At 59.9% G+C, this 57,671-nt stretch carries 53 protein-coding genes and 1 pseudogene (2 of these 54 running past the window's edge); 22 read left to right on the top strand and 32 right to left on the bottom strand.

Annotated elements, in window-relative coordinates; genetic code table 11:
- Positions 1-257, bottom strand: partial view of a GH1 family beta-glucosidase gene (locus tag H4W29_RS12090; RefSeq protein WP_192729116.1) — the 5' portion only. The gene continues 1,117 nt to the left of window position 1, outside the view; only the first 257 of its 1,374 coding nucleotides appear in the window; its start codon is at positions 255-257; the stop codon falls past the left edge of the window.
- Between the two features lie 241 nt (positions 258-498).
- Between H4W29_RS12090 and H4W29_RS12085 the strand changes: the two genes are divergently transcribed.
- A complete protein-coding gene (locus H4W29_RS12085) occupies positions 499-906 on the top strand; it encodes a DoxX family protein (RefSeq protein ID WP_192729115.1) in 408 nt (135 codons plus the stop codon).
- An 80-nt stretch (positions 907-986) separates the two neighbouring features.
- Here H4W29_RS12085 and H4W29_RS12080 read toward each other — a convergent pair whose 3' ends face one another.
- The 5 genes from H4W29_RS12080 to H4W29_RS12060 all read right to left on the bottom strand — a co-directional run bounded on the left by H4W29_RS12080 (position 987) and on the right by H4W29_RS12060 (position 7,155).
- Complete coding sequence (locus H4W29_RS12080; protein ID WP_192729114.1) at positions 987-2,174, bottom strand: Gfo/Idh/MocA family protein; 1,188 nt, start codon at positions 2,172-2,174, stop codon at positions 987-989.
- Positions 2,175-2,201: 27 nt separating this feature from the next.
- Complete coding sequence (locus H4W29_RS12075) at positions 2,202-3,257, bottom strand: sugar phosphate isomerase/epimerase family protein (RefSeq protein ID WP_183748540.1); 1,056 nt, start codon at positions 3,255-3,257, stop codon at positions 2,202-2,204.
- A gap of 248 nt (positions 3,258-3,505) precedes the next feature.
- Positions 3,506-4,453: a substrate-binding domain-containing protein gene (locus H4W29_RS12070; protein WP_192729113.1), complete on the bottom strand. Its 948-nt coding sequence runs from the start codon at positions 4,451-4,453 to the stop codon at positions 3,506-3,508.
- Between the two features lie 86 nt (positions 4,454-4,539).
- Complete coding sequence (locus H4W29_RS12065) at positions 4,540-5,544, bottom strand: ABC transporter permease (protein WP_192729112.1); 1,005 nt, start codon at positions 5,542-5,544, stop codon at positions 4,540-4,542.
- An 84-nt stretch (positions 5,545-5,628) separates the two neighbouring features.
- Entirely contained in the window at positions 5,629-7,155 is a 1,527-nt protein-coding gene (locus tag H4W29_RS12060) for a sugar ABC transporter ATP-binding protein (RefSeq protein WP_184399073.1), read from the bottom strand.
- A gap of 165 nt (positions 7,156-7,320) precedes the next feature.
- Here H4W29_RS12060 and H4W29_RS12055 point away from each other — a divergent pair, with 165 nt between their 5' ends.
- Positions 7,321-8,352 carry a LacI family DNA-binding transcriptional regulator gene (locus H4W29_RS12055; protein WP_112544300.1) on the top strand — a complete coding sequence of 344 codons (1,032 nt, stop codon included), beginning with the start codon at positions 7,321-7,323 and terminating at the stop codon, positions 8,350-8,352.
- Between the two features lie 92 nt (positions 8,353-8,444).
- Entirely contained in the window at positions 8,445-8,831 is a 387-nt protein-coding gene (locus H4W29_RS12050) for an ester cyclase (protein WP_192729111.1), read from the top strand.
- Positions 8,832-8,850: 19 nt separating this feature from the next.
- Here H4W29_RS12050 and H4W29_RS12045 read toward each other — a convergent pair whose 3' ends face one another.
- The 6 genes from H4W29_RS12045 to H4W29_RS12020 all read right to left on the bottom strand — a co-directional run bounded on the left by H4W29_RS12045 (position 8,851) and on the right by H4W29_RS12020 (position 16,600).
- Entirely contained in the window at positions 8,851-9,471 is a 621-nt protein-coding gene (locus H4W29_RS12045; protein ID WP_192730722.1) for a class I SAM-dependent methyltransferase, read from the bottom strand.
- A gap of 146 nt (positions 9,472-9,617) precedes the next feature.
- Positions 9,618-10,928, bottom strand: coding sequence for a xylose isomerase (xylA, locus tag H4W29_RS12040; protein ID WP_192729110.1), 1,311 nt, complete (start codon positions 10,926-10,928; stop codon positions 9,618-9,620).
- A gap of 179 nt (positions 10,929-11,107) precedes the next feature.
- The gene (gene xylB, locus H4W29_RS12035; RefSeq protein ID WP_192729109.1) at positions 11,108-12,562 is read right to left on the bottom strand and encodes a xylulokinase; all 1,455 of its coding nucleotides are present in this window, start codon (positions 12,560-12,562) and stop codon (positions 11,108-11,110) included.
- 21 nt (positions 12,563-12,583) lie between these two features.
- Entirely contained in the window at positions 12,584-13,609 is a 1,026-nt protein-coding gene (locus H4W29_RS12030; protein WP_192729108.1) for a LacI family DNA-binding transcriptional regulator, read from the bottom strand.
- A 158-nt stretch (positions 13,610-13,767) separates the two neighbouring features.
- On the bottom strand, positions 13,768-15,369 hold the full coding sequence (locus H4W29_RS12025) for a DHA2 family efflux MFS transporter permease subunit (protein ID WP_192729107.1): 1,602 nt from the start codon (positions 15,367-15,369) through the stop codon (positions 13,768-13,770).
- A 22-nt stretch (positions 15,370-15,391) separates the two neighbouring features.
- Positions 15,392-16,600: an HlyD family secretion protein gene (locus tag H4W29_RS12020; protein WP_192729106.1), complete on the bottom strand. Its 1,209-nt coding sequence runs from the start codon at positions 16,598-16,600 to the stop codon at positions 15,392-15,394.
- A gap of 152 nt (positions 16,601-16,752) precedes the next feature.
- Between H4W29_RS12020 and H4W29_RS12015 the strand changes: the two genes are divergently transcribed.
- From H4W29_RS12015 to lysS, 5 genes are all read left to right on the top strand, one after another.
- Positions 16,753-17,433: a TetR/AcrR family transcriptional regulator gene (locus tag H4W29_RS12015; RefSeq protein WP_192729105.1), complete on the top strand. Its 681-nt coding sequence runs from the start codon at positions 16,753-16,755 to the stop codon at positions 17,431-17,433.
- Between the two features lie 105 nt (positions 17,434-17,538).
- Entirely contained in the window at positions 17,539-18,378 is an 840-nt protein-coding gene (locus H4W29_RS12010; protein ID WP_192729104.1) for an AraC family transcriptional regulator, read from the top strand.
- A 100-nt stretch (positions 18,379-18,478) separates the two neighbouring features.
- A complete protein-coding gene (locus tag H4W29_RS12005; protein ID WP_192729103.1) occupies positions 18,479-19,228 on the top strand; it encodes a TerC family protein in 750 nt (249 codons plus the stop codon).
- Positions 19,229-19,539: 311 nt separating this feature from the next.
- Positions 19,540-20,994, top strand: a complete 1,455-nt coding sequence (gltX, locus tag H4W29_RS12000; RefSeq protein ID WP_192729102.1) for a glutamate--tRNA ligase — start codon at positions 19,540-19,542, stop codon at positions 20,992-20,994.
- Between the two features lie 22 nt (positions 20,995-21,016).
- Positions 21,017-22,513, top strand: coding sequence for a lysine--tRNA ligase (gene lysS / locus H4W29_RS11995; protein WP_192729101.1), 1,497 nt, complete (start codon positions 21,017-21,019; stop codon positions 22,511-22,513).
- A gap of 109 nt (positions 22,514-22,622) precedes the next feature.
- Here the strand turns inward: lysS and H4W29_RS11990 are convergent, their stop codons facing one another.
- Complete coding sequence (locus tag H4W29_RS11990) at positions 22,623-23,345, bottom strand: hypothetical protein (protein WP_192729100.1); 723 nt, start codon at positions 23,343-23,345, stop codon at positions 22,623-22,625.
- Between the two features lie 179 nt (positions 23,346-23,524).
- Here H4W29_RS11990 and H4W29_RS11985 point away from each other — a divergent pair, with 179 nt between their 5' ends.
- From H4W29_RS11985 to H4W29_RS11950, 8 genes are all read left to right on the top strand, one after another.
- On the top strand, positions 23,525-24,433 hold the full coding sequence (locus tag H4W29_RS11985; RefSeq protein WP_192729099.1) for a LysR family transcriptional regulator: 909 nt from the start codon (positions 23,525-23,527) through the stop codon (positions 24,431-24,433).
- Positions 24,434-24,553: 120 nt separating this feature from the next.
- Positions 24,554-25,714, top strand: coding sequence for an ABC transporter substrate-binding protein (locus tag H4W29_RS11980; protein ID WP_192729098.1), 1,161 nt, complete (start codon positions 24,554-24,556; stop codon positions 25,712-25,714).
- Between the two features lie 204 nt (positions 25,715-25,918).
- Complete coding sequence (locus H4W29_RS11975) at positions 25,919-26,905, top strand: ABC transporter ATP-binding protein (RefSeq protein WP_192729097.1); 987 nt, start codon at positions 25,919-25,921, stop codon at positions 26,903-26,905.
- The gene (locus tag H4W29_RS11970) at positions 26,902-27,864 is read left to right on the top strand and encodes an ABC transporter permease (protein WP_192729096.1); all 963 of its coding nucleotides are present in this window, start codon (positions 26,902-26,904) and stop codon (positions 27,862-27,864) included. The genes H4W29_RS11975 and H4W29_RS11970 overlap by 4 nt, the downstream gene beginning before the upstream one ends.
- The gene (locus tag H4W29_RS11965) at positions 27,854-28,669 is read left to right on the top strand and encodes an ABC transporter permease (protein WP_192729095.1); all 816 of its coding nucleotides are present in this window, start codon (positions 27,854-27,856) and stop codon (positions 28,667-28,669) included. Before H4W29_RS11970 ends, H4W29_RS11965 begins: the two co-directional genes overlap by 11 nt.
- Before the next feature lie 60 nt (positions 28,670-28,729).
- Positions 28,730-30,157, top strand: coding sequence for a gamma-aminobutyraldehyde dehydrogenase (locus H4W29_RS11960; protein WP_192729094.1), 1,428 nt, complete (start codon positions 28,730-28,732; stop codon positions 30,155-30,157).
- A 185-nt stretch (positions 30,158-30,342) separates the two neighbouring features.
- Positions 30,343-31,449: a helix-turn-helix transcriptional regulator gene (locus H4W29_RS11955; protein ID WP_192729093.1), complete on the top strand. Its 1,107-nt coding sequence runs from the start codon at positions 30,343-30,345 to the stop codon at positions 31,447-31,449.
- A 204-nt stretch (positions 31,450-31,653) separates the two neighbouring features.
- Positions 31,654-31,827: a DUF1328 domain-containing protein gene (locus tag H4W29_RS11950; RefSeq protein WP_192729092.1), complete on the top strand. Its 174-nt coding sequence runs from the start codon at positions 31,654-31,656 to the stop codon at positions 31,825-31,827.
- 36 nt (positions 31,828-31,863) lie between these two features.
- On the opposite strand, the gene H4W29_RS11945 is transcribed toward H4W29_RS11950, so the two are convergent.
- Together H4W29_RS11945 and H4W29_RS11940 are read right to left on the bottom strand one after the other, a co-directional pair.
- Positions 31,864-32,307 (bottom strand): DoxX family protein, encoded by a 444-nt coding sequence (locus H4W29_RS11945; RefSeq protein WP_192729091.1) that lies wholly within the window; start codon positions 32,305-32,307, stop codon positions 31,864-31,866.
- A gap of 63 nt (positions 32,308-32,370) precedes the next feature.
- Positions 32,371-32,811: a tetratricopeptide repeat protein gene (locus tag H4W29_RS11940; protein WP_192730721.1), complete on the bottom strand. Its 441-nt coding sequence runs from the start codon at positions 32,809-32,811 to the stop codon at positions 32,371-32,373.
- 67 nt (positions 32,812-32,878) lie between these two features.
- Between H4W29_RS11940 and H4W29_RS11935 the strand changes: the two are divergent.
- Positions 32,879-33,369, top strand: a pseudogene (locus H4W29_RS11935) (anti-sigma factor family protein); the annotation flags it as partial.
- Here H4W29_RS11935 and H4W29_RS11930 read toward each other — a convergent pair.
- Positions 33,366-34,034: a DUF1345 domain-containing protein gene (locus H4W29_RS11930; protein ID WP_192729090.1), complete on the bottom strand. Its 669-nt coding sequence runs from the start codon at positions 34,032-34,034 to the stop codon at positions 33,366-33,368. The pseudogene H4W29_RS11935 and the gene H4W29_RS11930 overlap by 4 nt on opposite strands.
- 98 nt (positions 34,035-34,132) lie before the next feature.
- Positions 34,133-35,098, bottom strand: a complete 966-nt coding sequence (gene tal / locus H4W29_RS11925) for a transaldolase (protein WP_192729089.1) — start codon at positions 35,096-35,098, stop codon at positions 34,133-34,135.
- A 446-nt stretch (positions 35,099-35,544) separates the two neighbouring features.
- Between tal and H4W29_RS11920 the strand changes: the two genes are divergently transcribed.
- Positions 35,545-36,528: a sugar-binding transcriptional regulator gene (locus H4W29_RS11920; RefSeq protein WP_192729088.1), complete on the top strand. Its 984-nt coding sequence runs from the start codon at positions 35,545-35,547 to the stop codon at positions 36,526-36,528.
- A gap of 23 nt (positions 36,529-36,551) precedes the next feature.
- Here the strand turns inward: H4W29_RS11920 and H4W29_RS11915 are convergent, their stop codons facing one another.
- Positions 36,552-37,424 carry a methylated-DNA--[protein]-cysteine S-methyltransferase gene (locus tag H4W29_RS11915; protein WP_192729087.1) on the bottom strand — a complete coding sequence of 291 codons (873 nt, stop codon included), beginning with the start codon at positions 37,422-37,424 and terminating at the stop codon, positions 36,552-36,554.
- An 83-nt stretch (positions 37,425-37,507) separates the two neighbouring features.
- On the bottom strand, positions 37,508-38,005 hold the full coding sequence (locus H4W29_RS11910; RefSeq protein WP_192730720.1) for a DUF2244 domain-containing protein: 498 nt from the start codon (positions 38,003-38,005) through the stop codon (positions 37,508-37,510).
- A gap of 22 nt (positions 38,006-38,027) precedes the next feature.
- On the opposite strand from H4W29_RS11910, the gene nth reads away from it, so the two are divergent.
- On the top strand, positions 38,028-38,810 hold the full coding sequence (nth, locus tag H4W29_RS11905) for an endonuclease III (RefSeq protein ID WP_376776563.1): 783 nt from the start codon (positions 38,028-38,030) through the stop codon (positions 38,808-38,810).
- Here the strand turns inward: nth and H4W29_RS11900 are convergent.
- Positions 38,775-39,353 (bottom strand): TetR/AcrR family transcriptional regulator, encoded by a 579-nt coding sequence (locus H4W29_RS11900; protein ID WP_192729085.1) that lies wholly within the window; start codon positions 39,351-39,353, stop codon positions 38,775-38,777. The genes nth and H4W29_RS11900 overlap by 36 nt on opposite strands.
- An 82-nt stretch (positions 39,354-39,435) precedes the next feature.
- On the opposite strand from H4W29_RS11900, the gene H4W29_RS11895 reads away from it, so the two are divergent.
- Positions 39,436-39,861, top strand: a complete 426-nt coding sequence (locus H4W29_RS11895; RefSeq protein ID WP_192729084.1) for a VOC family protein — start codon at positions 39,436-39,438, stop codon at positions 39,859-39,861.
- 52 nt (positions 39,862-39,913) lie between these two features.
- On the opposite strand, the gene H4W29_RS11890 is transcribed toward H4W29_RS11895, so the two are convergent.
- A complete protein-coding gene (locus H4W29_RS11890) occupies positions 39,914-40,627 on the bottom strand; it encodes a sulfate transporter family protein (protein WP_192729083.1) in 714 nt (237 codons plus the stop codon).
- Between the two features lie 235 nt (positions 40,628-40,862).
- Between H4W29_RS11890 and H4W29_RS11885 the strand changes: the two genes are divergently transcribed.
- Positions 40,863-41,717 carry a MurR/RpiR family transcriptional regulator gene (locus H4W29_RS11885; RefSeq protein ID WP_192729082.1) on the top strand — a complete coding sequence of 285 codons (855 nt, stop codon included), beginning with the start codon at positions 40,863-40,865 and terminating at the stop codon, positions 41,715-41,717.
- Position 41,718: 1 nt separating this feature from the next.
- Here H4W29_RS11885 and H4W29_RS11880 read toward each other — a convergent pair whose 3' ends face one another.
- The 9 genes from H4W29_RS11880 to H4W29_RS11840 all read right to left on the bottom strand — a co-directional run bounded on the left by H4W29_RS11880 (position 41,719) and on the right by H4W29_RS11840 (position 51,613).
- Positions 41,719-43,302 carry an FGGY-family carbohydrate kinase gene (locus H4W29_RS11880; RefSeq protein ID WP_192729081.1) on the bottom strand — a complete coding sequence of 528 codons (1,584 nt, stop codon included), beginning with the start codon at positions 43,300-43,302 and terminating at the stop codon, positions 41,719-41,721.
- Positions 43,302-43,991, bottom strand: a complete 690-nt coding sequence (locus tag H4W29_RS11875; RefSeq protein ID WP_192729080.1) for an HAD family hydrolase — start codon at positions 43,989-43,991, stop codon at positions 43,302-43,304. The genes H4W29_RS11880 and H4W29_RS11875 overlap by 1 nt, the downstream gene beginning before the upstream one ends.
- 91 nt (positions 43,992-44,082) lie before the next feature.
- Complete coding sequence (locus tag H4W29_RS11870; protein WP_192729079.1) at positions 44,083-45,564, bottom strand: mannitol dehydrogenase family protein; 1,482 nt, start codon at positions 45,562-45,564, stop codon at positions 44,083-44,085.
- A gap of 106 nt (positions 45,565-45,670) precedes the next feature.
- A complete protein-coding gene (locus H4W29_RS11865; RefSeq protein ID WP_192729078.1) occupies positions 45,671-46,669 on the bottom strand; it encodes an ABC transporter ATP-binding protein in 999 nt (332 codons plus the stop codon).
- Positions 46,670-46,687: 18 nt separating this feature from the next.
- Positions 46,688-47,518 (bottom strand): carbohydrate ABC transporter permease, encoded by an 831-nt coding sequence (locus tag H4W29_RS11860; protein WP_192729077.1) that lies wholly within the window; start codon positions 47,516-47,518, stop codon positions 46,688-46,690.
- Position 47,519: 1 nt separating this feature from the next.
- The gene (locus tag H4W29_RS11855; RefSeq protein WP_192729076.1) at positions 47,520-48,392 is read right to left on the bottom strand and encodes a carbohydrate ABC transporter permease; all 873 of its coding nucleotides are present in this window, start codon (positions 48,390-48,392) and stop codon (positions 47,520-47,522) included.
- A 133-nt stretch (positions 48,393-48,525) separates the two neighbouring features.
- Positions 48,526-49,836 (bottom strand): ABC transporter substrate-binding protein, encoded by a 1,311-nt coding sequence (locus tag H4W29_RS11850; RefSeq protein WP_192729075.1) that lies wholly within the window; start codon positions 49,834-49,836, stop codon positions 48,526-48,528.
- A gap of 145 nt (positions 49,837-49,981) precedes the next feature.
- Positions 49,982-50,935, bottom strand: a complete 954-nt coding sequence (locus H4W29_RS11845; RefSeq protein ID WP_192729074.1) for a sugar-binding transcriptional regulator — start codon at positions 50,933-50,935, stop codon at positions 49,982-49,984.
- A gap of 99 nt (positions 50,936-51,034) precedes the next feature.
- Positions 51,035-51,613: an exopolysaccharide biosynthesis protein gene (locus H4W29_RS11840; RefSeq protein WP_192730719.1), complete on the bottom strand. Its 579-nt coding sequence runs from the start codon at positions 51,611-51,613 to the stop codon at positions 51,035-51,037.
- 260 nt (positions 51,614-51,873) lie between these two features.
- On the opposite strand from H4W29_RS11840, the gene H4W29_RS11835 reads away from it, so the two are divergent.
- The gene (locus tag H4W29_RS11835) at positions 51,874-52,785 is read left to right on the top strand and encodes an ROK family protein (RefSeq protein ID WP_192729073.1); all 912 of its coding nucleotides are present in this window, start codon (positions 51,874-51,876) and stop codon (positions 52,783-52,785) included.
- 52 nt (positions 52,786-52,837) lie between these two features.
- Here the strand turns inward: H4W29_RS11835 and H4W29_RS11830 are convergent, their stop codons facing one another.
- The gene (locus H4W29_RS11830) at positions 52,838-54,751 is read right to left on the bottom strand and encodes a beta-N-acetylhexosaminidase (RefSeq protein ID WP_192729072.1); all 1,914 of its coding nucleotides are present in this window, start codon (positions 54,749-54,751) and stop codon (positions 52,838-52,840) included.
- A 153-nt stretch (positions 54,752-54,904) separates the two neighbouring features.
- Positions 54,905-57,671, bottom strand: the 3' portion of a protein-coding gene (locus H4W29_RS11825; RefSeq protein WP_192729071.1) for an efflux RND transporter permease subunit. The gene runs 383 nt beyond the window's last position; only the last 2,767 of its 3,150 coding nucleotides appear in the window; its start codon lies off the right edge, out of view; its stop codon occupies positions 54,905-54,907.

Here is a 57,671-nt window from a genome sequence, read left to right as displayed (position 1 = left end):
GCAATCGAGAAACGATAGGCATCGACGCCCATCTCCTTGATGAGATCGAGGTCCTCCTCCAGCCGGTTATAGTGGTCGCAGGCGACATCGCCGTTATCACGGTTATGGACGCGGCCGGGCATGTTGCAGAAGGCGTCCCAGATGGACGGCTTGCGGCCATCGGCCTTGCTGGCGCCTTCGATCTGGAAGGCGGCGGTGGCAACACCGAAGGTGAAATCACCAGGGAAGCGGTCGGCAAGCGTTTTCGGATCGATCATCTCTAAATCCCATCTCTCAGTTGTGGACTGACCGTTTGTCCGGGGTTTAGCCAAGCCCACGTCCAAAGTACAGGCCGGCAGCACGAAAAACTGCAACGTTACAGGAAGAAAAACGACGGAACAGCAAGGCTGTCGCAAGCCACTCTTCCGGATGTCGTAACGCCAATGTCAGCAGTCGTGATTTGCCGTCGCAACCCTGATCCTTACACGGAAAAGGGCATCACAATATGAAAGGAAACGAATGCTCTCTTCGATCCATCTGCTGCAGCCGCATCTCCTGAGCCTGCTGCGCATCGTCTCGTCCCTCGTGCTTTTCAGCTATGGAACGCAGAAGATCCTGCTTTTCCCGGCTGCGGCAAGCGTGCCGCCCGTCGGCTCGCTGTCCTGGGTCGCCGGCCTCATCGAACTCACGCTCGGCTTTCTGGTGCTGATCGGCTTCCAGACCCGCATCGCAGCCTTCGTGCTTTCCGGCTTGATGGCCTTTGCCTATTTCATCGGCCATGCATCGAAGAGCTTCTTCCCGGCACAGAACGGCGGCGTCGCGGCGATCCTGTTCTGCTTCGTCTTCCTTTATCTGGTCGCCGCCGGCGCCGGCCCCTTCAGCGTCGATAACCTGTTGAAGCGCGGCCGCGGTGAGGTTACTGCCTGATCACCGCAAAACGCAAGCGCCGGGGCGATATCGAACCGCCCCGGCGCTCTTTATGTCACGCACTTGGTTGGTGCAGAATATCAAACCTTGACCCAGGCGCCGTTGCGCTTCGAGGAGGCGACGCAAGCCTCGACGAAGGCCACGCCCTTAACGCCATCATCGACGGTCGGATAGACCACGGCCTTGTCGACGGCCTTGCCCTTCTTGTGGGCATTGATGGCATGTGCGGCTTCCGTATAGATCGTCGCGAAGGCTTCGAGATAACCTTCCGGATGACCGGACGGGATGCGTGAGACGCGCGCTGCGGCAGCACCGGAGCCGGCACCATTGCGGGTGATCAGCCGCTTGGATTCACCGAACGGCGTGTACCAGAGATAGTTCGGATCGGCCTGAACCCATTCGATACCACCCTTGGTTCCGTAAACGCGCACCTTGAGACCGTTCTCATGACCCGGCGCCACCTGGCTGCACCAGAGCATGCCCTTTGCGGGCTTTTCCGAACCCTTGGCTTTGAAGCGCAGCATCACATGGGCGTTGTCGTCGAGACGGCGGCCCGGCACGAAGCTGTCGAGATCGGCAGCAAGGCTGTCGAGTTCGAGACCCGTGATAAAGGACGCCAGGTTATAGGCATGCGTGCCGATATCGCCGGTCGAGCCGCCGACGCCGGACTGGGCCGGGTCGGTGCGCCATGCAGCCTGCTTCTGGCCGGACTGTTCGATCGCTTCGGTCAACCAGTCCTGCGGATATTCAGCCTGAACAATACGGATATCGCCGAGTTCGCCATTGGCAATCATCTCGCGCGCCTGACGCACCATCGGATAGCCGGTATAGTTATGCGTCAGGATGAAGAGTGCGCCGCTCTCGTCGGCAACCTTCTTCAGTTTCTTGGCATCGGCAAGGTTCGAAGTAAGCGGCTTGTCGCAGATGACATGAATGCCGCGGCGCAGGAATTCCTTGGCGGCGTCATAATGCACGTGGTTCGGCGTCACGATGGAAACGGCTTCGATGCCATTCTTCAGCTTCGCCTCGCGGATCGCCATTTCCCGGTAGCTGGAATAGGTGCGCGACGGATCGAGACCGAGATCGCGACCGGACTGAACAGCCTTTTCCGGTGTCGACGACAGCGCGCCGGCGATCAGATCATACTGGTCGTCGATACGTGCGGCGATGCGGTGAACAGCGCCGATGAAGGCCCCTGCCCCGCCGCCGACCATGCCGAGCCGGATGCGCGGCTCGCGGGTCTGTTCGGATGATGCTTCGATTGCCATGATATTCTCCTCGAAATCCTGATCCGCTTACGACAGACCCAGCATGCGCCGGTTGGCCGCCTGATCGGTGCCGCCGGCAGCGAAATCGTCGAAGGCCTTTTCGGTGACGCGGATGATGTGCGCCGCGACGAATTCGGCGCCTTCACGCGCACCGTCTTCCGGATGCTTCAGCGCGCATTCCCACTCGACCACGGCCCAGCCGTCGAAATTATTGGCAGTCATCTTCGAGAAGACGGCGCCGAAATCGACCTGGCCGTCGCCCAGCGAACGGAAGCGGCCGGCGCGCTCGACCCAGCCCTGATAGCCGCCGTAAACGCCCTGGCGTCCGGTGGGGTTGAACTCGGCATCCTTGACGTGGAACATCTTGATCCGGTCTTTGTAGATGTCGATGTTGTCGAGGTAATCGAGGCACTGCAGAATGTAGTGCGAAGGGTCGTAGAGCATGTTGGCGCGCGGATGGTTGCCGACCCGCTCCAGGAACATCTCGTAAGTGATGCCGTCGTGCAGGTCTTCGCCCGGATGGATTTCGTAGCAGACGTCGATGCCGTTTTCATCGGCATGATCGAGGATCGGCTTCCAGCGGCGGGCAAGTTCGTCGAAAGCGGTCTCTACGAGACCGGCCGGACGCTGCGGCCAGGGATAGATGAACGGCCAGGCAAGTGCGCCCGAGAAGGTCGCGTGCGCCTTGAGGCCGAGGTGCTTGGATGCGGTCAGCGCATACTTGACCTGCTGCACCGCCCATTCCTGACGGGCCTTCGGATTGCCGCGCACTTCGGGTGCTGCAAAACCGTCGAAGGCTTCGTCATAGGCGGGGTGAACGGCAACGAGCTGGCCCTGCAGGTGGGTAGAAAGTTCGGTAACCTCGACGCCGTTTTCACGCGCCTTGCCTGCGAACTCGTCACAATAATCCTTGGACGTCGCCGCCTTCTTGAGGTCGATGAGCTGGCTTGCCCAGGTCGGAACCTGCACGCCCTTGTAGCCGATATCGGCCGCCCATTTGGTGATCGCGTCCCAGGAATTGAAAGGCGCAGTATCGCCTGCGAACTGCCCGAGGAACAGGCCGGGTCCCTTGATCGTCTTCATGTCAGTTTCCTCCCTGAATATCGATCGTAAACGTTTCCGATAAATCTTAGCGCGCCGTTCGGTAAAGAAAAGGCGCCTCCCCGCCAATGCGAAGGATTTAGCGGGTAAGCCGAAAATCAACGCGGTCTGGACCTAATCACGCTCGCCGCGGAACAGCAAGAGGTACGTGCCGCATTTTGGCTTCAACTTGCGTGAAGGCATGAAAAATGCGCCCATCCTTTCGAATGGGCGCATGCATGAAAGCAAGATCAGAACGGAGAATCCGGGAAGTAGAAGTTCTTGGCATTCTCCTTGGTGACGAGCGTTGCGTCGAGGATGTAGTTGCCGTGAACCGGAACCTGATCGTAGAGCGCAGCAGCCGTCAGCTCCATTGCGGTGCCGACCATTGCCGGCGGATAGAGAACGTCGACCGGGATCAGCTTGTCGCCGTCCATGACCTTCTTGATCATGTCCTTGGAGCCGGCGCCGGCAACGACATACTGAATGTCGGTGCGCTTGGCCTGCTCGATGGCCTGAAGAACGCCGACAGCCATGTCGTCATCCTGGCACCATACAACGTCGATCTTCGGATACTTGGTCAGATAGTCCTGCATGACCTTGAAGGCATCGTCGCGGTTCCAGTTGCCGTACTGGCGGTCGAGAACCTTGACCTTGGAGCCTGCAATGCCCTTGTCAAAGCCGTCCTGGCGCTGCTGGTCGATCGGGATCGGCAGGCCGCGGATGATAACGACCTCGGCTTCCGGGGTCTTTTCGGCAATGTACTTGCCGGCGACTTCGCCGAGTGCCGGATTGTTGCCGGCGACATAGAGGTCACGCACGGAATTGTCGTTGTTCGACGGCGCGCGGTCAACGAGCGCGACGAACTTGCCCTTGCCCTTGACTTCCTTGATGGCGTTGACCAGCGGATCCGGATCCGACGGCAGGATGACGAGCGCATCGATGCCCTGCGTATCGAGGTCCTGCACGGCGTTTGCCTGCGTTGCGGCATCCGGCGAGGTCTTGACGATGACGTTCAGGCCCGGATGTTCGGCCATCAGCTTCTTGGCAATGCGCTCGGCGTGAAATACGACGCCCGACGTCCAGCCATGGTCGGCGGCCGGAATGGACACGCCGATCGTGTAATTCTTGTCCTGGGCGTAGGCTGCGCCGGCAAAAGCCACCCCCGCAACCGCCAGACCCAACATGAGCTTGCGCATGCTATTTCCTCCCAAAATATCAGGGACTTATTCAATCCGGGCCGGGTGCCCTGGATAACCCGGCCAATCCGAGAAGCAGGCTTGCCCTACGATTTGCGCACCAGCGACCGCTGCACCAGCATGGCGATGATGATGATCGCGCCTTGGATCGCGCCGATCAGGTATTCGCTGATGAAATTCGAAAGCAGCATGATGTTGCCGACGAGCTCGAGAATGAAGGCGCCGCAGATCGTGCCCCATACCCGGCCGGCACCACCCTTCAGCGCCGTACCACCCACCACGACAGCCGTGATGGCCTGCAGCTCCCACAGAATGCCCGTCGTTGCCGAAGTCGAGCCGAGACGCGGCACATAGAGCAACACGGCGATCGCCACGCAGAGCCCCTGGATAACGAAGGCGATTGTGCGCACCCGGTTGACCGCAATGCCGGAATAGCGGGCAACATCGCTGTTCGAACCGACAGCCACGACATGACGGCCATAGCGCGTGCGATAGAGAATGAAAGCCGCAATGGCGGTGACGACAAGGATAACGACGATCGGTACCGGGACACCGAGGATACTGCCGAAATAGGCTGGCCGATAAAGCGTCTGAATATCAGCCGAACGCAACGTGATTGCTCCACCCTGCGACAGCCACGTCGTCAGACCGCGATAGATGCCCATCGTACCGAGCGTGGCGATGAAGGGCTCGATCTTGCCGACCGTCGTGATGAGGCCGTTTGCGAGACCGCAAAGCGCACCGGCGACCACGGCGAAGACGACGGCAGTAGTCAGCATCAGCACCGGATCGGCAATGACGCCGGAATTGATGAGCAGGATCATCAGGCTCGCGACGAAGGCCACCATGGAGCCCACAGAAAGGTCGAGGTCACCTGCCGAGATCACGAAGGTCGCACCAACAGCGATGATGGCGATGAAGGCACAACGCGTTGCAACGTTCGTAAGATTGGTGATGCCGATGAAATTCGGATTGACCAGTGCGCCCACGATGAGGAGCAAGGCCAGTGCGGCGAAGGGGGCAACCGCGCGCAGATCGACGTCACGCCAGGATCTGCGCCGGATCTCCCTGGTCTCCTCGTTAACACTCATGTCCAAAACCAACCTCCCGTCCCATGATTGCTGGGCATCCTGTTTGTCTCGCGCGCGGTCCGCTCGCGTCGCGCCTCGCCGGCATCAGGCAGCCGCTTGACGCTTCAGCCCCGCGGCGTAACGCATGATTTCCTGCTCGGAAATTTCATCGCCTTCGAGGATGCCGACGATCCGGCCTTCGCGCATCACGGCAACCCGCGTGCAAAGCCCGATGACTTCAGGCATTTCCGAGGACACGACGATAATCGACCGCCCGTCGCGGGCGAGCGCCGAAATGAAATGATAGATCTGCTGCTTGGTGCCGACATCGATGCCGCGCGTCGGCTCGTCGATGATGATGATCTGCGGCTCGGTCTCCATGACCTTGGCGAGAAGCAGCTTCTGCTGGTTGCCACCCGACATGCGGCCGGCAATGATATTGCCGTCTCGTACGCGGATGTCGAAGCGCCGCTTGGCCTTGGCAAGCGCTGCCGCTTCGCTGTTCGGGCTCAGATAACCATGGCTGACATGGCGTTCGAGCGATTGCAGCGTCAGGTTGGCGATCATGCCCGAACCAAGCAGCAGCCCTTTGGACTTGCGGTCCTTGGTCATATAGGCAAGGCCGGCGCGATTGGCGGCACGCGCATCACCCGAAGACACGCTTTCGCCGTGGATGACGACCTCGCCGGAAAGGCGCGAACGCAGGCCGGCGATCGCCTCCATCAGCTCGGTACGACCCGAACCGATAAGTCCGGAAAATCCGATCACCTCGCCCTTACGCACTTCGAAGCTCGCATCCTGCACGTAGCCGGTCGAAACCGAACTGACGCGAAGCACGACTTCCTCGTCGACATTGGGCTCGACCTTGGCCGGATAGAGGCTTGAAAGCTCGCGGCCGACCATGAGCTGCGCAATGGATTCACCATCCAGCATGGAGGTCGGAGCCGTCTTCACCCACTGGCCATCGCGAAGGACTGTGACCCTGTCGGTCAGTTCCATGACCTCGTCAAGCTTGTGGGAAACGAAGACGAAACTGGTGCCCTGATCGCGCAGCTTACGCACCTGCTTGAAGAGCATGTTGATTTCCTCGCGCGACAAAACGGCGGTCGGCTCATCCATGAAGACAACGCGGGCATCGCGGCTGATTGCCTTGGCAATCTCGACCATCTGCTTGTCGGCGATCGACAGCGAACTGATCATCGCGTTCTCGTCGACATGCGAACCGAGTACATCCAACACGCGACGCGTCTCCGAGCGCATGTATTTGCGGTCGAGCACCCCGAAATGCGTGACCTCGCGACCGAGGAACAGGCTCTCGGTGACCGTCAGATGTTCGGCCAGATTGAATTCCTGATGAATAATGACAATGCCGAGCGCTTCGGCTGCGCCGTTCGGAGGCAGCACCACTGGCTCGCCGTCGAGCAGGATCTCGCCGGAGGTTGGCTGCTCGAAGCCGGAGAGAATCTTGACGAGAGTGGATTTTCCGGCGCCATTTTCGCCCATTAGCGCATGGATTTCACCGGCGCGGAGATCGAAGTTGACACTGAAGAGAACCTGCACGCCGCTGAAAGACTTGCAAATGCGCCTGGCGGACAACACCACCGGTGCAGTCTCTGCGGTATCCACGGTCATGATTTCCTCCTGCGGCTCCCATCCGCTTATGTTGGGCATATGTAAACCTTTACATCAGCCATGTAAAGGTTTACATCGTGGATTTACACAGATCTGTTGTGCGGCGACTTTGACCTCTCGATAAGTCTGTGTAGTGTGCGGCGAAGACAGCCCAAGGCAGACCACGTGTCGAATTCCACGCCCGCTACAATCGAAGACGTCGCCCGGATCGCCGAGGTTTCCATCGCGACGGTATCGCGGGCGATCCACATGCCCGAAAAGGTGGCCAATTCCACGCGCCTGAAGGTCAATCAGGCGATTGCCATCACCGGCTACACGACCAATGCCATGGCGCGCAGCCTGCGGCTCGGTCGCTCCAACATGATCCTTGTGGTGGCGCCCGATATCGGCGACCCCAACTTTTCCAACATCCTCATCGGCCTGGAAAACGAGGCGCGGGCCCATGGCTACGGTGTCCTGATCGGCCATACGCAGAATGATGCCCAGCGCGGCCTGGAATATCTGAAATTTTTCAATTCGAACCAGGCGGCCGGCCTGATCCTCTTTACCGGTATATTGCCGTTCGGCCATCAGATGGTTACGGCGCAGCTACCGCCGAGCGTCGGCGTCTTCGAACCCGTCTTCAATGGTGGCATCCCCTATGTCGGCGTCGACGACATTGAGGGTGCAAGGAAAGCCGTCGACCTGCTTCTGGCGGAAGGTCACCGCAAGATCGCCTTCATCGGCGATTCCCGCACCCGCCTTGCCTACAGCCGCCGCCGGCAGGGCTATGACGCGGGCCTGGACGCTGCCGGCGTGCCGAAAGACACGCGTATTGTGCTGGAAGGCGATGGCACGATCGAAAGCGGCCGCCATGCTGTTGAGCAGCTTTTCATGCGCGACACACTGCCGACCGCCTTCATGTGCGTCAACGACCAGACAGCGATCGGCGTCATGATCGGCTTGAACGCCCGCGGCTACAATATCCCGCAGGATTTTTCGGTCACCGGCTTCGACGACGTGCCGCAAGCCGTCTTCATGAGCCCGTCGCTGACCACCATCCGCCAGCCGCGCACGGCAATCGGCAAACAGGCCATGGCACTGCTCCTGGAACTGCTGGGTGACGGCCGTCCCGCCGAGAAAGAGATCTTGCTGCGGCCGGATCTCGTGGTGCGCAATTCCGTCTCCGCACCGCCACGCAACTGGCAGAAGCGCTAGCCTCGAAGCTTGAAGCCCTCGATCTGCCATTGCCCGAACGCCACGCCGTTCTAAGTTGACAACGGACCCTTTCGTTAGGCGAGGCAAACGAGATGACGCAAGATCAACTGGCCGACAGATACCAAGGCTATATTGCCTGCCTGAATGGCCAGGATTGGGCCAATCTCGGAAATTTCGTCCACGAGGACGTTCGTTACAATAGCACGCGCATCGGCTTGTCCGGCTATCGTGAGATGCTCGAAGGCGACTTTCGCGCCATCCCCGATCTCCTCTTCGATATCCAGCTGCTGATCTGCGAGCCGCCGCGCGTGGCGAGCCGCTTGCAATTCGACTGTACACCGAAGGGAGAGCTTTTTGGCTTCCCGGTCAACGGCAGGAAGGTGCAGTTCGCCGAAAATGTCTTCTACGAGTTTTTGGATGGAAAAATCCAAAACGTCTGGTCCGTCATAGACAAGGCCGCCATCGAAGCGCAGCTTTGAAGCTATCGGGTTTCGCGGGTTATGCGACCCGCTGGAACGTGCTGAACTGGAATCTCTGCACACTGTCCCAAGGTGTCGAATGATCATGGCGGCGGCTATCGATCAGTTTAAAACCAGCGCCCAGTAAACTTGCGAGGCTCTCGGCGCTGTGTCGCGCAACCGGCAGACCGCTGCACTTTTCCGGTCCATCAAGGGCGAAAGTTCCCATGATCAGATGCCCGCCGATCTTCAGCGCGCGTTTCAACCGCTCGATATAGGCCGCTTGCTCGACCGCGTCGGTTAGAAAATGAAAGGCCGCACGGTCGTGCCAGATGTCATAGGCCTCCGGTGGCTCCCACTGGGTCGCGTCACCAGCAATCCAGGTCACCCGATCGCCTTTGGCGCCAAGCCGCTTTCGCGCCTTGTCGAGCGCGGCCGCCGAGAGATCGACTACGGTCACATGGTCCAACCCTTCGGCAAGAAAGCTGTCGACGAGCCTTGAAGCTCCGCCGCCCACATCAACGATGGCATCTGATTGCTTTGCTTGAACGAGATGGATCAGGTCTAGAGAGGGTGCTGGGCTTTCCTGAAACCAGCTGACATCGGCCTCGCCCTTGGTCGAATAGACGTTTTCCCAATGCAGCCTACGATCGTCAGACATGAAGCGCTCCAACCATTTTCGTCATCGCCGCTGATGCATGCCAGATTTCTATGGGACCGACCAGCACAATGAGCCGCATTCACCTTCGCAAACGAAAGAGCCGGGAAGCTTTCGCTCCCCGGCTCCTCAAAAAGTCCAACCACCAATCAGACGTAGCGGTTGACGATGTTCTCGAGCAGCTCCTGCTTGCCGGACTTCGGCTGCGGATTGACGTCCTTGCCTTCGACCCAAGTGGTGATCTCTTCCAGCGAATATTCGCCGCGGAAGAGCTTCTGGCCTTCAGCCGAATTCCAGCCGGCATAGCGGTCTGCGAGCGGCTGCGACAGAGCCTTGTCTTCGAGCATCTTGGCAGCAGCCTTCAGGCCGCGGGCGCAGCAATCCATGCCGCCGATATGGCCGATCAGCAGGTCTGCCGGATCAAGCGATTGACGGCGCAGCTTCGAATCGAAGTTGGTACCGCCCGTCTTGAAGCCGCCGCCCGCCAGAACGTAGTAATAGGCCAGAGCCATTTCCGGAACGTTGTTCGGGAACTGGTCGGTATCCCAACCGGACTGGTAGTCGTTGCGGTTCATGTCGATCGAGCCGAAGATGCCGAGCGCATTTGCGAGCGCCAGCTCATGCTCGAAGGAATGGCCGGCGAGGATCGCATGGCCCTGCTCGATGTTGAGCTTCACTTCGTTTTCGAGGCCGTGCTTCTTGAGGAAGCCGTAGACCGTCGCGACGTCATAGTCGTACTGGTGCTTGGTTGGCTCCTGCGGCTTCGGCTCGATGAGGATCGTGCCCTTGTAGCCAATCTTGTGCTTGTACTCGACAACGAGGTTGAGGAAGCGGCCGAGCTGGTCGAGCTCGCGGCCGATATCGGTGTTGAGCAGGGTTTCATAGCCTTCTCGGCCGCCCCACAGAACATAGTTTTCGCCGCCGAGCTTCTGCGTGGCGTCGATGCAGGTCTTGACCGTCGCAGCAGCGAAAGCAAAGACATCCGGATCCGGGTTGGTCGCAGCCCCCGACATGTAGCGGCGATTGGAGAAGAGGTTTGCAGTGCCCCAGAGCAGCTTGGTGCCGGTGGCGGCCTGCTTTTCGGCGAAATAGTCGACGATCTCGTTCAGGTTCTTGGTGTTTTCGGCAAAGTTCTTGCCTTCCGGACGCACGTCAGCGTCATGGAAGCAGTAGTAAGGGGCGCCGAGCAATGAGAAAAATTCGAAAGCAACGTCAGCCTTGAGCTTGGCAGCCTTCATCGTGTCTTCGAACCACGGACGCAGGAAGGTCTGGCCACCGAAGGGATCGCCGCCCGGCCAGGTGAACGTGTGCCAGTAGGCGACTGCAAAGCGCAGATGGTCTTCCATGCGCTTGCCGAGAACGATTTCGTCCGGCTGGTAGTAGCGGAAGGCCAGCGGATTGGTGCTGTCTGGGCCTTCGTACTTCACTTTCTGGATGTCGCCGAAAAATCCGGTGCTCATTTGGGTTCTCCTTGGGTTTGTCGTTCAGTCTTATCGTCAGTGCCGTGCGCGCCCCTCATCCGACCCTTCGGGCCACCTTCTCCCCGAGGGGAGAAGGGCATGAGGCAGTGCCACGAGTCTCTTCTCCCCATCGGGGAGAAGGTGCCGGCAGGCGGATGAGGGGCTGCCGGCTGCAGTTCTCAATGGGCCAGCGACCTGATCGCCGGGTAGACGGAGCGGTAGCGCTTGTAGGCATCCTCATAGGCGCCGGTCAGCGCAGCGACCGGCTCGATCGTCCCGGCGGTCACCGGCGGCGTGCAGACGGCAACCGGATCGGCACCCGTTGCCGCAATCAGGCCAAGGCGGGCAGCACCGAAGGCTGCGCCAAAATCGCCGTCGGCCGGCAGGTCGACAGGAACGCCGAGCGCAGTCGCGATAGAGGCCAGCCAGTAGCGGGAACGCGAACCGCCGCCGATCGCCGTGACACGGGAAATATCAGTGCCGGCCGAACGCAGCGCTTCCAGATTGTCGCGGATCGCGAAGGAGACGCCTTCCAGCACTGCCTGCGTCAGCACCGCACGGCTGCTTTCGTGCTCGAGGCCGATGAAGGCGCCGCGGATGACCGCATCATTGTGCGGCGTGCGCTCGCCCGAGAGGTAAGGAAGGAAGGTGACGCCGCTCGGCGCCTTCAGGCTTTCGCCGAGTTCGCTGGTGAGATCGGCGGCCGACTTGCCGGTAACCGACGAATGCCAATTCAGCGCATCGGTCGCCGAGAGGATGACGCCCATCTGGTGCCAGGTATTCGGCAGCGCATGGCAGAAAGCATGAACAGCACTTTCCGGCTTCGGCAGATAGGCAGCGTTGGCGGCAAAGAGAACACCCGATGTTCCAAGCGAAACGAAGGCAGCGCCATCGCTGACCGTACCCATACCGCAAGCCGAAGCCGCATTGTCCCCTGCCCCGCCGGCAACGACGACATCGCCGGAAATGCCCCAGGCCGAAGCGAGCTCGCCGCGCAGCTTGCCGCCTTGCTCCGTGCCCTCAACAAGCGTCGGCATCTGCTTTTCATCGAGATTGGTCGCAGCCAGCAGTTCCGACGACCATGCGCGCTTGCCGGTATCGAGCCAGGACGTACCGGCCGAGTCGGACATCTCAGAGATATGTTCACCCGTAAGCCAGAGGCGCAGATAGTCTTTCGGCAACAGAACCTTGGCGACTCTGGCAAAGATCTCGGGCTCGTTCTTGGCGACCCAGGCAAGCTTCGGTGCGGTGAAGCCCGGAAAAACGATATTGCCGGTCAGCTTGCGGAAGCGCGGATCGGCGTCGAGTGCCGCAGCCTCGACATAGGAGCGCGTATCGTTCCAGAGGATGCAGGGGCGCAGCACCTTGTCGGAGGCGTCGAGCAGAGTCGCGCCGTGCATCTGGCCGGAGAGGCCGATACCCTTGACGGCAGCAAGCTCCTTCGGATGTTTGGCCTTGAGGCCGGCAACAGCCTCTTCCGTGGCCCGGACCCAATGGGCCGGCTCCTGTTCGGACCAGCCGGAATGCGAACGCGAGACGTCGAGCGAACCATTGGCCGAGCCGATGATCTTCTGATCACCGTCGATGAGCATCGCCTTGACGCCCGAAGTTCCGAGATCGAGACCCAGATACATGTGGTATTTCTCCCTTTGCCGTTACGGCAGATTGTCTTTCAGGAATATGTCGAGGCGAATGCGCTCCTGCGCATCGATGACCGAAAGCCCGTCCGCCTTTGCCTTGAGAACACGGATCGCGCTGCGCACCTCATGGCCGGCATCCTGATTGAGGATTGCGTCGATAGTGCCGTCGAGAAGGGCAGCGCGCGTATGGGCCGTCAATTCATGGGCAATCACCGTCAGCGCCCTGTCGACAGCCTTTTCCTTGAGCGCCCGGATCAGACCACGATTACCGGCACCGAGGCTGTAAATGCCGATGATGCCGTCGTTCTTCGCAAGCGCATCAGCAATCAGCATGTGGGCGACTTCAGGGTCGTCCCGCCCTTCGAGAACCGACAAAAGATGCAGCGCCGGAAACTCCTGAGCCATGACGGCTGCGAAGCCCTCCAGACGTTCACGATGATCGCGTACCAGCATGGAGCCGGCCAGAATGGCAATCTCGCCCTTGGCGCCGCCAAGGAAGCGCCCGAGCAGACGCGCAGCGGTGCGCCCTGCCGCAATATTGTCGACGCCGGCATAGTGGTGGCGCAGCGATCCTGTCAGATCGGAGACGAGCGTAACGACAGGAATGCCATCTTTCACCAACCGATCGACGGCGGCGCGCACATCGGGCGCATCGGTCGCGACAAGCGCGACACCGGAGGGCTTTTCGGCCGCAAGCATTTCCAGCTCACGCACCAAGGCCTGCGGATCGAAGGCAGGCACCTCGACGATGCGGATATCCGTACGCTCGGCGACCGAGCGCGCGATCGCCGCACGGATTTCGGCATTCAGGCCATGCATGAAGGAGTTGTCGCTGGCGGGCAGGATGAAGGTCAGCGGATAGACGCGGCCTTTGGCCAGGTTTGCAGCGGCCACGTCGCGCACATAGCCGAGATCGCGGATCGCGGTTTCGACCTTTTCCCGCGTCACATGGCGTACGCCCGGCCGCTGGTTCAGAACCCGGTCCACAGTCGCAAGACTGACGCCAGCCGCAGCGGCGATATCATGAACGGTTGGCCTCATCACTCCTCCTGAACGAGACCATTAGCGCCAAATTTGATGTACGTAAATCAAAAAAATGCGTGAGCTGGAAAACACCCTGTTGAAGGGAACGAAACCGCCTATGCAGAAAAACAAAAAGGCCCTCCGAAGAGGGCCTTTCTTGCAGTGACGGCCGGAGGTCAGTGGCCGCCACCGCCTCCCCCGCCGCCTTGCGGCGCGGGTTTCTTGATCATGAAGACGCCAAGGACCATCGCCAGGAAAAGCACAGTCAGCATCAGGAATATGTCGCTGAAGGAAAGGATCATTGCCTGCTTGGTCGCAAGGCCGACCATTTGCTTGACCGCGACGTTAGCGCCATCGAGGCCCCAATTGTTGAAATTGGCGGTCATATTGTTCATCTGGTCGATTGCGGCCGTATTGCCCCAATGAACGTTCTCGCGCAACCGCTCGTAATGCACATCCTGCCGGGTGGTGAGCACGGTGTTGATGACAGCAAGGCCAACGGCGCCGCCAAGGTTACGAGTCAGGTTGAAGAGACCCGAGGCGCCTCGGATACGCTGCGGCGACAGGGTGCCGAGCGCGATATTGTTGATCGGCACCATGCACATCATCAGGCCGAAGCCGCGCAGTATCTGCGGGATGAACAGCTCGTAGAAGTCCCAGTCCTGCGTCAGATGCGTCATGATATAGGTGCCTGCCGCAAAGCTGACGAAACCGATCGCCATCATGAAACGCAGGTCGAGCTTGGTCGACAGCCGGCCGGCGATCGGCGCGGTGAAGAACATTGCGAGGCCCGACACGAACATCGTCTCGCCGATCATCTGTGAATCGTAACCACGGATGCGGCCGAGATAAACAGGATAGATATAGGTAAGACCGTAGAGGCCGATGCCCATAACGAAGGAGAAAACCGAGCCAAAGGAGAAGTTTCGGTTCGAGAAGGCCGTCAAATCGACCACCGGGAACTCCACCGTAAAGGCCCGATAGAAGAAGACGACGCCGGCGACAACCGATGCGACGGCTCCCATGACGATATAGCTATCGTTGAACCAGTCGTTCGAATTGCCTTCTTCCAGCACATATTCCAGTGCGCCAAGGAAAACACCCATAGACAGCAGGCCGTACCAGTCGAACTTCTTGAAGAGCGACAGTTCCGGCTTGTCGAAATCGATGAAATTCCAAGTGACGATCGTGACGATGATACCGGGCACGATATTGACCAGGAACAGCCAGTGCCAGGAGAAGGCATGGCTCAGGTAACCGCCGACAGTCGGGCCTATGGTCGGCGCCAGCGTGGCGATGAGACCAATGATCGGCGAGACGATCGCACGCTTCGACGGCGGGAAGATCGTGAAGGCGGCCGCGAAGACCGAGGGGATCATGCCGCCGCCGATGAAGCCCTGAATGACACGGTAGACGATCATCTGGTCGATGTTCGTCGCCGTTGCGGCCAAGGCGCTCGCCATGGTGAAACCGGCAGCCGAGATTGCGAAGAGATACCGTGTCGAGATGATGCGCGCCAGCGTGCCCGACAGCGGGATCATGATGACTTCGGCGATCAGATAGGCCGTTTGCACCCAGCCGATTTCGTCCGTACCGGCAGATAGGCCTGCCTGGATTTCGGCGAGCGAAGCGGAGACGATCTGAATGTCGAGGATCGACATGAACATGCCGAGCACCATCGCGAAGAAAGCGATGAGCCTTTTGGGATCCATGCGATCGGCGGCATGCGCAGGTGCTGCCGGGATCGAACCTGCCGTTGCTGTCGCGCTCCCGGCCATGGGACTACCTCCGCCCTAGGGCTTACTTCACCGGTGCTGTGCGGGTGTCGACGTCGACGACAACGCTGAGACCGGCGCGCAGGCGACCGCTATCAAGCGCATCCTGCGGCAGGGCGATGCGAACCGGCACCCGCTGGATGATCTTGGTGAAGTTACCTGTCGCATTCTCCGGCGGCAGCATCGAGAAGACCGATCCAGAGGCAGGCGCGATGGATTCGACAGTGCCGACGACAGGATAGTCGCTGTAGGCATCGACATGGACGTTGACCTTCGAACCCGGAACCAGATGCTGGATCTGCGTTTCCTTGAAGTTGGCGTCGATATAGAGCTGGTGCGTCGGCACCAGCGCCATCAGCCGCTGACCGGGCGAAACGAGATCGCCTTCCTGAACCGAACGGTTGCCGACCACGCCGTCATAAGGTGCCTTCAGAATGGTGAAGGAGAGATCGCGGGCGGCCTTGTCGCGCTGGATTTCCATCGTGCGGACAGAGCCTTCCGCTTCCTTGCGCTGAGCCTCGAGGATCGTGATGTTGGCCTGCGCGAAAACGATGTTGGCATCGCCACCGGCAAGATTTGCCTTCGCCTGATCGAGAGCCGTATTCGCATCATCGAGATCTGCGGTGGTGCCGACCGACTTCGCCTGCAGATCGCTCTGACGCTTCTGCTTGATCTCCGCGCCGCGCACAGTGGCTTCGAGGGCAGTCTTCTGGGCCTGAGCCTGCACGAGGCTCGCCTTGGCGCCTTCGATCTGCGCGTCGATGCGGCTGAGCGACAGTTGCTCGGTTTCGATCTGGGCATTTGCCTGATCGAGGGCGTTCTGGTAGTCGCCTTTATCAAGGGTGGCGAGGACATCGCCTGCCTTGACTTCCTGGTTGGCGACAACATTCACCTTCGCGACATAGCCGGTGACCTTCGGCGAGATCGTCGCGATATCGCCCTCGATATAGGCATCGTCGGTCGACACCATGAAGCGGCCATTCGTCCACCAGTCGTAGCCATACCAGCCGGCGCCGGCGAGAAAAGCGAGCACGATGACGGGCAGCACGAAGCTGCGGCGCTTCTTCGGGGCAGACGGAGCCGGTGCGACAGCAGGCGCAGACTGCGCGGGAGCCGTCTGCGGTGCCTCGGCCTTCGGAGCTTCGGCGGGAGCTGCAGCTTCCGCTTTCACCTCTTCGGCGCCGGCATTTTCGCTGACGATGCGCGCGACATTGCTTTTCTGGTTTGTCGACATATACAGGCTACCGATCTGGAGTAAAATAATCGAACTGAACGGTTCGGTTCAGTTGACATAAAGGGTTTTTGACTTCATATCAAGATGCATAGAACCAATCGGTTCGATTTCTTTAAAAGAAAACACGAATTCGCCAAGACGGTTAAGGAGACATGACACTGAAGCCCGAGGATACCGCCGTATTGAGCCCACCCAATCCGGGAGGCCGCTTTGCTGCGGGCGAGGATCCGGCCAAGCGCCAGCAGATCCTCGACGGCGCCCGGCGCGTGTTCCTGAAAATGGGCTTCGATGCGGCCAGCATGAATGATGTGACCCGCGAGGCCGGCGTTTCCAAGGGAACGCTCTATGTCTACTTCGCCAACAAGGAAGAACTCTTCCATGCGATGGTCGAGACCGAGCGCGCTGCCTTCGTCGCGGCCATACGCATGGTCCTTGCCGAACATGATGATATCGAAGCCGGCCTGTACGAATTCGGGATGGCCTTCGTCACTCATATGACGGAGGACAAGGTCATTGACGCGATGCGCACCGTGCTCGGCGTGCGCGACCGGATGCCGCTTCTCTGTCAGCGGTTCTTCAAGGGGCCGCAGAACCTGCGCACCATCATGCACGACTTCCTGGAGAAGCATGTTCAGGCCGGCACATTGAAGATTGACGATATCGATCTCGCCGCCGGCCAGTTCCTCGACCTCGCAAGCGGCAGCTTCTTCAAGCTGCGTCTCTTCGGCAACATGGAAGGCCCGCCGCCGCGCAACGAGATCGAACGCGTCATCCGCGGCGCGATCCATGTCTTCATGGCTGCCTACGGCGTGCGCAAGCACGACCCCGCCTGATCCCCATCCCGACCCCGATTGGTTTTCTGCCGGATTTGCGCAATAGCGATCAAATCCGGCCGCTGCATTTCCTCTAGGAATGAAGTGGCAACCAAGGGAGAAGAGATGAGTGCCATCGGACGGGCGATATGGTTCATCGAGAGCCATTTCGAAACCGATATAAGCCTTGATGAGATCGCCGAAGCCGCCGGATTGTCGCGCTACCATCTTTCGCGCGTCTTTGGTCTGGTGACCGGCCATTCGATCAGCGGCTATATCCGCGCGCGGCGTTTGAGCGGCGCCGCGCTGTCTCTCATCTCAGGCTCATCCAGCATTCTCGAGGTTGCCCTCGGCGCAGGCTACGGCTCGCACGAGGCTTTCACCCGTGCCTTCCGCGACCAGTTCGGCATGACACCGGAAGCGGTGCGACAACAGGGGCACATTCGCAATCTCGCTTTGATGGAGCCTATAAGGATGAAAACCGCAAACCTTACCGATCTCGAACCACCGCGTTTCGAAACCCTGCCGCCGATGCTTTTTGCCGGCCTTCAGGAAACCTATGCCTATGGCGGCAATGCCGCAATCCCCTCGCTCTGGCAGAAGTTCAATCAGCATTTCGGCCATATCCCCAACCAGAAGGGCAATGTCGCCTACGGGATCTGTACCCATATCGACGGTGAGGCCGAGAGATTCCGCTATATGGCGGCGGCCGAAGTGTCCGACGCCGACGATCTGCCGGATGACTTTGCGACACTGAAGCTACCGGCCCAGCGCTACGCCGTCTTCTGCCACCGCGGTCATGTTTCCGGCATACCGGCCACGATGGACCTGATCTTCGGCAACTGGTGGCCGACTTCCGGCCTCGAACATGGCAGCATGCCCGACATGTTCGAACGCTACGATGACCGCTTCGATCCATATACGGGGATGGGTGTGACGGAAATCTGGCTGCCGATCAAGGAATAAAAGCCTGATCATTTTCGTATACCCCCTTGCGGTGCTTGCCCGACAGGGCCGCATCGATACATTGTCCGCGCCTACTGTGACGCAAGAGGGAAATACGCCGATGCAGGATATCATGACGCTCATTCAGGACCCGGCTGCCTGGGTGGCGCTTGTCACGCTCGTGGTGATGGAAGTGGTTCTCGGGATCGACAACCTCATCTTCATCTCCATCCTCACCAACAAGCTGCCGCCTGAGCATCGAGAAAGGGCCCGCAAGACCGGTATCGCCCTTGCCCTTATCATGCGTCTCGCCCTCCTTGGCACCGTCGCCTGGATCGTCCAGCTCACCGAACCTCTCTTCGAGCTTTTCGGTCACGGCTTCTCCTGGAAGGACCTGATTCTGATTGCCGGCGGCCTCTTCCTCGTCTGGAAGGCTACCAAGGAAATTCACCACAATGTCGATCCGGAGGATCATCAGGAGAATTTCATTGCAGGCGCGACTGGCACGAGCTTTGCCTCGGCGATCGGCCAGATCCTGCTGCTCGACCTCGTCTTCTCGGTGGACAGCATCATCACCGCCGTCGGCATGACCCCGCATCTGCCGATCATGATCATCGCCGTCATCGCCGCCGTCACGGTCATGCTCGTCGCAGCAACACCGCTCGCCAACTTCATCGAGCGTAACCCGACGATCGTCATGCTGGCGCTCGCCTTCCTGCTGATGATCGGCACGACGCTGATCGCCGACGGCATGGGCTTCCACGTGCCGAAGGGCTACGTCTACGCCGCCATGGCCTTCTCGGCCCTCGTCGAGATGCTGAATATGCTGGCGAGGAACGCGCGCCGGCGAAAGCGTGAAGGCGGCCACTAAGGCCGTCAGTCCGTCTGCGGCTCAACCGTTACCTCCGCCTTGCTCGGCAAGGCGGAGGTCTGTGCATCGGCAGCCTCACCTCGAGGAACAGACCATCCGAAGCCATCGCCGGGAGCCGGAAGAGGCTCACTGGAAGCGGTTTTTCTTGACGCGCCCTTTTGAATATGGCCTAAGCGCAACCATCAGGATAATCGGCGGATTATGCGGGCAGACGCCCTCCTCCGGCCGATTTCCGATAGATATCTGCATTCTCCAGGCCGGACGTCGCTTTCATTGAAAAGCCGCTCGGCTTTCATTGACGGGCACATAAAATGACAGCTTCCGGCGTCCGCGTCCGCATCGCTCCCTCGCCGACTGGCGAGCCGCATGTCGGCACCGCTTACATCGCTCTCTTCAACTATCTCTTTGCCAAGAAGCACGGCGGCGAGTTCATCCTGCGCATCGAAGATACCGATGCGACACGATCGACCCCGGAATTCGAGACCAAGGTGCTGGATGCGCTGAAATGGTGTGGGCTGGAATGGAAGGAAGGCCCCGATATCGGCGGCCCCTATGGCCCCTATCGCCAGTCCGACCGCAAGGACATGTACCAGCCCTACGCCCAGGAACTGCTGGACAAGGGCCATGCCTTCCGCTGTTTCTGCACGCCCGAGCGGCTTGAGCAGATGCGCGAGAGCCAGCGCGCCGCCGGCAAGCCGCCGAAATACGATGGTCTTTGCCTGACGCTTAAGGCCGAGGAAGTCACCTCGCGCATGGCAGCCGGCGAAACCACCGTCATCCGCATGAAAATCCCGACCGAGGGCTCGTGCGACTTCACCGACGGCGTCTATGGCGACGTGTCGATCCCGTGGGATTCCGTCGACATGCAGGTCCTGATCAAGGCTGACGGCATGCCGACCTATCATATGGCCAACGTCATCGACGACCATCTGATGAAGATCACCCATGTCGCGCGCGGCGAAGAGTGGCTGGCATCCGTGCCGAAGCACATTCTGCTCTATCGCTATTTCGGCTGGGACCAGCCGGTGTTCATGCATCTGTCGCTGATGCGAAATGCAGACAAGTCGAAGCTGTCGAAGCGCAAGAACCCGACCTCCATCTCCTATTATTCCGCGCTCGGCTATATCCCCGAAGCGCTGATGAATTTCCTCGGCCTGTTCTTCATCCAGATCTCCGAAGGCGAAGAACTGCTGACGATGGACGAACTCTCTGAAAAGTTCGACCCGGAAAACCTTTCCAAGGCCGGCGCGATCTTTGACATCCAGAAACTCGACTGGCTGAACGGCCGCTGGATCCGCGAAAAGCTGTCGGAAGAGGACTTCCGCGCCCGCGTGCTGACATGGGCGATGGAAAACGATCGCCTTATGGCGGGCTTGCGCCTGTCGCAGACGCGCATTTCCAAGCTCGGCGAACTGCCCGATCTCGCAGGCTTCCTGCTGAAGTCCGATCTCGGCCTGCAGCCGTCCGATTTCGCCAAGATCAAGTCGCCGCCGGAAGAGATCCTCGAGATCCTCAACACCGTTCAGCCGGATCTCGAAAAGATCATGGAATGGAATGTCGAGACGATCGAAGCCGAATTGCGTGCCATCGCCGACCGCATGGGCAAGAAACTGAAGGTCGTAGTAGCCCCGCTCTTCGTTGCCGTCTCCGGCTCGTCGCGCTCGCTGCCGCTCTTCGATTCCATGGCGATCCTCGGCCGTTCGGTCGTGCGCCAGCGCCTGAAGCTCGCCTCGCAGGCGGTCGCCGCCCTCGTCGGCTCGAAGTAAGAACTGTCAGAGGAATTCGACAATGGCTGACAACAAGACCGAAAGCGCCCTTTCCTCCGACGCAACGGAAGTGCGCGCCCAGAAGCTGAAGCTGCTGCGCGAGCAGATCGGCGACGTCTATCCGGCGCATTTCCACCGCACGATGACCAATGCCGAACTGGCCGCGAAATACGAGGGCCTGGAACCCGACGTCGAGACACAGGATGTCGTGACCGTTGCCGGCCGTGTCTACTCGTCGCGCAACTCCGGCATGTTCATGGACATCCATGACGCCGGCGGCAAGATCCAGATTTTCAGCCACAAGGACACGACCCCGGAAGAAGCGCGCGCGCTCCTGCCGATGATCGATATCGGCGACATTATCGGTGTGACCGGCATCGTGCGCCGCACCAAGCGCGGTGAACTGACGATCAATGCCCAGAAGATCGAGATGCTCACCAAGTCGCTGCTGCCGATGCCCGAAAAGTGGCACGGCCTCTCCGATATCGAGCTGCGCTACCGCAAGCGCCATCTCGATATCATGACCAACGAGGAATCGAAGCTCCGCTTCCAGCAGCGCTCGAAGATCCTCTCCGGCATCCGTCGCTTCATGGAAAATGACGGCTTCATGGAAGTCGAAACGCCGATGCTGCATTCGGTCTACGGCGGCGCAACCGCCGAGCCGTTCAAGACGCATCACAACACGCTGAAGCTCGACATGTACCTGCGCATCGCGCCGGAACTGTTCCTGAAGCGCACGCTGGTCTCCGGCCTGACCGACAAGGTGTTCGAGATCAACCGCAACTTCCGCAACGAAGGCGTCTCCACTCGGCACAATCCGGAATTCACGATGATGGAGTGCTACTGGGCTTATGCCGATTACGAGGACATCATGGACCTCGTCGAGCGGCTGTTCGAGAGCCTGGCGCTCTCGATCCACGGCACGACCGAATTCCCCTTCGGCGACAAGACCATGTCGTTCAAGGGACCGTTCAAGCGCGTTCCGATGCCTGACGCAGTCAAGGAAGTGACCGGCATCGACTTCCTGGCAATCAAAACCGACGAGGAAGCTCGCGCCGCCGCCAAGGCTGCCGGCTTCGAAGTGGAGAAGGACTGGACCTGGGGGGAATGCCTCGCCTTCATCTTCGAAGAGAAGGTCGAGCAGACGCTGATCCAGCCCTCGCACGTTACCCACTTCCCGAAGGATATATCCCCCTTCGCCAAGGAAGTGCCGGGCGAGCCGCGCCTCGTCGAACGTTTCGAGACCTATTGCAACGCCTGGGAACTCGGCAACGCCTTCTCCGAACTCAACGATCCGGAAGAGCAGCGCCGCCGTATGGTCGAGCAGCTCGAACAGGCCCATGCCCGCGGCGAAAAGGAAAAGCAGCTCGACGAGGAATTCCTCGATGCGATCGACCAGGGCATGCCGCCCGCCGGCGGTCTCGGCATCGGCGTCGACCGCCTGATCATGCTGCTCACCAACGCACCGTCGATCCGCGACGTGATCCTCTTCCCGGCCCGCCGTAATAAGGCCGACTAAGAAACAGATTGTTTTGAATAAAAAACGGAGCGCCCGAAAGGACGCTCCGTTTTGCGATGCCTCATTGATAGAGAAAACTATCAGGCCGGTGGCCTGATAGTTTTCGGAACTAGTGCCCGCTCTTGGCCGGCGGTACGTCTGCGGGGGCTTCTCCCGGAGCAGCTGCATCCTTGGCAGCCTGTTCTTGAGCAGAAGGTTCCTCGGCTTCCTTCGGCTCTGTGCTACCAGCCGGCTTCTTGCTCTCTTTCTTGGTGGAGGCAACGGCAACAGGATCGATGCAATCGGCTGGATCCCTGAGGCTCGCATTCAGCGCTGCGATCCGATCGTCCGGCAATTCGATGCGCTCGCCGTAGAAGAGGCCCTGCTCACTCGCCGTGCCGTCATAATAACGGGCCGTATAGGGCTTGTCGTCGAGCCCTTCGACCATCTTGTCGGGATGCGGAATATAGACCACATCGGCACCGATCGCCCGGCCACGAATATCCGAGCGCAGGGTCGGACCATTCTCGTCGAGGACGACGACCTGCACGAGGTCGGGCTTCTGCGCCTCATAAACGGCCTGGGCGACACGCAACGCCGTCTTGATGCGCGTCATGCCGTCGACAGGTTCAGTCTTGATATATTTGCGGACCCAGACGTGATCCTGCTTCTTGATCGTCACCAGATTGACGTCGGTGCAGGCCACGCCATTGGCGGCTTCCTCGTCACCAAGCAGCCTGTCTTTACCGACATAGACCGCAGCACCGCCGGAAACGCCCGCTAACAGGGCGCTACCACCGATGATCAAAGCCAATTTCCGGGAAGGCCGGAATATGCGCAGTAAGGCCTTCACGCCAACTGCTCCGCCATCTGAAAACTCCAACGCAATACAAGTGACTGTTAAGCTAGGGAAATGACGTTTCTGAATCTTTAAGTGGGCCGCCCGACTTTGTCTCGAATTGAATAAATACCAAAAAAGGTCCAGCCGTTCCCAAGCTTGCCAGATCGCTCAAGCACATGCTCTAAATTGCCATGGCCTTCACGCTTCGCCAGATTCAATATTTCGTCGCCGTTGCCGAACAGGGCTCGGTCACGCGCGCCGCTCAGAACCTGTCGATCTCCCAATCCTCGATAACGGAGGCGCTGAAGGAACTCGAAAACGACCTTGGCGTCGTATTGTTCGAGCGTCATCCACGCGGGCTCTCGATCACCCACAACGGCCACCAGTTCCTGCGTCACGCCACGAAAATCCTGGCAACCGTCTCCGACGCCCGCACCAGCTTTTCCGGCCAGGAAAACATACCCTCCGGCACGCTCAATATCGGCGTCACCTCGCTCGTTGCAGGCTATGTGCTCTCGGACCTGCTGGCCCGCTATCGCCGCGCCTGCCCAGGTGTGGAGGTCAGCGCCATCGAGGACAATGGCAGTTACCTCGAACACCTGCTGATTGGCGGCGAGCTGGATGTCGCCGTCATGGTGATTTCAAATCTGCGTGATCGCATGGCCCTGCAGGCCGAAATCCTGGAAACCTCCCCCTATCGCCTCTGGCTGCCGATGGGACATCCGCTGGTTTCTGCGGATATCATTTCCATCGCCGATATCGCCCGCGAGCCTCTGATCATGCTGACGGTGGATGAAATCGAGGAGAATACCGGCAAACTGCTGACCGCACTCGGCGCCCGCCCGCATGTCGCCTTCCGCACCCGCTCTGTCGAAGCCGTGCGCAGCCTGGTTGCGACCGGCGCCGGCGTCGCGCTGCTGCCCGACCTCGTTTACCGTCCCTGGTCGCTGGAAGGCGACCGTATCGAAAGCCGCGATGTCTCCGGCGCCCTTCCTGTCGTGCAGGTCGGCATGGTCTGGCGCAAGGGCTCCAGCCTACCGCAGGCGGCACGCGATTTCGTGGCTATCGCCGAGAACATGCGATCGGGACGATCCCGCTAGATATCGGAATTTCCGATATCGCCTTTCTGATAAATGAATTTGCGAAACCGGCCTTTCCGCGTCACCTTTTCTTCCGGGAACAAAACGCCGCAAAAGCGGCACCGAACCGGGAGACAGACGATGAAGCATCTTCTGAAATCGTGCACTGCTGCGCTCGCAAGTCTGAGCTTCGCGACGCAGGTTGTCGCTGCCGAACCGCTGAAGGAATTGGGCAAGGGGGAAGGCGCCGTCAGTATCGTCGCCTGGGCCGGTTATATCGAGCGCGGTGAAACCGACAAGAATTACGACTGGGTCACCGACTTCGAGAAGGAAACCGGCTGCAAGGTTTCCGTAAAGACCGCCGCCACCTCGGATGAAATGGTCGCCCTGATGAACGAAGGTGGCTTCGACCTCGTCACCGCCTCGGGTGACGCGTCGCTGCGTCTCGTTGCCGGCAAGCGTGTCCAGCCGATCAACACCGACCTCATCCCGAGCTTCAAGACTGTCGACGAGCGCCTGCAGAATGCGCCCTGGAATACGGTGAACGGCGTCCACTACGGGGTCCCCTATCTCTGGGGACCGAACGTGCTGATGTATAATACCGATACCTTCAAGGATAAGGCGCCGACGAGTTGGAACATCGTCTTCGACGAACAGAACCTTCCTGATGGTAAGTCCAACAAGGGCCGAGTGCAGGCCTATGACGGCCCGATCTACATCGCCGATGCTGCTCTGTATCTCATGGCGCACAAGCCCGATCTCGGCATCAAGGATCCCTATGAGCTCAACGAGGACCAGTACAAGGCCGCTCTCGACCTGCTGCGCGGCCAGCGCAAGATCGTCTCGCGCTACTGGCACGATGCGATGATCCAGGTCGACGACTTCAAGAACGAAGGTGTCGTCGCCTCCGGTTCCTGGCCGTTCCAGGTCAATCTGCTGCAGGCCGACAAGCAGAAGATCGCCTCCACCTTCCCCGAGGAAGGCGTCACCGGCTGGGCCGACACGACCATGCTGCATACTGACAGCGAACATCCGAACTGCGCCTATATGTGGATGGAACATTCCCTCAAGGCCAAAGTCCAGGGTGATGCCGCCGCCTGGTTCGGCGCCGTGCCCTCCGTTCCGGCCGCCTGCAAGGGCAATGAACTGCTGACCGACGCCGGCTGCAACACCAACGGCTACGATCACTTCGACAAGATCAAGTTCTGGAAGACGCCGGTCGCCAAATGCGCCAGCGAGAGCGAATGCGTGCCCTATCATCGCTGGGTATCGGATTATATCGGCGTGATCGGCGGGCGGTAACGCCAGGCTAATCCACGCAACTGCCTTCCCAGCCCCTCCAATAGCGGAGGGCCGGAGTGGCACCGCCGCATTCCTGCTGAAACGCCGAAAGGTCTGAGAGTGGGCGCCGCAGGTTAAGCCCCTCCCCCTTGTGGGGAGGGGTTTGGGGCGGGGTCTTTTTTGAAGATCAAAGCCTCTCTCAGATAATACAGTTCCGGAGCCCCCATGACGTCCGCTGTCCGTTTCCAGAAGGTTTCTCGCCATTTCGGCGCGGTGCGCGCTGTCGATGGCGTCGATCTCGAAATTGTACCCGGCGAGTTCTTCGCCATGCTCGGCCCGTCCGGTTCCGGCAAGACCACCTGCCTGCGGCTGGTTGCGGGCTTCGAACAGCCGACATCGGGACATATCGAAATCTTCGGCGAAACAGCCGAAGGTGTTCCGCCCTATCGCCGCAACGTCAACACCGTCTTTCAGGATTACGCGCTCTTCCCGCATCTCGATATCCTCGACAACGTGGCCTACGGACTGATGGTCAAGGGCGTCGGCAAGGCGGAGCGGATCAAAGAGGCTGAAAAGACGCTGGAACTGGTAAAACTGCCGGGCTATGGCAGCCGCCGCCCCGGGCAGCTTTCCGGCGGCCAGCGGCAGCGCGTGGCGCTCGCCCGTGCACTCGTCAACAAGCCCCGAGTGCTCCTGCTCGATGAACCCCTAGGTGCTCTGGACCTGAAGCTGCGCGAGCAGATGCAGGAAGAGCTGAAGAGCCTGCAGCGCGCGCTCGGCATCACCTTCATCTTCGTCACCCACGATCAGGGTGAAGCGCTCTCGATGGCCGACCGCGTTGCGGTCTTCAACAACGGGAGCATCGTCCAGCAGGGTACGCCGCAGGATATCTACCGCCGTCCGAAGACCCGCTTCGTCGCCGATTTCGTCGGCTCGTCCAATGTCATTTCCCCTGACGTCATGACGGCCCTTGGCGGCGAGAAGCGCTGGGCGAGCCTGCGTCCCGAGGCAATTCACCTCGCCACCGATGGCGTCGAAGCCAGGGTCGAGAATGCCAGTTTCCTCGGCGCGGCGACCCGGCTTACCGTCGATATCAGGGGATCGCGCCTGCATGTCATGCTGCCGGCCGGCAGCAACATCCCCGATATCGGCACCGCCATCCGCCTCGTGTGGCAGCAGGGCGACGTGCATTACATGGATGATGCGGCATGACGGCTCTGGCGATGATCAAGGCGGAAACCTCGATCCTGCCGCGCCGCGGCGGTTTCTTCGGCCGCCTGTCGGATAGCTTCTGGCGTCACCCGAAACTGCTTCTGTTCCTGATGCTGACCCCGCCGCTGCTCTGGCTCGGCATCATCTATATCGGCTCGCTGATCGCGCTTCTGCTGCAGAGTTTTTTCTCGATCGATGACTTCTCGGGGATGGTGAACCACGAATTCACCCTCGATACCTATGCCCAGCTCCTGAGCCCCGGCAATTTCGACATCATCGTCAGAAGCGTCCTGATGGCGGCGCTGGTGACGGTGGCCTCCGCGGTCATCGCCTTCCCGATTGCCTACTACGCCGCCCGCTATGCGCAAGGAAAATGGAAGGCCCTGTTTTACCTTGGTGTCATGCTGCCGCTCTGGTCGAGCTATCTCGTCAAGATCTATGCCTGGAAGCTGATCCTCGCCAAGGAAGGCATCCTCACCTGGCTCTTCGACAAGCTCCATCTTTCCTGGCTTCTCGACGGTGTCCTCGCTTTGCCTGTTGTCGGCGGCAATTCGCTCTCCGTCAGCTATCTCGGCACTTTCATCGTCTTCGTCTATATCTGGCTGCCCTATATGATACTGCCGACGCAGGCAGCGCTTGAACGCGTGCCCGGCAACCTCATCGAAGCGTCCGCCGACCTCGGCGCCACGCCGCGCCAGACATTCCGCACCGTGCTTTTCCCGCTGGCGCTGCCCGGCATCGTCGCCGGTTCGATCTTCACCTTCTCGCTGACCCTGGGTGACTACATCATCCCGCAGATCATCGGCTCCTCACGCCTGTTCATCGGCCAGGCTGTCTATACCCAGCAGGGAACGGCCGGCAACGTGCCGCTTGCCGCCGCATTCTCCGTCGTGCCGATCGTCATCATGGCGATCTATCTCTGGCTCGCCAAACGCATGGGAGCCTTCGATGCGCTCTGACCGCGGACAGAAATCACCCCTCGTCCTGAAGATCGCCGCGGCCGGCGGCCTGCTCTTCCTGCATCTGCCGATTCTGCTGATCTTTGTCTACGCCTTCACGACGGAGGAGAAGAGCTATCAATGGCCGCCGCCCGGCTTGACGCTGCAATGGTTCAGCATCGCCTGGAACCGGCCGGATGTCTGGTCGGCACTTGGCCTCTCCCTGCAGGTTGCCTGTATCGCAACCGTGATTGCACTGATCCTCGGCACGCTTTGCGCTGCCGCCGTCAGCCAGACGAAATTCTTCGGCCGGGAAGCGATCTCGCTGCTCGTCATTCTGCCGATCGCGCTTCCCGGCATCATCACCGGCATTGCACTTCGCTCCGCCTTCAGCCTGTTCGACATTCCCTTCTCGGTCTGGACGATCGTGCTCGGTCACGCCACCTTCTGCGTCGTTGTCGTCTACAATAACGCCGTCGCCCGCTTCCGGCGCACGTCAGGCTCCCTGATCGAAGCCTCGATGGATCTCGGCGCCGACGGTTTCCAGACATTCCGCCATGTCATCCTGCCGAATATCGGTACAGCGCTTCTCGCCGGCGGCATGCTCGCCTTCGCCCTGTCCTTCGACGAGGTCATCGTCACGACCTTCACCGGCGGGCAGCAATCCACCCTGCCGATCTGGATGCTCGAAGAACTGATCCGCCCGCGCCAGCGCCCGGTCACCAACGTGGTCGCGATGGTCGTCGTGCTCGTCACCTTCCTGCCGATCCTGGCGGCCTATTACCTCACACGCGACGGCGATCAGATCGCCGGCGCCGGCAAATAATCCGGAGTGAATGCGGAGCCCCCTCCGCATCCCACTCGATCAACCACAGGGGAGACACCCATGGACACGCAAATGCTGATCGGTTCCCGCTTCGAGACCGGCACAGAAACAGAAGAGCACATCCTGAACCCGAAAACGGGCGAGACCGTGCTGAACCTACCCGAAGCCTCGCTCGGCCAGATCGATGCCGCCGTGGATGCGGCGGAGAAGGCCTTTGTCGCCTGGTCGCAGACGACGCCATCCGAACGCTCCGCCTATCTGTTGAAAATCGCCGATGCCATAGAAAAGGACGCACAGGGCTTTGCGACGCTCGAAGCGCTGAACTGCGGCAAACCGATCAATGCCGTGCTGAATGATGAAATCCCGGCCATTGTCGATTGCTACCGCTTCTTTGCCGGCGCGGTGCGCAACCTGCATGGACCGGTCGCCGGCGAATATCTTCCCGGACACACCTCGATGATCCGCCGTGACCCGATCGGCATTGTCGGCTCGATTGCACCGTGGAACTATCCATTGATGATGATGGCATGGAAGCTGGCGCCCGCCATCGCCGGCGGCAATACCGTCGTCTTCAAGCCGTCCGAACAGACGCCGCTGACCGCGCTCAAGATGGCAAAGCTGCTTTCCGATATTCTCCCTGAGGGTGTGGTCAATGTCATCCTCGGGCGCGGCGAGAGCGTCGGCAACACGCTGATCAACCATCCGAAAATCAATATGGTGTCGATCACCGGCGACATCGCGACCGGCAAAAAGGTGCTGCAGGCAGCTGCCAAGACCGTCAAGCGCACCCATCTGGAACTTGGCGGCAAGGCGCCGGTCATTGTCTTCGATGATGCCGATATCGATGCCGTCGTCGCCGGCATCCGCACCTTCGGTTACTACAATGCAGGTCAGGACTGCACCGCCGCCTGCCGCATCTATGCCGATGCGAAGGTCTATGACAATTTCGTCGCCGACCTGACCTCAGCCGTCTCCAGCATTCGCTTTAACCAGGCCGACGACACGCAAAACGAAATCGGCCCGCTGATTTCAAAGCGCCAGCGCGATCGTGTCGAAAGCTTCGTCACCCGCGCCTCCGAACACAGGCACATGGAAATCACGACCGGCGGCAAGGCCTCGGGTGACAAGGGCTTCTTCTTCGCGCCGACAGTCGTTGTAGGTGCCACGCAGGAAGATGAAATCGTCCGCCGCGAAGTTTTCGGTCCCGTCGTCTCTGTTACCCGCTTCACCGATGTCGACGATGCGGTGATCTGGGCAAACGACAGCGATTACGGCCTCGCTTCCTCCGTCTGGACCAAGGATGTCAGCCGCGGCATGAAGACCGCAGCTCGCTTGCAATATGGCTGCACCTGGATCAACACACATTTCATGCTGGTCAACGAGATGCCGCATGGTGGCCTGAAGCAATCAGGCTACGGCAAGGACCTGTCTGCCTATGCCCTGGAAGATTATACGGCTGTCCGCCATGTGATGATCAATCACGGATAGTTGAACAAAGACTCATGGAACTTCTTCAAAAGTCACTGCTGCCATCAGTGACTTTTGTCACCTTGTCACAATACAACTGCAGATACTATTTCTGAACGTGGAATTGCCGTTTCGCTATATATGGCAACCCGCGATAAACATGATTCTTTATTGGATCAAGGAAATCGGTCAGGCATTACTTATCCATGGCGACCCGCATCGACATCTCCGAGCTCGAAACGGCCCTGGACGGATTGCTGGAATCCGCTCTGGTGCCGGCAAGCTGGGAGCGCACGCTGGAGCGGATCAGTCGCGCTACGGGTTCCGTCGGAACACATATCATGCCGGTGCGGGGCAAATTCCCCGCCGGCTTCCTGACCACCCCGAACCTGCTGGAGGCCTTCCAGGTCTATTTTGACGAGGAATGGTACAAGCGCGACTTCCGCGAACGCGGCTTGGCGGTTGCGATGGCCAAGGGGGTCATCATCGAACACGACATTGCCGGCGAGGAAGAATTCAAGCACGAGAGCTTCTACACAGAGTTCCTGGCCCGCTTCCGCTTCCGCTACTCCGCCATGGTGGGCTTCACCTCCGGTGATACGATGCTGAGCCTCAACCTGCAGCGCCGGATTCAAGACCAGCCTTTCGATCGCGATGACGAGCGCGTGCTCGTAAAGATGCAGTCGAAACTGACCGCCGCAGCCGAAATCATCCGCGCGCTGCATATCGCCAAGATCGACAGCATGAGCGAGGCATTTGAGCTTGCCGGCACTGCCGTGGTCTTCTTCGACCGTTTTGGCCGCATCACCCGGCTGAACCAGCGGGCGGAGACGCTGCTCGATGACAGCATCCGGATTGTCGATCGGGAGCTCGTTGCTTTCAGCCAGGAAGAGACCGGGCTCCTGCGCCGCCATCTGCAGGCGATCCTTTCGAAAGAGCCTTTCACCAATCCGGCCGTCTCCACGCCGGTTCTGTTTTCCCGCCCGGGAAAGGCGCCGCTGATAATCCGTGGCCAGCGGCTGAACGGAGTACCTGCCGAACTCTTCTCGCATTCCGCCGCCGTCGCCATCATCACGGATCTCTCCGAACGCGCGGCGCCGAGCCGCGATCTGCTGCGCCGGCTCTTTTCGCTCACTCCACAGGAAACGACGGTAGCGCGCCTTCTGATGGATGGTTCGTCACCGCGCCAGATCGCCGAAATATCCGGCCTGACCTATGAGACGACGCGCGGTTACGTGAAGAAGGTTCTCGCCAAGACTGGCACGCAGCGCCAGTCCCAGCTTATCTCGCTGCTCTCGAGCCTGAAAATCTAGGCTTGATCATTAAGCCAGACCATAAAGCGCAAGCGGCTCAATGCTGCTTTCCCATATCATGTCGAGTGCCACGTAGACGATGATGGCAGGGTCGATCCGGCGATCCAACGCAGTGCGCTTCTAAGGAGCAGCGTTCATATAATGATTTGGAACAAAATCAGCTTTGGCGCGTCTTTCTCCGGCAACCACGGAAGGAAGATATCCATGTTGAAATGGGCTCTGATATTTCTGGTAATTTCGATCGTCGCCGGCTTTTTCGGCTTCTCCGGCATCTCCGCAGCGACCGCGACGATCGCCCGCGTACTTTTCGGTATTTTCCTCGTCATCTTCCTGGTCTTCCTCATCCTGGCCTTGATGGCAGGACAGGCCATCTTCTGACGAATGGTGTGGCGGCAGTGCTTGCGCCTCCCGTCGCTAGAGCACCGCCTTGAGCCAGGGATGCACCTCCTTCACCCGTCGCTTCACGAGATTGTCGATCGATATTGATCCTGCGCCCCTCACCGCCAAAACGAACATGCCACCGGCAATTGCGAGATCCTTCTCGAAATGCAGTAGCTCGTTCTGGCTCGCGAAGTTGGTGTGGAACAGAAAGGCCGTGGCGAGGCAGAATAGCCCGAGTGCGACCGCGCCGAGCCGGCCGAGCAAGCCGACCGCAACGGAAAGACCAGCGCCGATCTGCAGGGCGACAACGCCGAATGTCACGATCGCCGGCAAACCAAGCTTCGCAAAGGCGTCAAGAGCGGCGGTCATGTCGGCAGCGAGTGTTGCGCCTTCGTGTAGGAAAATCAGGGATAGCAGCAGCCTGCCCAGAAGAAGAATGAGATCGGCGAGCCGAACCCCGCCCGAAGCATTTTCCATCGTATCCTCCTCTTTGAAAGGAAGCAGGCGGTGAACCCGCCTGCCTTGCCGTTTCTATCTCGATTACTTGCCTGCTTTCGCAGCGATGGCATCTCGAAGGTCTTCAAGCTCCTCGCAGCCTGACGGGCAAAGCTGTCTCAGCACGGACACCTGCTCCTCAGCCTTCGCCATGTCGCCGGTCTCGATATAGAGCTCGCCGAGATATTCACGCGCCGCCTTGTGACCAGGCTGAAGCTCCAGCGCCTTGGTGTAATAGGTCAACGACGTCAGGTAGTCGCCGGTCTTGCGCAGCGTCAAGCCCATCAGATTATACACGTCTGCCTGCTGATCATCTTCAGCAAGATCGCGGAGCTCGGCGAGTGCGCCGGCATAGTCCTTGGCGTCGATCTTGGCACGCACCGAAGTAAGGTCCGGTGCGTCGGTCGATTCCATATTGTCGACGGCAAAAGCCGGTAGCGCACTGATCGCCGGAGGACCGGCGGATGCAGCGACGGCGTTGACGATAAGCTCGGCATTCGGGAAGACCGCCGATCGGCACCGTCATGTCGCGTCTTGCCCGAGCACGGCGCGAATTCGGCAGTGGAGCTTCGTGCCCGCGCTGGCGGTCCTGGCGGCAAGCGGTTTCTGTTCATCAACACCCCGTCGCAAACCCTCATCCTGCAGGATGAGATCATGGCGAGCCATGTCAGGTCGATGATGGTCGACCATCTGACTGACGTTCTGACCTCGGACCAGCATACGGTGAAGCCGTGGTTCAACGGCAAGATCGATTTCTCACCACCGGTCAGCAATCTCGCCAAGGACGGCTTCCCGCTGGTCGGCGGCCGTGTCGATTATATCGGCGGCCGCGCCGTCGCCGCTCTCGTGTACAGACGCCATGGCCACATCATCAACCTGTTCATTTGGCCTGCGGCTTCGGGTGCCCAATCGACAACGGAACACGACGGCTACAACATGGTGCAATGGTCGGATGGCGGACTGACGTTCTGGGCGATTTCGGATGTCGCTTCGAGTGACCTTGCGGAGTTCGAGGGCTTCTTCCGGTCTGCGGCAAGGCTCTAAAGCAGGCTTGCGCCGACATTGATCGCAAGTGCAAGAATGGTGGTGTTGAACAGGAACGACAGCAGCGCATGCAGCAGGGTGAATTTGCGCATCGTCGTCGAGGTCACTGCCACATCGGCCGTCTGTGCCGCCACACCGATTGTAAAAGAGAAATAGAGAAAGTCCCAATATGCGGGCTCCTCGATTCCATCAGGGAATTTAAGCCCTTCACACTTATCCGAACCGCCATAGAAATAATGGGCATAATGGATCGTGAAAAGCGTGTGCAGGAAAAACCAGGAGATCAGGATAGTCAGGATCGCCGCAGCCGCGCGCCACAGCGCGACATCTGCCGGTGCATCCTTGATCGAATGAAGCTCGATGCCGATTCCGGCAATGCTGGCGAGAGCCGCTGCAATTGATAGGAAGAGCAGGAAAGTATCGGAAAAATCGAGATCTTCCGACCGCTTCCTGATGCTTTCAACGGTCGCCCGAAGCATCTTGCGCCAGCTCAGTCCGATGAAGAAGATCGCCGAGGCATTCCAGCCGAACAGGATGTTGCTGGCACTGACCTCCCGCGAGGTCAGCAGCAGAAAGACGATGAGACCGCCGAGCACCGAAAGGAAGAAGCTTGCATGCTTGTAGACAAGCGAGACCAGCGAATTCCCGTCATCCTCGTCAGCCACGGCTTTTCCTCCAGCCTCTATGCCCTTGATATCAACATGAAAAAAGCGCGGATGCCAGCGGCACCCGCGCCTTTCATCAAAGTACGGCTTGTGCGGCCTCAGGCAGCAGCGAGCTGCAGCTCCTTGCGGACCTGGCTGCGCAACGTGCCGAGATCCTTTGCGAATGCACGGATGCCTTCTGCGAGCTTTTCCGTCGCCATCGCGTCTTCGTTCATCATCCAGCGGAAGGTCTTCTCGTCGACCGAAACTTTCGGGGCCGGCTTGATCGTTTCCGGCGACAGCTTGCGCTCGAGCTTGCCCTGGTCGTTGGACAGCTCGTCGAGCAGGTTCGGAGCGATGGTCAGGCGATCGCAACCGGCCAGCGCTTCGATTTCGCCGGTATTGCGGAAGGAAGCGCCCATGACGACGGTCTTGATGCCGTTGGCCTTGTAGTAGTTGTAGATGTCGCGAACGGACAGAACGCCCGGATCTTCTTCGGCAGTGAAATCCTTGCCGGTCGACTTCTTGTACCAGTCGAGGATGCGGCCGACGAAGGGCGAGATCAGGAACACGCCGGCGTCAGCGCAGGCGATTGCCTGAGCCTTCGAGAACAGCAGCGTCAGATTGCAATCGATGCCTTCCTTCTGCAGGACTTCCGCTGCGCGAATGCCTTCCCAGGTGGAAGCGAGCTTGATGAGGATGCGATCCTTCTCGATGCCGCGCTCCTTGTAGGCTGCGATGATGCTGCGTGCCTTTTTGAGCGAAGCTTCGGTATCAAAGGAGAGGTCAGCATCGACTTCGGTCGAAACGCGGCCGGGAACGAGCTTTACGAGGGCAGCACCTACGGAGATGGCAAGGCGATCGGCAACGGCTGCCGCCGCAGCATCGGCGTCACCGCCAAGCTTCTTGCCCCAGGCGATCGCTTCCTTCATGTCGTCGGCAAACATCTCCGTGCCAAGGGCCTTGAGAACGATGGAAGGGTTGGTCGTGCAATCAACCGGCTTCAGGCGAGCGACAGCCTGGATATCGCCGGTGTCGGCGACGACGGTTGTGATCTCGCGGAGTTGGTCAAGCTTGGATGTCATGGTCAAATTCCTTTGTGAACTTGGGCTGCGGACCGGCGCGAGTTCCGCCCGGCAAAGAGGTGATCTAAGGACAGATGCTTTGCATGCTGCAGGCGAAAAGACGCGCGTCCGTCACGGATGATTCATAAACGTGAGAGACATTGGCGATGTTCCCAGGGGCATCGTTCCCAAAGCCGGAGAACGACAAGCGCATCACAAGCGCTGTCGCCTGCGACTGATAGGCCGGTCGAGACTTTCCGCATGCCCGCACATTGCCCTCCTCGGACGGACAAGAACGATGTTGTCGACCATGACTATCGCCGCTCCAGCAACGAAAAGTCAAGGACATTTGTGCATTTCAATTGACATAAGTGTCACACCCGGCATTATCGCGGGAACAAAGCCGATGCCGCAATCTTATGTCATCGATGGCAAAGATCTAGGGCGAAATCGGCGCGGGAGGAGATGTGGTCAAGCTGAAACGCGGCACGCACACTGCTTATTCCGAAGCCTCCTCGCTCCGGCTGCGAGCTGCATGGCTCTATTACAATGAGGGCCTGACCCAGAAGGACGTTGCCGAACAACTCGGGATCAGCCGCACGACAGTCATCCGCCTGCTCGACGAAGCGATGAAGCGCAGCGAAGTGCAGATCTGGATCAACGACTCGATCGGCGACTGTGTGGAGCTTTCGGTCAAGCTGGAACGCGCCTACGGTCTCGACGAGGCGATCGTCGTGCCGGAACCCGCCAAATGCGACGTGAATTCACTGGCAAAGAATGTTGGGCTGGCGCTTGGCCAGTTCCTGTCGGAAGCCATTCCGGACGATTACACGATCGGCGTCGGCTGGGGCCGCACCATGACCGCCTCTCTCGCAAGCTTCCGACCGCCGCGCCGAGACAATTGCAAGATCGTCTCCCTGCTCGGCGGCATCGTCGCCGTCCACCAGACGAACCCGATCGATTACACCTGGCGGCTGGCAAACCAGCTCGGGGCCGAGTGCTACATGTTTCTCGCTCCGCTGCTCGTGGATTCGACCGAGACCAAGCGCAACCTGATCGAAAAATGCGGCCTCGATACGATCTACCGGCTGGCGGAAAACCTTGATCTCGCGATCGTCAGCTGCGGCGATATCGGCCCACATTCGACCTCGCTGTCCGAGGGATGGATCTCGAAGGCCGAACTGCAACAGCTGATCGATGCCGGCTGCGTCTGCGACACCATGTTCAACTTTCTGGACAAGGACGGCAATTCCGTCGACCACTCGATCAATCAGCGGGTGATGTCGGTGGATCTCGATACGTTGAAGGAAGCGAAACACATCGTGCTGTCCTCCGGCGGCGCGCATCGTGCCATCGCGATCCGTGCAACGATCAAGCGCATCGGCTGTAATACCCTGATCACCGACGAGAGTGCGGCAAAGGCATTGCTGGAGCTCGCCGAAGCCGCCTGAACGGCTTCGGCTGATCCCAATCGTCAGGCGTGTGCCGATTCCCAGCCAAGCATGGCCCGTTTGCGGGTCAGACCCCAATGGTAACCGGTCAATGCCCCGTTTTTCCCGAGCGCGCGATGGCATGGCACGACAAAGGAAATCGGATTGGCTCCGACTGCTGCACCGACCGCGCGCATGGCAGTCGGCCGGCCGATATCCTTGGCAATATCGCTGTAGGTCACGGCTTTGCCGAAGGGGATTTTCAGAAGGCTCTGCCAGACGCTGACCTGGAAATCCGTTCCGATCAGCACGACCCGCAACGGCTGGTCCGACGTCCAGCGGCCCGGCTGGAAGATACGCTCGGCAAAAGGCGCTGTTGCTTGACGGTCTTCCACATATTCCGCATTCGGCCAGCGGCAGGTCATGTCCTCAAGGCATGCCTTTTCATCGCCGGAATCGCTGAAGGCGAGGCCCGCAAGGCCGCGGTCCGTCACCATGACGAGGGCAGTGCCGAAGGGACAGGTGTGGAACCCGTAACGGATCGTCAGCCCGCCGCCCTTCGCCTTCCATTCGCCCGGAGACATTGCCTCATGCGTCACGAACAGGTCGTGGAGGCGGCTCGGGCCGGATAGACCGACCTCGATGGAGGTTTCGAGCAGCGGCATTTCTTCCTGGCGCAAGAGCCGCTTTGCGTGGTCCAGCGTCACTGCTTGCAGGAAGGCCTTCGGCGAAAGGCCAGCCCAGCGCGTAAAGGTCTTCTGGAGCTGCGTCGGCGACTGGTTTAGCCGAGCGGCAATCGCTTCCAGCGACGGCTGGTCGCGATATTCTTCGCTGATCAGTTCGATGACCTGGCGGACGATATCGTAATCCGGGCCATCAGGAGTGATATCTGTGTCGAGCTTCGCGATCATGTTCATCGTCTTTCTCCTTTACAAAGGAGATAATCAAGGCCGGTGGACCAAACCACCCGTTTCTTGCGCCCCGATTGAAATGCAATGCCTCAGATACGCTGTTTGACCGTTGCCAGTGCGCGCTTGAAGGCCTTGGCGAAGCTTTCGCGGTCATCGGGATTGAGGAAGGAGCCGACATCCGTACGTCTGCCCTCCCCGAAAATATGCATGGAGAGAATACCGATTTCCTGATGGCGCCGCACGAGGAAGCGTGTCCAGAATGGATTGAAGTGGTGCTCGATCATCCGACCGGACGGAGAGAACTTGCGCACGGACACATCGGTGCGCGAAACAGTCACTTCTTCTCGCACCCTGCCGGATCGATAATTCAGCCAGAAGGCGCCGTAGAGCAGGAGGAAATCCAGCCCGAAAAAGAAGCCGATTGGCCAGGCGCCGGTGACGATGAAGAACATGCCGTACATGAAGCAGATGGCGCCGGAAACGCCGAGCAACACCTTGAAGCCCTTCCGGCCGAGCGAGCGGTAAGGAAAGAGTTCGGCTGCGAAAACAGGCTGATCGTTACGGCTGTCGGCGTTGCTTTCCATCATGGCCAGTGAGTATAGATTTTCCATGGCGAATCCGAAACTCAAATCCGTTACCAAATCGTCGCAAAACCCGAATGTGATCGTCCGCCGCAAGCCGGCGGCGGCGGTGAAAACCGCCTATTCGTTGGCCGAGCGCGAGGAAATCTTCCGCCGTTTCTCCATCCAGCGTCCGGAGCCGCGAGGGGAGCTGGAACACACCAATCCCTTTACCCTCGTTGTGGCGGTGGCACTCTCTGCGCAAGCGACGGATGCCGGTGTCAACAAGGCGACAAGGGCGCTCTTCAGGGTCGCCGATACGCCGCAGAAAATGCTCGACCTCGGCGAAGAGAAGGTTCGTGAGTACATCAAGACGATCGGCCTTTACCGCAACAAGGCGAAGAACGTCATCGCGCTTTCGCAGATGCTGGTCGATGAGTTCGGCGGCAAGGTGCCGATGACGCGCGAGGAACTGGTTCGTCTGCCGGGTGTCGGCCGCAAGACCGCCAATGTCGTACTGTCAATGGCCTTCGGCCAGGCGACGATGGCCGTCGACACCCATATCTTCCGCATCGCCAACCGCATCAGGCTCGCCCCCGGAAAGACGCCCGACGAGGTGGAAGAGCGGCTGATGAAGGTTGTTCCGAAGCACTACCTCTATCACGCTCATCACTGGCTCATCCTGCACGGCCGCTACACCTGCAAGGCCCGTCGCCCGGAATGCGAACGCTGCGTGATCGCCGATATCTGCAAGTCGCCTGAGAAGAGCAGCGATATTCCGGCGCCGCTGGTCGAGCTACCGCCGCAGGTGATCGGCGAGGCCGTCGAGTAAGGCAGCTATCCCCTGCTCGTAATCCTGACGACTGCCGCCTGCTTCGATGGCAATCGCCGCGCGATCGAAAGCCGCTGAGAGCATCGTTGTCAATGGTCCGAGCAAGGCACTGGCCTGCGGCAGCAAGGCTTCGAGCCCTACCCGCAATGTCGCTTCTGCATTCTCGCCATCAATCTGCATAGTGGCGGGCAAGCCGATGACCGCCGGCGCCTCGAGCAGAAGCAGCCGCGTCCGCCCTTCCACTTCCATTGCATCGAAATAGGCCGCGGCGCCTTTAAGCAGTGCGTCACGCGGTGCGGCTTGCCGCTTTGTGCGCCGCTCGATCTCGTCGGCGACATCAATCGCCTCCCTTTCGATCACGGCCCGGAAGAGCGCTTTCTTGTCTTCGAAGTGATGATAGAGCGCACCGCGCGTCACACCGGCCTCTGCGACAATGTCCGGCGTCGCCGTCTCCGCATATCCCTTCTCGACAAAAAGCCGGCGGGCGGCATCCATCAAGGCCTGCCTGGTTTGTTCGGTTCTTTCGCGATTGCTCCTGCTCATTACTCCTATTTACATACAATCTGCCTGTATGTTAAATACAAAAACATACAAACTGTACGTAAAATCAAAGGAGAGGAAAGCGATGAAATCGACGAGCTACTATCCCGTCATCATGACGGATAACGTTGCCGGGACGGCTGCCTTCTATTGCCGCCATTTCCGTTTCCAGCCGCTCTTCGAAAGCGACTGGTATGTCCATCTGCAATCGATAGAGGATGAGCATGTGACGCTTGCCGTGCTCGACGGCAGCCACGAAACCATCCCAGCCGTCGGCCGCGGCAAGATCTCCGGCCTTCTCCTGAATTTCGAGGTCGAGGACGTGGACGCGATCTACGCCATCTGCACCGAGGCCGGGCTGCCGATCCTGCGCGAGATCCGCGACGAGGATTTCGGCCAGCGCCACTTCATTACCGCCGACCCCAACGGCGTCTTGATCGACATCATCAAGCCGATCCCGCCGAACCCTGAATATGCCGCGATGTATGATGCGGCAGCGCTGCCTGGCTAAAGCAATTCCAGCAAAAGTGTCGAGCGGTTTTGTGTTCGGACTTGCGTGAAAACTATGCTCGGAAACCGGGATCGCGCGCCGAGATCAGCTTGTGCAGATGCACCATCATGCCTGCAGCAAAGAGCGGCGTGAGCAGATTGACGATCGGGATCGCCAGGAAAAGTGCAATCACCAGACCGCCTAGAAAGACGGTCGGACCATGTTTGGCACGAAACAGCCGCGCCTCCGGCGGCGAACGGAAGCGCATCGCCGCGAATTCGAAGAATTCCCGCCCGAGCAGATAGCCGTTCACGAGGAAGAAGGCCACGAGATTGACGCCGGGAATGAAGAGCAGCAGGAGGGCGATGATATTGCCGACGATCACCACGCCTAGGAACTTGATCGAGCCTGCCATCGCGGGGCCAAGCGGCATGGCCTTGCCAGCGGCATCCTGCGGATAATCCCGCTTCTCGATCACCTCGGCGACATCATCGAGAAAGAGGCCGGCAATCAGCGCCGTCACAGGCGAAAGCAGCAGCGCCAGCCCGAGCGCAAGACCGATCCCGGCGGCGACAAGAAAAACGAAGCTGAGCCAGCCCGCCCAGTCAGGCATCTCGGGAAAAAACCCGACCACCCAGGGAAATACAAAGCTGATGAACAGGCCGCGCAGCGCAAACCACAAGCCGATCAGCACCAATACCGTCAGTCCCAGAACCTTCCAGAAAGCCGACCGGGTCTCCGGTGCAAACAGGTTGGTGAGAGAAAGGCGCGCGGCGTCAAGGATCATTCTCTGGCGTCTCCGTTACGCAGCGTGATGTAGGGATCCCGTGCCCTCTCGGCAAGTCGATTGAAAATTACATGCTTGAATAGAAAACTTGTCGAAAATTACATGCTAATATATAGTTCGTAACGTTCGAAATACGTGTGGGCCTAAGAAGAGCTTCCGGACAATATTAAGAAACAAGGATTCGGCTCAGCATGAATCCACGGAAGGCCTCTGAGGAAATGGGGGAGGCTGCGACGTGGAAGACTTTGTAGAGAAACTTAGGCAATACGCGAAATCCGGCACGCCTGCCGAACGACGCATCGCGAAATATTTCACCGAACATTTGAACGACCTGCCGTTCGAAACCGCTGCGTCGGTTGCCGACCGGCTTGATCTTTCGCCGATGACGGTCGGTCGTTTCCTGCGAGCGCTCGGCTACCAGGGGCTGGACAGCGTCAAGGTGGAGATCCGCGAGACGGCAACGACCTCACCCGTCCAGTTCCAGAGTGCGATGACGGAGCTGCAGACGGATGCATCGGAAGGCAAGCCACTCGCGGTTCTCGTGGCAGAGCAGATACAAGCGCTGCATCACATCTATCATCTGACCGCGCAGCCGCATTGGGCCGAAGCCGTCGCGATGATCGGCGCCTCCAGGGAGGTTTTCGTCGCCACCCATGCGAGACTTGCCGGATTCTCGAATCATTTCTGCCAGCGCCTGACCCAGGCCCGCGATGGCGTGCGGGCGATCGACGGCGCGGGTAACCGCTTCGCGGAGCTTTTCGCCCGTTCCTTCGTCGAGGACGCCGTGCTCGTCATCATCGATTGCCGACGCTTCGCAAGGTCACGGCTGCTTGCGCGCACTGCCCGGCGCTACGGCTACAAGGTGATCCTGATTTCCGCTCAGCATGCGGACTGGCTGCCCGAGCAGTCGAATGTCGTCCTGCCGTTACCGCCTGCGCGTGCGCCTGATATGGATAACCTGCCGCCACTGATCGCCTTGCTCGACTGCCTGTCCGAAGCGGTCATTTTGAACGTCGGCGAAGAGGCAAGCCAACGCCGCCGCCGTATGGTGGAATTTGCAACCATCCTCGGAGAAACGGCAAACCGCTGAACTATTGCACCGCTTCCAATTCCGCCCGATGGCGGTACATCGCAAGAAAGCGGCGATAGTCGCGGTCGTAAAGGGCCTGCTTGCTCCTGTCGGGAAGCCGCTCGGAACCACCGGGATACATCGCCTTGCCGGCCGCCGCCAAATCCTTGTGCAAGCCGCAGGCAACCGATGCGGCAATCGCGGTGCCGAGCAGTACCGCCTCATTCATGTCAGGCACGATAACCTTGCAACCCGTCACATCCGAATAGAGCTCCATCAGAATGGGGTTCTTCACGTGCCCACCAGCAACATGCAGGGTATCCGGCACGTAGCCGTGATCTCGCATCTTCTCGAGGATGTGGCGGATACCGAGCGCGATCCCGATCGCGGTCCGCCAATAGAGCGCGCAGAGACCGTCGAAGGACGTATCGAGCGTCAGCCCGCTGACGACGCCGACAGCATGCGGATCGGCCAGCGGCGACCGGTTGCCGTGAAAATCCGGGAGAACGAAGATCCGTGCACCGAGCGCATCACCCGTTTCTGCTCTAAGTTCAGCAATGCGGGCGACGATCCTCTGATGCAGCGCCGCGGTTGGTTCACCGCCGGCAGCGTGCATGCGTACGATATGATCGAGCAGCGCACCGGCTGCCGATTGGCCGGCCTCGACGAGCCACGATTGCGGAAAGACCGCCTCGTAATAAGGCCCCCACATTCCCTGGCTTGGCTTTCGTTCGGAGGAAAAGGCGACGACGCAGCTCGATGTCCCGGCAATCAGCGCAAGCTGCTGCTCGAGCTTCGCAGGATCCCCGGCATAGCCACTGAGAGCGCCGAGCGCACCGGCATAGGCGTCGATCATCCCTGCCGAGACATGGCAATCGATGGTCAGGCCCAACGCTTCGGCAGCCTGCGGTGTCAGCTTGCCGATGCTCTCGCCGACTGCTGCCGTCTCATCCGGCAGCCCGCCGCGCAACAGTAAATCCTCAAGACCGATCTGCTGCAGGAAATCCTGCTGCCAGCCCCGTTCCTTATGAGCCAGGTAATTCCATTTGGCCGTCAGCGTGCAGCGGGAACGGGCAAGCGAGCCGGTGGCCTTCCAGGTCAGGAAATCGGCGAGATCGAAGAAATAGCCGGCCTTCTCCCAGGTCGCCGGCAGCTTCTTCTTCAGCCACATCAGCTTCGGCATTTCCATTTCCGGCGACATGACATTGCCGGAATGTTCCAGCACCTCATGCTTGGTCGCCGTGCAGAAATCGGCTTCCTTCAGCGCCCGATGATCGAGCCAGACGATCGTATCGAACCGCGTCTCACCGCCGGTGGAAACGCTGATCTGTTTGCCCTCGGTATCGCGCACCACAAGCGAACAGGTGGCGTCGAAACCGATCGCGCCGATTGCGGCAGCCCCAATGCCAGACTGCCCCATGGCCGTACGCACGGCGATGCAAACGGCCGACCATATATTCTCGGAATCATGCTCGGCATGGTTCTCGCGCGGCCGATTCATGACAACAGGATGTTCAGCCTTGGCAAGCAGGCGGCCATGCGTATCGAAGATACCGGCGCGTGCGCTGCTCGTGCCGATATCCACCGCAACCACATGATCACGCATCAATGCTGAGTCCCGTCCAGCTTTTGTTTGCGGACAAGGTGTATCAATTCCGGCATGGCGTCAAACACGACTTCCGGCGAAAGACGATCGAGTTCCTCACGGTAACCGGCAAAGTTTGCATGCGAGCCGCCGGTAAAGGCAAAGACCGTCATGCCCGCCGCTTTGGCCGCAGCAATGCCGGCAGGACTGTCCTCGATGACAATGCAGTCGCGAGGCTGCACATGCATCTGGTCGGCGGCATAGAGGAAGAGGTCAGGCGCCGGCTTGCCGCGCTTGACCATACTGGCGCTGAAGATGTTCGGCAGCTTCGGCAGGAGCCCGGTGACCGAAAGCGACAGCCTGATCCGCTCGACCTGGCTGGACGAGGCAACACAGCAGGGAATGCCAAGCGCATCGATCGTATCGCCAATGCCGGGCATAGCCTTCAGCTCGGTGCGGAAACGGGCATAGAGATTGGTGCGGATGCCTTCCAGGAATTCCTCGTTGGCATGCACGTTGAACTCCGTCTCCAATATGTCGATGAGGGTCGCGAGGCTCTTGCCGAGGAAGCGCTCATAGGCCTCATCCTCGGTAATCGTGACCCCGAGATCGGCCATCGCCTTGACGAGAACGCTGATCGAAATCGGTTCGCTGTCGACGAGGACGCCGTCGCAATCGAAGATGACCAGCCGTGGTTCAGCATCAGCCATGGAAGACCCAACCTGAGTTCAGTTCGGACGTAACCGTCCTGCTTTGTCCGCAAGGCCGGGATGGCAGCAGAAATGCCGCCATCGGGATTCTTTACACTGCGAGCTTACCGTCGAGATAGAGCTGCAGGGTTTCCTTCGTGCCTTTTTCCCACAGCGTTTTGAGCGCATAGGCGAAACGCTTGCGGAAAAGCTCGGATTTCGCCACGTCGCCGAAAATATCGTCGAAGGCGAGGAAGGCTGCCGGATCGTCCTTTGCCTTGACCGCAGCTTCGTGCAGACGCTCGGCACTGGCATCGTTGAAGACGATGTCCTTGCCGCTGTCGCTCTTGCCGAAGAAGTAACGGCACCAGAGCGCGGAGACGAGCGCGAGGCCGACGACATCCCTGCCCTGGCGCAGGTTATCGAGCGTCGAGGGGAGGATGAATTTCGGCTGGCGGTTGGAGCCGTCCTGCGCCAGCCGCGGGATCGTGTCGGCGATCTTCGGGTTCAGGAAGCGGCGCTCGATCAGCTTGAAATAATCGGCGAGCGACGTGTCCGGCACCGGCGGTACGATCGGGATGATTTCTTCGTTTTCCAGCTTGGCGAGGAAGGCGCGGATCAGATCGTTCTCCATCGACTCGTGAACGAAATGAATATCCATCAGCGCCGCCGGATAGGCGATCGCCGCATGGCCGCCATTGAGAATGCGGATCTTCATATGCTCATAGGGCGTGACGTCGGGCACGAAGGTGACGCCAACCTTTTCCAATGCCGGACGGCCCATCGGAAACCTGTCTTCCAGCACCCACTGCTTGAACTCTTCGCAATAGACCGGCCAGTTGTCCTCGATATCGAAATTCTCCTTGAGGAAGTCGATCTCGCGCTGGCTGGTCGCCGGCGTGATGCGGTCCACCATTCCGTTCGGGAAGGAGACATTCGCCTTGATCCAGTCGGCAAAGGCAGGGTCGGAGAGCTTCGCCGTGCCGACGACCGCATTTGCGGTCACGACGCCATTGTGGGGAATATTGTCGCAGGACATGACAGTGAAGGGCGCGATGCCCTTGTCCTTGCGCGCCTTGAGACCGGCAACGATGAGGCCGAAGACCGTCTTCGGCGCCGCCGGGTTCTGTCCATCGGCTGCAATCGCCGGATGCGCCGGATTAAACTTGCCCGAGGCATCGATGAAATAACCGCCTTCCGTGATCGTCATGGAGACGATGCGAATCTCGGGATCGGCGAGCTTCGCGATCATGACGTCAGGTTCGCCGACCGGCAGGATATCGATCATCGGCGCGGTCACACGCGCAGCTGTCTTGTTGTTGTCTTGCTCGACGACAGTCGTCAGGAAATCCTGCGCAGCGAGCTTGTCGCGCATGGCCGCATCCGACGGCAGAACGCCGGCGCCGATGATGGCCCAATCATGGTCGCTGCCGACGTTGAAGAGGTCGTCGAGATAGATCGCCTGGTGGGCACGATGAAAATTGCCGACGCCGAAGTGCACGATGCCGGCTTTCAGCGACGCCCGCTCGTAAGCCGGTATGGTCGCGGTCTTTGCCGCCTCGGCGAGCGTTGCCAGCGATAATTTGCACGTCATGTTTCAGTCCTCTTGAAGGTCTTGCGAAAAGGCTCTCAGCCCCTCCGGTAGCACGGGCCGGACGAGATTGCCCGATCCGCATGTCTGCCCCCAGCCGACCGCCGCCTTAGATCGCGAGGCCGCTCTCGTTGAATTTATGGATGCGCGTCTTGTCCGGCGTCAGGTAGACCGTATCGCCGGCCTTGGAAGCGAAATCGCCGTTGCTGCGCGCCGTCACCATCCCGATTCCGTCGACATCGACATGCAGGAACGTATCGGAGCCGAGATGTTCGGCCACCATGACCCTGCCCTTCCAGTCGCCACTTTCGGTCGACAGCAGCACATGTTCGGGACGGATGCCGATCGTGTGTGCATTCATCTGCGCAGCATTCTGCCCCTTGATGAAATTCATCTTGGGCGAGCCGATGAAGCCTGCGACGAAGAGGTTTCGCGGGCTGCGATAGAGCTCCAGCGGCGAACCGACCTGCTCGATATTGCCCCTGTTGAGCACCACGATCTTGTCGGCCATGGTCATGGCTTCCACCTGATCGTGGGTGACGTAGACCATCGTCGTCTTGAGCTGCTGGTGCAGCTCGCTGATTTCGATGCGCATGTTGACGCGCAGCGCCGCATCGAGGTTCGACAGCGGCTCGTCGAAGAGGAAGGCCGAAGGCTGGCGCACGATCGCGCGGCCGATCGCGACGCGCTGACGCTGGCCGCCCGAAAGCTGGCGCGGCTTGCGATCCAGATAGTCGCCGAGATTCAACACGCGCGCCGCATCATCCACCTTGCGGTCGATCTCTGTCTTGTCCATGCCGGCCATCTTCAGCGGGAAGGCGATATTGTTGCGCACGCTCATGTGCGGATAAAGCGCGTAAGACTGGAAGACCATCGCCAGACCCCGTTCGGATGGCGCCTTCTCGGTCGCATCCTTGCCGTCGATGACGATCTTGCCGCCGGAGACATCCTCGAGGCCGGCGATCAGGCGCAGGAGCGTGGACTTGCCGCAGCCCGACGGGCCGACGAAGACGACAAACTCGCCGTCCCGGATATCGAGATCGATCGAAGGGATGACCTTGGCTTCGCCGAAGACCTTCGAAACCTTTTGAAGGGTAATGCTGCCCATGTTTCTCTCCCTATGATCTTATTTCACCGCGCCGAAGGTCAGGCCGCGGACAAGTTGTTTCTGGCTGAACCAGCCGAGAATGAGGATCGGCGCGATCGCCATGGTCGATGCTGCCGAAAGCTTGGCATAGAACAGGCCTTCCGGGCTCGAATAGGAGGCGATGAAGGCCGTGAGCGGTGCCGCCTTGGAGGCTGTCAGGTTCAGCGTCCAGAAGGCTTCGTTCCAGGCAAGAATGATGTTGAGCAGCAGCGTCGAGGCAATGCCCGGCACCGCCATCGGCGTCAGCACATAGATGATTTCCTTGGCGAGCGAGGCTCCGTCCATGCGGGCGGCTTCGAGAATCTCGCCGGGGATTTCCTTGAAGTAGGTGTAAAGCATCCACACGATGATCGGCAGGTTGATCAGCGTCAGCACGATGACGAGGCCGGTGCGCGTATCGAGCAGGCCCGAATTGCGGAACATCAGGTAGATCGGGATGAGCGCGCCGACCGGCGGCATCATCTTCGTCGACAGCATCCACATCAGCACATCCTTCGTCCGCTTGGTCGGCGCAAAGGCCATGGCCCAGGCGGCCGGAATGGCAATGATGAGGCCGATCAGCGTGGAGCCAAAGGAGATCACCACCGAATTCATGAAGTGGCTGAGATAGTTAGAGCGGCTCTGCACCTCGGCATAATTCTCCGTCGTCCAGTGGAAGAACAGGAACTGCGGCGGTGAGGCGATGGCATCTGCCTCCGACTTGAAGCTCGTCAGGAAAGTCCAGAGGATCGGGAAGAAGATCAGGATAGCGAGCGCCCAGGCGATCGCGGTCATGATGACCTTGCGTTGGGTGGTGACCTTTCTAGCCATCTCAAGCCTCCAGATTCTTGCCGACGAGGCGGACGAGGAAGATCGCGACGATATTGGCAAGCACGACCGCCACGATACCGCCCGCCGAAGCCCCGCCGATATCGAACTGCAGCAGCGCCTGTACATAGACGAGATAAGTGAGGTTTGTGCTCTGTGTGCCCGGACCGCCATTGGTGGTGACCAGGATTTCGGCAAAGACCGACAGCAAGAAGATCGTCTGGATCAGGATGACCACGGTGATGGCGCGGGCCATGTGAGGCAGGATGATGTAGATGAACTTCGAGATCGGGCCGGCGCCGTCCATTTCGGCGGCTTCCTTCTGCTCTTCATCAAGCGACTGAAGCGCCGTGAGCAGGATCAGCGTGGCGAAGGGAAGCCACTGCCAGGCCACGATCAGAATGATCGAGAACAGTGGCACGCTTGCCAGCCAGTCGATCGGCTGCAGGCCGACAGCCTTTGCCATATAGGCGAAGAGGCCGTTGACCGGGTTCATGAACATGTTCTTCCAGACAAGCGCTGCCACCGTCGGCATAACGAAGAAAGGCGCGATCACCAAAATGCGCACTATCCCCTGACCGTAAATGTCCTGGTCGAGCAGCAGCGCAAAGAGGATACCGCCGACGACGGTGATCAGAAGCACACCGGCGACCAGCACCAGCGTATTGATGAGCGCTGCGAAGAAGGCCGGATCGGTGAGGAAATATTGGTAGTTTAAGAGACCGACGAAGGTTTCCATGCCCGGGCTGAGCAAATTGTAATTCAGCAGGGAGAAGTAAATCGTCATCGCCAGCGGGACGATCATCCACGCGAAGAGCAGCACCACCGAAGGTGCTATCATTAGGCGTGCTGCGGAGCGAGTGTGGAACGTTGCCATAGCAATCACCGGTCTGATCTGAAGCGGAAATGGCTGCGAAACAGCTTTGAAAAAAGCGGCCGCCGATACAGTTCGGATGATCGGCGGCCCGGAGGTGCGGAATGTCAAGCATTCCGTACATGCTCAGGAGGTTTTACTTGATATAGCCCGCCTTGGTCATTTCGCGGGTGGTCAGCTGCTGCGCGCTCTGCAGGGCCTGATCGACCGAGATCTGGCCGGCAAGCGCTGCGGAGAACTGCTGGCCGACAGCCGTACCGATGCCCTGGAATTCCGGGATCGCCACGAACTGGACGCCGACATAGGGAACCGGCTTGACAGTCGGCTTGGTCGGGTCGGCGGAGTTGATGCTGTCGAGCGTCATCTTCGCAAAGGGAGCAGCCTTCTGGTAGTCCGCACTGGCATAGAGCGAGGTGCGGGTGCCGGGAGGTGCATTCAGCCAGCCTTCCTTTTCGGCGACGAGGTTGGTGTAATCCTTGCTCGTTGCCCAGGCGATGAACTTCTCGGCTGCTTCAGACTTCTGAGAGCCTGCCGGTATGGCGAGGTTCCAGGCCCAGAGCCAGTTGCCGCGCTTGCCGAGGCCCTTGTCCGGAGCCAGCGCGAAGCCGACCTTGTCGGCAACCTGCGACTGCTTCGGATCGGCCACGAAGGAAGCAGCAACCGTTGCGTCGATCCACATACCGCACTTGCCGGTCTGGAAGAGCGCCAGATTTTCGTTGAAGCCGTTGGAAGAAGCACCGGGAGGGCCGGCTTCCTTCATCAGGTTGACGTAGAAGGTCAGCGTGTCCTTCCACTCGGGCTGATCGAACTGCGGCTTCCACTGTTCATCGAACCAGCGGGCGCCGAAAGAGTTCGACATAGCCGTCAGGAAGGCCATGTTTTCGCCCCAGCCGGCCTTGCCGCGCAGGCAGATGCCGTAGATTTCCTTGTCCTTGTTGGTGATCTTCTTCGCAGCGTCTGCGATGAAGTCCCAGGTCGGCGCATCGGGCATCTTCAGGCCGGCAGCGTCGAACAGGTCCTTGCGGTACATGACCATGGAGCTTTCGCCGTAGAACGGAGCTGCATAGAGCTTGCCGTCCTGGCTGATGCCGCTGCGGATAGCCGGCAGCAGGTCATTCACGTCGTAGCTGTCGCCGAGATTGTCGAGCGGCAGGAGCCAGCCCTGCTTTGCCCAGATCGGAACTTCATAGGTGCCGATCGTGAGGACGTCATACTGGCCACCCTTGGTCGCGATGTCGGTCGTGACCTTCTGGCGCAGTACGTTTTCTTCGAGGGTTACCCATTCAAGGTCGATGCCGGGATTCTTCGCCTTGAAGTCATCCGTCAGCTTCTGCATCCGGATCATGTCGCCGTTGTTCACGGTCGCGATTGTCAGCGTTTCGGCCGAAGCCATGCCGGCAAACGCCATTGCTGAGCAGGCGCCCAGCAGGAGAGTTCTCAATGTCATATCTTCCTCCCAGAAGATGGGTGTGAGCATTCGCTTTGCTCATGGGCAATTACTCATCAACGGAGAAAATTTGTCAATTGGCAATCGTTGCTGCGATGCCGAACAATCGAGCTATGTTATTGATTCAAAATGGTAATATTTTTGCTCAGTTACTGAGCAAAAACTCAGCCGTCTCTTCGTCGGTAATCAAACCATTCACCTGATGGCCTGTGATGGCAGCCCTGATCGCCTTGAACTTGCGCTTGCCCTTGGCAATTCCGATGACTGTGGACGAATCGCGCGGCGGGATGGGAGCGGAAGCAACACGCTCGTTGATCGGGTTGTCGAGCAGCCTGCCGTCCAGATCGAAAATCCAGCCGCAGATCTCACCCACGGCGCCGCTGCGCATCAGCTCCATCATCTCGTCTTTTTCGAGGAAACCATCGACGCAGAGCGGGCCGTCGATGCCGAGTTCGCCGATACCGACGAAGGTCACATCCGCCTGCGCGCTGATCGCCAGCGTCGAGCGTACGAGCTGCTGGCCGTGCAGGAGTTCCCGCTCCTCCGCCGAGGTGACGAGAACCGGCAGCGGCATCGGATAATGCCGCGCCTTGACGGCATCGGCCATGCTGAAGATGACGTTGTAGTAAGCGGCTGAACCGTCAGGAGCGATATTGCCCGTCAGCGACACGATCCGATGATTGGGACATTCGATTGCCGGCAACTGGTCGACGGCCGCCTTCAGCGTTCGGCCCGTACCGACGGCAAGCACGATCGGATCTGGTCGTTTCAGCCAGCGCTCGATTTCAGAAGCAGCCGCTTCGGCAATTCCGACCGTCGTCGACGACGAGCCGGGATCGCTCGGAACGATCTCGACATGGCGCAGACCGAATTTCTTGCGCAGCTGGTTTCCGAGTTCAAGGCAGGCGGCGATCGGGTGGTCGAGCCGCACCTTGATCAGCCGTTCAGCCACGGCAAGCGAAACGAGCCGCTGCGCCGACTGGCGCGAAATACCCATGGCGGACGCGATCTCATCCTGCGTGCGGCCGGCGACATAATAAAGCCAGCCGGCGCGCGCCGCGTCGTCCAGCCGTCCGGAAGTCTCCGCTCTTTTTACCATCTATCGCCGCCGATTAATTTCTTTGAGTCTATCTGGCGCCAGATCAAAACAAAAATCGGGCAAATGTCGAGGGCGTTGAAAAAATGAGCAACCGCTTCCTTATCCAAACCACTGCATGACGATGTAGATGGCCGCCTTGACGAGACCGTAGATCACCCCACCGGCAACGATGAGCGAGACGGCCGTCATGGCAAAGCCGAGAAGCGAAAACAGCCCGTCTCGGCCAAGAATGGCAAAGGCGAAGAGCGAAGTCGCAATCGCCGGCAGGATATTGCCGAGCGGCACCGGCAGCACGAGAACGATTGCCAGAACCAGACAGCAGAAGCCCGCCAGATATTCCGCCGGCGGCTCGACGAGGAGACTCAATCGGGGCTGCAGCATGCGCTCCGCCCAGGCAAGCCAGGGATGAATGCGCCCGACGATCGTCTCGAAATCCTCCCGTCGCATGGAGCGCGCCGCAATCGCCTTCGGCAGCCACGGCTTCAGGCCGAAGGTAAGCTGGGCGGCGAGGAAGATCAGGGGTGCTCCAAGCAGCGACGAGGTGCCGGGCGGCGTCGGAAAAGCGTTCGGCAATGCGAAGATCAGCATCAGCGCGCCGATCGCCCGGTCACCCATCGTCTGGAACAGGTCGCCGATCGACACACGTTCGCGGCTTCGGTCCGCCGCCATCTGTCGCAGGATGGAGGACAGGCGCCGGCCTTTCGGACGCGGCCTGCGTGCGGTGGTTCTTTGAGTTTCGGTATTTTCGATTGTCATGAATCCGGCGTCGGAAAGGTGAATGATAGGAAGCTTGCCCATGTAATATGCCAATAGCATGACCTTGGCGGATGAAATTATCAGATCATAACGATCAGGCTTTGTTCATTTATCGAATAATCCTTGTAATCCGTCGCCAAGAGTGCGAGCAGACGCCAAGCACAGACAATTGGCAGGCTCAGATGATTATTTCATTCGATATCGGAGGCTCCGCCATCAAGGGCGGGATTGCGCATTCGGAATCCGACATCGTACCGCTTGGCCGCCGCCCGACCCCCAAGGATGACTTCCCGGCCTTCGTCGAGACGCTGAGGAGCTTTATCGCTGAGGCCGGCGAGCAGCCCTCGCGCATTGCGCTCTCGATTGCCGGTGTCGTCGACCCGGACACGCAGCGCCTCATCGTCGCCAATATCCCCTGCATCCACGACCGCAACCTCGCAGCCGACCTGGAGACTGAGCTCGGCCTGCCCGTGCTGATCGCCAATGATGCCGATTGTTTCGCCATGGCGGAAGCCGAACTCGGCGCCGGTCGCGGCCATCGCATCGTCTTCGGCGCGATCCTCGGCACCGGCGTCGGCGGCGGCGTCGTCTCGGATGGTCGCCTCATCAATGCGTCGGGCGGCTTTGCCGGCGAGTGGGGCCATGGCCCGATCATCGCATCGCAGGCAGGCACTCCGCCGGTTGCCATCCCCGCCTATTCCTGCGGCTGCGGCCAGAAGGGCTGTGTCGATACCGTCGGCGGCGCACGTGGTCTGGAACGCCTGCACAAGACGCTGCACGATCTCGATTTCTCCAGCGAGGAAATCATCGCCAACTGGCGCAACGGCGAGGAGAAGGCCAACCGCACGATTGACGTCTATGTCGATCTCGTCGCCTCGCCCTTGGCACTCGCCATCAACATCACAGGCGCGACCATCGTGCCCGTGGGCGGCGGCCTCTCGAATGTGGAGCCGCTGCTGGCGGAGCTGGATCAGGCGGTGCGCGCTCGTATCCTGCGGAAATTCGACCGCCCGCTGGTCGTGCGCAGCGAATGCCGTATCGAACCGGGCCTGATCGGCGCGGCACTTCTGGGCCTCAAGGCTGAAGCTGCATAGTGCAACTCCGATAACTGTGCGGCGGCTTTGCCGGATCGCCTAAAACAGAATTCTAGAGCGTCGGCCACATCCGGACGATCGCGGCAAAGCGCAGCCAGTCCTTTCGCAGACAGGGAGTCCAGGCCGCTTCGGCGACGGCCGATAGCCGCGGGAAAACCAGGCGATTGAAATAGGCCCGCGAGACGAAATTCTCGCCCCAGATGCAGGCCTGGATACCGCGCATCCGCTCTCTCAGCTCCTCAGCCAACTCGCCTTCGGCTTCGTAGGCATAGGTCTTTTCCGGTGGCGTGAAGCCGGCCCAGCTGGCACCCGGCTCTCGCCAGTCTTCGGCCTGCGCCATGTCGAGATAGTAGGCCTGACCCGGCGTCATGACGATATCATAGCCCTCACCCGCAAGCTCGATACCGACCTCCGGCTTCTCCCAGGCCATCAGCAGCGTGCCCACGCGATCGACGCCGCCGCCCTGCGAAACCTCGTTCCAGCCGGCAAGCTTCTTGCCGCGCTCGGCAAGCATCGCCTTGATCCGCCGGAGGAAATAGGATTGCAGTTCGGCCGTGCCCGCAAGCTTCTCACGCTCCATCAGCGCTCTGCAAAGCGGCGAGGCAAGCCAAGAGCCGTGCGGCACCTCGTCGCCGCCGATATGAATATAATCGGACGGAAAGAGCGGGAGCATTTCGTCGAACACCTTGCCGAGGAACTCATAAGTGAATTCGACCGCTGGATTGAGCGCATTGTTTGGATATCCCTGCACCGACCGGTAACCGTCCGGCGCCTCCTGTCCATCGACGAGCCGCGGGAGGGAGAGGAGTGCTGCGGAGCTGTGACCGGGTATATCGATCTCCGGCACGACTTCGACACGCAGCATGCCTGCATGAGCAACGATCCCGCGGACATCTTCCTGGCTGTAAAATCCTGAACGCGGCTCCGCGCCATCGCCGAGCTGCGGCAACAGGATTTCGTCAGGCCCGCGTTTTGCACCGATCTCCGTAAGCTCAGGATAGGCCTTGATCTCCAGCCGCCAGGCTTCATCGTCGGTCAGATGCCAGTGAAAAACATTGAGCTTGTTCCAGGCGAGGATATCGATCAGCCGTTTGATATCAGGGACCGGATAAAACTGCCGGCTAACATCGAGATGACAGCCGCGCCATGTGTAGCGGGGCTGATCGGCGATAGTGCCGAAGACTGGAAACTGGAAGGTTTCCGGATTGTGGCGCGCTCCATGCAGCAGTTGCGCAAGACTGATCAACCCGTAAAGCAGCCCACCCGCATCGTCGGTGCCAAGAATGATCTCCTGTGCCGTGAAACGCAGTTCATAGGCCGCCTCCATGATCGAGGATTCCCCCTTGAAGCGGATCTGCCGCCCCCCCTGAACCGGCTGCAGCGTGAAAGGCACGTTTTCCGCCGGAAAGAGCCGCTGGTAGAGGGCGAGCACCTTCTCTACGGCCCTGATATTCTTGGCACTCGAGCCAGCTGCCGGATAAAGCGCGACGGGCGGCATATCGTCCGGCCGCAACGACAAGAACAACGGCCAGGGCAGCAGCGAGAAGGGCTCCGTCACCTCGCCCCTCGGCAGAAGCTCCTGCAATTCGCCGCGCTCGGCACCAGCGAGCATCAGATCGCCAAAGCTGACGGGCACGTGCCGGCCATCGGCCAGCGTAAGGTAGGCGGATTTGATGCCCGACGTGACATGCTTCGGTCTGTTCGTCAGGCCTTCCACCGTAAACTGCCAGCTGCCACCTGGCTTGATGGTGAGCCCCTCAGGCGGAGAATACTCATGAAAATTCGCCACGCGCCGCTTCAGTGCCGCACCCTCGGCGACATACTTGTCCGCCACGCGAGTTAACGACGTGTAGGCAAGCGTAAAGCCGGACAGCGGTTTGGTGGACAGATTGAATAGCGTGAAGGTGAAGCGCCCAAAGCTTCCTTCGACCGGACTCCAGCTCGCTTCCAGACGGTAATCGGCCACGGCCACACCTCCCTCAAGCTTATGTAGAGCGATCTTTACTCCCGTTTAGCGCCATCGTCTTCTCGGCCGCTGGAAAATATTAGGCTTTACCGGCTAGCTGCCGAACCGGATGAGCTGAAACAAAAATGGCGCGGCCTCGACCGCGCCATTGCCTCATTCGGCTGCCAATGCCGGCGGATGATGGATATCCCCATCCGCCTCTTCCTGGTTGGCATTGGCATGTTCGTCATTCCTGGCCTTCGGCTCGCGGCCGAAGAACAGGGCATAGCCGGCCGGCAGCACGAGGATGGTCAGCACGGTGGCGACAAGGATGCCGCCCATCATGGCGTAGGCGAGCGGACCCCAGAAGACGCCGCGCGAGATCGGGATCAGCGCCAGCACCGCCGTCAGCGCCGTCAGCGTGATCGGCCGGAAGCGGTTCACAGCCGCGCTGATGATCGCCTCCTGCCTGTGCATGCCCGCCTTGATATTCTGGTCGATCTGGTCGACGAGAATGATCGAGTTGCGGATGATGATGCCGAGCAGCGCGATGACGCCGAGGATCGCCACGAAGCCGAAGGGCGCGCCGCTGATCAGCAGGGCCGAGGCCGCGCCGATGATGCCGAGCGGACCGGTGGCAAAGACGAGCATCGCCTTGCCGAAATGCTGCAACTGGGCCATCAGCAGGATCATGATGACGACGAGCATGATCGGCGCCTTGGCCGCGATCGAAGCCTGGCTTTCGGCCGAATCCTCGGCCCCACCCTGGATCTCGATCTTGTAACCTGCGGGCAGGCTGTCGCGCAGATCCTGCATGTCGTTGTAGAGCTTGGTCACCACGTCGTTCGACTGAATGCCATCGGGCAGCGTCGCGCGGACACTGATCGTCGGCAGGCGGTCGCGCCGCCATTCGAGGCCCTGTTCAACGACAGGCACGACCTTGGCGATCTGCGAGACCGGGACGAAACCGCCGAAATCCGTCGGCACATAGACCGAGTTGACGGCCGAGAGCAGCGAACGGTTCGCATCCGGCTCACGGGCGACGATCGAAACCGTCTCCTCGCCGTCGCGGAAGTCGTCGAGCGGCGCGCCGGACATGGCGGTCTGCAGCATCTGGCGAACGCGCTGCGAGGTGACGCCGAGTGCGCGGGCACGGTCCTGGTCGATGACCAGCTTCATCGCCGGCACCGGTTCCAGCCAGTCGTCATGAACGGCACCGAGTATCGGATCCCTGTTGAAACGCTCCTTCACCTGATCGGCGATCCTGCGCACTTCGGCACGATCCGGACCCATCACGCGCATCTGCACCGGCCAGCCCGTCGGCGGGCCGAGGAAGAGACGATCGACCTTGCCGCGGATATCGGGGAAATCTTCTGCCAGGATCGTCCTGAGCTTGGTGATCAGCCGCTCGCGGGCCGGTTCGTCATTGGCCATGATCAGGAGCTGGGCATAGTTCGGGTTGCGCAGCTGCTGGTCGAGCGGCAGGAAGAAGCGCGGTGCGCCTTCGCCGATATAGGTGGCGATGAACTTCTTGTCGGGGTCGTCCATCATCTTGGCTTCGAGCGCCTTGGCCTCGACTTCCACCTGCTTGATGCTGGTTCCCTCCGGCAGCCAGAGATCGACGAGGATTTCCGGACGGGAGGACTGCGGGAAGAAGTTCTGCGGAATGAACTGGAAGCTCCAGAGACTGGTGACGAAAGTGGCAAGCGTCAGCGCGAGCACGATGACCCGATGGCGCACCGCCCAACCGACTGTACGACGCAGACCGCGATAAAAGCGCGTGTCGAACACGTCATGATGATCGCCTCCCGCATGTTTGCGCTGCTTCAGGATCATGTAGCCGAGCCATGGCGTAAAATAGACCGCCACGAACCAGGAAGTCACCAGCGCAATGCCGACGACATAGAAGAGCGAGCGCACATATTCGCCGGCCGTCGATGCCGCAAAGCCGACGGGAATGAAGCCGGCGGTCGTGATCAGCGTGCCCGTCAGCATCGGGAAGGCAGTCGAGGAATAGGCGAAGCTCGCCGCATCGATCTTGACGAGACCTTCCTCGAGCTTTCGCTCCATCAATTCCACGACGATCATTGCATCGTCGACGAGCAGGCCGAGCGCGATGATGAGAGCGCCGAGCGAGATGCGCTGCAGGTCGATGCCGAGTTCGTACATGATGGCAAAGGTCGCAGCCAATACCAGAGGAATGGCGATGGCGATGACAAGACCCGAGCGCCAGCCGATTGACAGGAACGAGACGATGAGCACGATGGCGAGCGCTTCGCCGAGCGCATGCATGAATTCGCTGACTGCATCGGTCACGACGTCAGGCTGGTTGGAAATCTGATCGACCGAGACGCCGTAAGGCAGCGAGTCCTCGAAGCGTTTGTAGGTCGCGTCCACGTCCTTGCCGACGTCAGTGACCTTGAAGCCCTTGGCCATGACGACGCCGACCTGCACGCTATCGTGCCCGTTATACCGGTACTTGCGCTGGTAGGGATCTTCGAGGCCGGAGGTGACGGTGGCGATATCGCCGAGGCGCGTCACCTGATTGCCGGAGCGCAGGCGCAGTTCGCGGATATCTTCTACCTTGTGGACATTGCCTTCGACCGAGATACGCACCGAACGTAGACCGGTATCGACATTGCCCGCGGGGTCAACGGCATTCTGGCCCTTGATGGCATTCTGAAGGTCGGGAATCGTCAGCCCGCGCTCGGCGAGCGCCTTGGAGGAGACGTCGATATAGATCTTCTCCGGCTGATCGCCGATGACGACGGCCTTTTCGACACCAGGCGTCGTCAGCAGCATGTCACGCGCCTGGATCGCGTACTTTTTCAGCTCAGGATAGGAATAACCGTCGCCGCTGATCGAATGCAGCGTGATGAAAGTGTCGCCGAATTCGTCGTTGAAATACGGGCCGAGCAGGCCCTGCGGCAGGTCGCCGCTG

The sequence above is a fragment of the Rhizobium viscosum genome (assembly GCF_014873945.1).
GTDB classification, from domain to species: Bacteria; Pseudomonadota; Alphaproteobacteria; order Rhizobiales; family Rhizobiaceae; genus Rhizobium; species Rhizobium viscosum.
The sequence above is the reverse complement of the archived record's forward strand: the minus strand, read 5'-3'. Positions and strand labels throughout refer to the sequence as shown.

Coding starts and splice junctions, on each gene's coding strand:
- H4W29_RS11855 (WP_192729076.1), bottom strand. CDS start 48,392: ATGGCAACGTTCCACACTCGCTCCGCAGCACGCCTAATGATAGCACCT.
- H4W29_RS12045 (WP_192730722.1), bottom strand. CDS start 9,471: ATGTCTGACGATCGTAGGCTGCATTGGGAAAACGTCTATTCGACCAAG.
- H4W29_RS12025 (WP_192729107.1), bottom strand. CDS start 15,369: ATGGCCGGGAGCGCGACAGCAACGGCAGGTTCGATCCCGGCAGCACCT.
- gltX (WP_192729102.1), top strand. CDS start 19,540: ATGACAGCTTCCGGCGTCCGCGTCCGCATCGCTCCCTCGCCGACTGGC.
- H4W29_RS12015 (WP_192729105.1), top strand. CDS start 16,753: ATGACACTGAAGCCCGAGGATACCGCCGTATTGAGCCCACCCAATCCG.
- lysS (WP_192729101.1), top strand. CDS start 21,017: ATGGCTGACAACAAGACCGAAAGCGCCCTTTCCTCCGACGCAACGGAA.
- H4W29_RS12085 (WP_192729115.1), top strand. CDS start 499: ATGCTCTCTTCGATCCATCTGCTGCAGCCGCATCTCCTGAGCCTGCTG.
- H4W29_RS11860 (WP_192729077.1), bottom strand. CDS start 47,518: ATGGCTAGAAAGGTCACCACCCAACGCAAGGTCATCATGACCGCGATC.
- H4W29_RS12075 (WP_183748540.1), bottom strand. CDS start 3,257: ATGAAGACGATCAAGGGACCCGGCCTGTTCCTCGGGCAGTTCGCAGGC.
- H4W29_RS11980 (WP_192729098.1), top strand. CDS start 24,554: ATGAAGCATCTTCTGAAATCGTGCACTGCTGCGCTCGCAAGTCTGAGC.
- H4W29_RS11965 (WP_192729095.1), top strand. CDS start 27,854: ATGCGCTCTGACCGCGGACAGAAATCACCCCTCGTCCTGAAGATCGCC.
- nth (WP_376776563.1), top strand. CDS start 38,028: ATGGCGAATCCGAAACTCAAATCCGTTACCAAATCGTCGCAAAACCCG.
- H4W29_RS11835 (WP_192729073.1), top strand. CDS start 51,874: ATGATTATTTCATTCGATATCGGAGGCTCCGCCATCAAGGGCGGGATT.
- H4W29_RS11850 (WP_192729075.1), bottom strand. CDS start 49,836: ATGACATTGAGAACTCTCCTGCTGGGCGCCTGCTCAGCAATGGCGTTT.
- H4W29_RS11970 (WP_192729096.1), top strand. CDS start 26,902: ATGACGGCTCTGGCGATGATCAAGGCGGAAACCTCGATCCTGCCGCGC.
- H4W29_RS12010 (WP_192729104.1), top strand. CDS start 17,539: ATGAGTGCCATCGGACGGGCGATATGGTTCATCGAGAGCCATTTCGAA.
- H4W29_RS11985 (WP_192729099.1), top strand. CDS start 23,525: ATGGCCTTCACGCTTCGCCAGATTCAATATTTCGTCGCCGTTGCCGAA.
- H4W29_RS12005 (WP_192729103.1), top strand. CDS start 18,479: ATGCAGGATATCATGACGCTCATTCAGGACCCGGCTGCCTGGGTGGCG.
- H4W29_RS11975 (WP_192729097.1), top strand. CDS start 25,919: ATGACGTCCGCTGTCCGTTTCCAGAAGGTTTCTCGCCATTTCGGCGCG.
- H4W29_RS12070 (WP_192729113.1), bottom strand. CDS start 4,453: ATGCGCAAGCTCATGTTGGGTCTGGCGGTTGCGGGGGTGGCTTTTGCC.
- H4W29_RS11845 (WP_192729074.1), bottom strand. CDS start 50,935: ATGGTAAAAAGAGCGGAGACTTCCGGACGGCTGGACGACGCGGCGCGC.
- xylB (WP_192729109.1), bottom strand. CDS start 12,562: ATGTATCTGGGTCTCGATCTCGGAACTTCGGGCGTCAAGGCGATGCTC.
- H4W29_RS11895 (WP_192729084.1), top strand. CDS start 39,436: ATGAAATCGACGAGCTACTATCCCGTCATCATGACGGATAACGTTGCC.
- H4W29_RS11900 (WP_192729085.1), bottom strand. CDS start 39,353: ATGAGCAGGAGCAATCGCGAAAGAACCGAACAAACCAGGCAGGCCTTG.
- H4W29_RS11945 (WP_192729091.1), bottom strand. CDS start 32,307: ATGGAAAATGCTTCGGGCGGGGTTCGGCTCGCCGATCTCATTCTTCTT.
- H4W29_RS11915 (WP_192729087.1), bottom strand. CDS start 37,424: ATGAACATGATCGCGAAGCTCGACACAGATATCACTCCTGATGGCCCG.
- H4W29_RS12065 (WP_192729112.1), bottom strand. CDS start 5,544: ATGAGTGTTAACGAGGAGACCAGGGAGATCCGGCGCAGATCCTGGCGT.
- tal (WP_192729089.1), bottom strand. CDS start 35,098: ATGACATCCAAGCTTGACCAACTCCGCGAGATCACAACCGTCGTCGCC.
- H4W29_RS11880 (WP_192729081.1), bottom strand. CDS start 43,302: ATGCGTGATCATGTGGTTGCGGTGGATATCGGCACGAGCAGCGCACGC.
- H4W29_RS11870 (WP_192729079.1), bottom strand. CDS start 45,564: ATGACGTGCAAATTATCGCTGGCAACGCTCGCCGAGGCGGCAAAGACC.
- H4W29_RS11960 (WP_192729094.1), top strand. CDS start 28,730: ATGGACACGCAAATGCTGATCGGTTCCCGCTTCGAGACCGGCACAGAA.
- H4W29_RS12080 (WP_192729114.1), bottom strand. CDS start 2,174: ATGGCAATCGAAGCATCATCCGAACAGACCCGCGAGCCGCGCATCCGG.
- H4W29_RS11950 (WP_192729092.1), top strand. CDS start 31,654: ATGTTGAAATGGGCTCTGATATTTCTGGTAATTTCGATCGTCGCCGGC.
- H4W29_RS11865 (WP_192729078.1), bottom strand. CDS start 46,669: ATGGGCAGCATTACCCTTCAAAAGGTTTCGAAGGTCTTCGGCGAAGCC.
- H4W29_RS11955 (WP_192729093.1), top strand. CDS start 30,343: ATGGCGACCCGCATCGACATCTCCGAGCTCGAAACGGCCCTGGACGGA.
- H4W29_RS12060 (WP_184399073.1), bottom strand. CDS start 7,155: ATGACCGTGGATACCGCAGAGACTGCACCGGTGGTGTTGTCCGCCAGG.
- H4W29_RS12020 (WP_192729106.1), bottom strand. CDS start 16,600: ATGTCGACAAACCAGAAAAGCAATGTCGCGCGCATCGTCAGCGAAAAT.
- H4W29_RS11910 (WP_192730720.1), bottom strand. CDS start 38,005: ATGATGGAAAGCAACGCCGACAGCCGTAACGATCAGCCTGTTTTCGCA.
- H4W29_RS11875 (WP_192729080.1), bottom strand. CDS start 43,991: ATGGCTGATGCTGAACCACGGCTGGTCATCTTCGATTGCGACGGCGTC.
- H4W29_RS12050 (WP_192729111.1), top strand. CDS start 8,445: ATGACGCAAGATCAACTGGCCGACAGATACCAAGGCTATATTGCCTGC.
- H4W29_RS11890 (WP_192729083.1), bottom strand. CDS start 40,627: ATGATCCTTGACGCCGCGCGCCTTTCTCTCACCAACCTGTTTGCACCG.
- H4W29_RS12030 (WP_192729108.1), bottom strand. CDS start 13,609: ATGAGGCCAACCGTTCATGATATCGCCGCTGCGGCTGGCGTCAGTCTT.
- xylA (WP_192729110.1), bottom strand. CDS start 10,928: ATGAGCACCGGATTTTTCGGCGACATCCAGAAAGTGAAGTACGAAGGC.